At 65.0% G+C, this 56884-nt stretch carries 50 protein-coding genes and 1 pseudogene (1 of these 51 only partly in view); 26 read left to right on the top strand and 25 right to left on the bottom strand.

What is annotated here, in order from left to right; all coding sequences use genetic code 11:
• From ACVWY1_RS19370 to ACVWY1_RS19355, 4 genes are all read right to left on the bottom strand, one after another.
• Positions 1 to 477 carry the start of an MFS transporter gene (locus ACVWY1_RS19370; protein ID WP_457378650.1) on the bottom strand. It extends 801 nt beyond the left edge of the window, so only the first 477 of its 1278 coding nucleotides appear in the window; its start codon is at positions 475 to 477; its stop codon lies beyond the left edge, outside the window.
• Positions 478 to 534: 57 nt separating this feature from the next.
• Positions 535 to 1494: a sugar kinase gene (locus ACVWY1_RS19365; protein ID WP_457378649.1), complete on the bottom strand. Its 960-nt coding sequence runs from the start codon at positions 1492 to 1494 to the stop codon at positions 535 to 537.
• A complete protein-coding gene (locus ACVWY1_RS19360; RefSeq protein WP_457378648.1) occupies positions 1487 to 2257 on the bottom strand; it encodes a sugar phosphate isomerase/epimerase family protein in 771 nt (256 codons plus the stop codon). The genes ACVWY1_RS19365 and ACVWY1_RS19360 overlap by 8 nt, the downstream gene beginning before the upstream one ends.
• A 72-nt stretch (positions 2258 to 2329) precedes the next feature.
• A complete protein-coding gene (locus ACVWY1_RS19355; protein ID WP_457378647.1) occupies positions 2330 to 3352 on the bottom strand; it encodes a LacI family DNA-binding transcriptional regulator in 1023 nt (340 codons plus the stop codon).
• 203 nt (positions 3353 to 3555) lie between these two features.
• Between ACVWY1_RS19355 and ACVWY1_RS19350 the strand changes: the two genes are divergently transcribed.
• Positions 3556 to 3732, top strand: coding sequence for a hypothetical protein (locus tag ACVWY1_RS19350; RefSeq protein WP_457378646.1), 177 nt, complete (start codon positions 3556 to 3558; stop codon positions 3730 to 3732).
• 172 nt (positions 3733 to 3904) lie between these two features.
• Positions 3905 to 5794, top strand: a complete 1890-nt coding sequence (mrdA, locus tag ACVWY1_RS19345; RefSeq protein ID WP_258701531.1) for a penicillin-binding protein 2 — start codon at positions 3905 to 3907, stop codon at positions 5792 to 5794.
• A gap of 122 nt (positions 5795 to 5916) precedes the next feature.
• On the opposite strand, the gene ACVWY1_RS19340 is transcribed toward mrdA, so the two are convergent.
• Positions 5917 to 6720 carry an RHS repeat-associated core domain-containing protein gene (locus tag ACVWY1_RS19340; protein WP_277504472.1) on the bottom strand — a complete coding sequence of 268 codons (804 nt, stop codon included), beginning with the start codon at positions 6718 to 6720 and terminating at the stop codon, positions 5917 to 5919.
• A gap of 145 nt (positions 6721 to 6865) precedes the next feature.
• On the bottom strand, positions 6866 to 7492 hold the full coding sequence (locus tag ACVWY1_RS19335; RefSeq protein WP_277504473.1) for a glutathione S-transferase family protein: 627 nt from the start codon (positions 7490 to 7492) through the stop codon (positions 6866 to 6868).
• Positions 7493 to 7666: 174 nt separating this feature from the next.
• Between ACVWY1_RS19335 and ACVWY1_RS19330 the strand changes: the two genes are divergently transcribed.
• Together ACVWY1_RS19330 and ACVWY1_RS19325 are read left to right on the top strand one after the other, a co-directional pair.
• Positions 7667 to 8398: an RHS repeat-associated core domain-containing protein gene (locus ACVWY1_RS19330; RefSeq protein WP_431197004.1), complete on the top strand. Its 732-nt coding sequence runs from the start codon at positions 7667 to 7669 to the stop codon at positions 8396 to 8398.
• Between the two features lie 107 nt (positions 8399 to 8505).
• Positions 8506 to 8823: a DUF2388 domain-containing protein gene (locus ACVWY1_RS19325; protein ID WP_102684839.1), complete on the top strand. Its 318-nt coding sequence runs from the start codon at positions 8506 to 8508 to the stop codon at positions 8821 to 8823.
• A 38-nt stretch (positions 8824 to 8861) separates the two neighbouring features.
• On the opposite strand, the gene ACVWY1_RS19320 is transcribed toward ACVWY1_RS19325, so the two are convergent.
• From ACVWY1_RS19320 to ACVWY1_RS19310, 3 genes are all read right to left on the bottom strand, one after another.
• Positions 8862 to 9797, bottom strand: coding sequence for a 5'-nucleotidase (locus tag ACVWY1_RS19320; RefSeq protein WP_102684840.1), 936 nt, complete (start codon positions 9795 to 9797; stop codon positions 8862 to 8864).
• A 41-nt stretch (positions 9798 to 9838) separates the two neighbouring features.
• On the bottom strand, positions 9839 to 10537 hold the full coding sequence (locus ACVWY1_RS19315) for an MOSC domain-containing protein (RefSeq protein WP_457378645.1): 699 nt from the start codon (positions 10535 to 10537) through the stop codon (positions 9839 to 9841).
• Between the two features lie 116 nt (positions 10538 to 10653).
• The gene (locus ACVWY1_RS19310; protein ID WP_277504475.1) at positions 10654 to 11574 is read right to left on the bottom strand and encodes a LysR family transcriptional regulator; all 921 of its coding nucleotides are present in this window, start codon (positions 11572 to 11574) and stop codon (positions 10654 to 10656) included.
• A 125-nt stretch (positions 11575 to 11699) separates the two neighbouring features.
• Between ACVWY1_RS19310 and ACVWY1_RS19305 the strand changes: the two genes are divergently transcribed.
• Both ACVWY1_RS19305 and ACVWY1_RS19300 read left to right on the top strand, forming a co-directional pair.
• Positions 11700 to 12434, top strand: a complete 735-nt coding sequence (locus ACVWY1_RS19305; RefSeq protein WP_457378644.1) for an SDR family NAD(P)-dependent oxidoreductase — start codon at positions 11700 to 11702, stop codon at positions 12432 to 12434.
• Between the two features lie 16 nt (positions 12435 to 12450).
• Positions 12451 to 12657, top strand: a complete 207-nt coding sequence (locus ACVWY1_RS19300) for a tautomerase family protein (RefSeq protein WP_277504477.1) — start codon at positions 12451 to 12453, stop codon at positions 12655 to 12657.
• A gap of 38 nt (positions 12658 to 12695) precedes the next feature.
• On the opposite strand, the gene ACVWY1_RS19295 is transcribed toward ACVWY1_RS19300, so the two are convergent.
• The 3 genes from ACVWY1_RS19295 to ACVWY1_RS19285 form a co-directional block, all read right to left on the bottom strand.
• A complete protein-coding gene (locus ACVWY1_RS19295; protein ID WP_457378643.1) occupies positions 12696 to 14087 on the bottom strand; it encodes an aspartate aminotransferase family protein in 1392 nt (463 codons plus the stop codon).
• 22 nt (positions 14088 to 14109) lie between these two features.
• The gene (locus tag ACVWY1_RS19290) at positions 14110 to 15600 is read right to left on the bottom strand and encodes an aldehyde dehydrogenase (RefSeq protein ID WP_457378642.1); all 1491 of its coding nucleotides are present in this window, start codon (positions 15598 to 15600) and stop codon (positions 14110 to 14112) included.
• 67 nt (positions 15601 to 15667) lie between these two features.
• Positions 15668 to 16516 (bottom strand): helix-turn-helix transcriptional regulator, encoded by an 849-nt coding sequence (locus ACVWY1_RS19285; protein WP_139670661.1) that lies wholly within the window; start codon positions 16514 to 16516, stop codon positions 15668 to 15670.
• A 314-nt stretch (positions 16517 to 16830) separates the two neighbouring features.
• Between ACVWY1_RS19285 and ACVWY1_RS19280 the strand changes: the two genes are divergently transcribed.
• The 3 genes from ACVWY1_RS19280 (at position 16831) to ACVWY1_RS19270 (ending at position 19783) form a co-directional block, all read left to right on the top strand.
• Positions 16831 to 17901 (top strand): enoyl-CoA hydratase/isomerase family protein, encoded by a 1071-nt coding sequence (locus ACVWY1_RS19280; RefSeq protein ID WP_102684848.1) that lies wholly within the window; start codon positions 16831 to 16833, stop codon positions 17899 to 17901.
• Positions 17902 to 17917: 16 nt separating this feature from the next.
• A complete protein-coding gene (locus tag ACVWY1_RS19275; RefSeq protein ID WP_038706259.1) occupies positions 17918 to 19069 on the top strand; it encodes an acyl-CoA dehydrogenase family protein in 1152 nt (383 codons plus the stop codon).
• A 156-nt stretch (positions 19070 to 19225) separates the two neighbouring features.
• Positions 19226 to 19783: a TetR/AcrR family transcriptional regulator gene (locus tag ACVWY1_RS19270; RefSeq protein ID WP_110703995.1), complete on the top strand. Its 558-nt coding sequence runs from the start codon at positions 19226 to 19228 to the stop codon at positions 19781 to 19783.
• A 12-nt stretch (positions 19784 to 19795) separates the two neighbouring features.
• Here ACVWY1_RS19270 and ACVWY1_RS19265 read toward each other — a convergent pair whose 3' ends face one another.
• From ACVWY1_RS19265 to peaA, 5 genes are all read right to left on the bottom strand, one after another.
• On the bottom strand, positions 19796 to 21478 hold the full coding sequence (locus ACVWY1_RS19265) for an AMP-binding protein (protein WP_457378641.1): 1683 nt from the start codon (positions 21476 to 21478) through the stop codon (positions 19796 to 19798).
• Positions 21479 to 21616: 138 nt separating this feature from the next.
• Positions 21617 to 22738, bottom strand: a complete 1122-nt coding sequence (peaD, locus tag ACVWY1_RS19260) for a quinohemoprotein amine dehydrogenase subunit beta (protein ID WP_139670668.1) — start codon at positions 22736 to 22738, stop codon at positions 21617 to 21619.
• Between the two features lie 19 nt (positions 22739 to 22757).
• Positions 22758 to 23081, bottom strand: a complete 324-nt coding sequence (gene qhpC, locus ACVWY1_RS19255; protein ID WP_094012540.1) for a quinohemoprotein amine dehydrogenase subunit gamma — start codon at positions 23079 to 23081, stop codon at positions 22758 to 22760.
• Position 23082: 1 nt separating this feature from the next.
• Positions 23083 to 24513 carry a quinohemoprotein amine dehydrogenase maturation protein gene (gene peaB, locus ACVWY1_RS19250; RefSeq protein WP_457378640.1) on the bottom strand — a complete coding sequence of 477 codons (1431 nt, stop codon included), beginning with the start codon at positions 24511 to 24513 and terminating at the stop codon, positions 23083 to 23085.
• Between the two features lie 36 nt (positions 24514 to 24549).
• Positions 24550 to 26115 carry a quinohemoprotein amine dehydrogenase subunit alpha gene (gene peaA, locus ACVWY1_RS19245; protein ID WP_457378639.1) on the bottom strand — a complete coding sequence of 522 codons (1566 nt, stop codon included), beginning with the start codon at positions 26113 to 26115 and terminating at the stop codon, positions 24550 to 24552.
• A gap of 469 nt (positions 26116 to 26584) precedes the next feature.
• On the opposite strand from peaA, the gene ACVWY1_RS19240 reads away from it, so the two are divergent.
• Together ACVWY1_RS19240 and ACVWY1_RS19235 are read left to right on the top strand one after the other, a co-directional pair.
• Complete coding sequence (locus ACVWY1_RS19240; RefSeq protein WP_457378638.1) at positions 26585 to 28078, top strand: aldehyde dehydrogenase family protein; 1494 nt, start codon at positions 26585 to 26587, stop codon at positions 28076 to 28078.
• Between the two features lie 91 nt (positions 28079 to 28169).
• A complete protein-coding gene (locus tag ACVWY1_RS19235) occupies positions 28170 to 29483 on the top strand; it encodes a hypothetical protein (protein WP_434729367.1) in 1314 nt (437 codons plus the stop codon).
• Positions 29484 to 29556: 73 nt separating this feature from the next.
• Here ACVWY1_RS19235 and qhpG read toward each other — a convergent pair whose 3' ends face one another.
• From qhpG to ACVWY1_RS19215, 4 genes are read right to left on the bottom strand one after another with little or no spacing between them, the layout of a single operon-like run.
• A complete protein-coding gene (gene qhpG / locus ACVWY1_RS19230; protein WP_110703979.1) occupies positions 29557 to 30846 on the bottom strand; it encodes a flavin-dependent monooxygenase QhpG in 1290 nt (429 codons plus the stop codon).
• Positions 30839 to 31516 (bottom strand): subtilisin-like serine protease QhpE, encoded by a 678-nt coding sequence (qhpE, locus tag ACVWY1_RS19225; RefSeq protein ID WP_457378637.1) that lies wholly within the window; start codon positions 31514 to 31516, stop codon positions 30839 to 30841. Before qhpE ends, qhpG begins: the two co-directional genes overlap by 8 nt.
• Positions 31506 to 33233 (bottom strand): ABC transporter ATP-binding protein, encoded by a 1728-nt coding sequence (locus ACVWY1_RS19220; RefSeq protein WP_277504495.1) that lies wholly within the window; start codon positions 33231 to 33233, stop codon positions 31506 to 31508. The genes qhpE and ACVWY1_RS19220 overlap by 11 nt, the downstream gene beginning before the upstream one ends.
• Positions 33234 to 33236: 3 nt before the next feature.
• Positions 33237 to 35147, bottom strand: coding sequence for a sigma-54-dependent Fis family transcriptional regulator (locus tag ACVWY1_RS19215; protein WP_277504497.1), 1911 nt, complete (start codon positions 35145 to 35147; stop codon positions 33237 to 33239).
• 290 nt (positions 35148 to 35437) lie between these two features.
• On the opposite strand from ACVWY1_RS19215, the gene ACVWY1_RS19210 reads away from it, so the two are divergent.
• From ACVWY1_RS19210 to ACVWY1_RS19195, 4 genes are read left to right on the top strand one after another with little or no spacing between them, the layout of a single operon-like run.
• Positions 35438 to 36784, top strand: a complete 1347-nt coding sequence (locus ACVWY1_RS19210; RefSeq protein ID WP_111533229.1) for a hypothetical protein — start codon at positions 35438 to 35440, stop codon at positions 36782 to 36784.
• Between the two features lie 26 nt (positions 36785 to 36810).
• The gene (locus ACVWY1_RS19205) at positions 36811 to 39045 is read left to right on the top strand and encodes an Ig-like domain-containing protein (RefSeq protein ID WP_457378636.1); all 2235 of its coding nucleotides are present in this window, start codon (positions 36811 to 36813) and stop codon (positions 39043 to 39045) included.
• A gap of 16 nt (positions 39046 to 39061) precedes the next feature.
• Positions 39062 to 39532: a curlin gene (locus ACVWY1_RS19200; protein ID WP_457378635.1), complete on the top strand. Its 471-nt coding sequence runs from the start codon at positions 39062 to 39064 to the stop codon at positions 39530 to 39532.
• A 30-nt stretch (positions 39533 to 39562) separates the two neighbouring features.
• Positions 39563 to 41008: a curlin gene (locus ACVWY1_RS19195; RefSeq protein ID WP_277504498.1), complete on the top strand. Its 1446-nt coding sequence runs from the start codon at positions 39563 to 39565 to the stop codon at positions 41006 to 41008.
• Positions 41009 to 42060: 1052 nt separating this feature from the next.
• On the opposite strand, the gene ACVWY1_RS19190 is transcribed toward ACVWY1_RS19195, so the two are convergent.
• From ACVWY1_RS19190 to ACVWY1_RS19180, 3 genes are all read right to left on the bottom strand, one after another.
• Positions 42061 to 43086, bottom strand: a complete 1026-nt coding sequence (locus tag ACVWY1_RS19190) for an IS110 family RNA-guided transposase (protein ID WP_277505182.1) — start codon at positions 43084 to 43086, stop codon at positions 42061 to 42063.
• Between the two features lie 183 nt (positions 43087 to 43269).
• Complete coding sequence (locus ACVWY1_RS19185; RefSeq protein WP_457378634.1) at positions 43270 to 43704, bottom strand: DUF1294 domain-containing protein; 435 nt, start codon at positions 43702 to 43704, stop codon at positions 43270 to 43272.
• On the bottom strand, positions 43697 to 44527 hold the full coding sequence (locus tag ACVWY1_RS19180; RefSeq protein ID WP_102682459.1) for an undecaprenyl-diphosphate phosphatase: 831 nt from the start codon (positions 44525 to 44527) through the stop codon (positions 43697 to 43699). The genes ACVWY1_RS19185 and ACVWY1_RS19180 overlap by 8 nt, the downstream gene beginning before the upstream one ends.
• Before the next feature lie 300 nt (positions 44528 to 44827).
• Between ACVWY1_RS19180 and ACVWY1_RS19175 the strand changes: the two are divergent.
• The 11 genes and pseudogenes from ACVWY1_RS19175 to ACVWY1_RS19125 form a co-directional block, all read left to right on the top strand.
• Positions 44828 to 45589, top strand: a pseudogene (locus tag ACVWY1_RS19175) (cache domain-containing protein); the annotation flags it as partial.
• Positions 45590 to 45727: 138 nt separating this feature from the next.
• A complete protein-coding gene (locus tag ACVWY1_RS19170; protein WP_371918114.1) occupies positions 45728 to 46462 on the top strand; it encodes a methyl-accepting chemotaxis protein in 735 nt (244 codons plus the stop codon).
• A gap of 97 nt (positions 46463 to 46559) precedes the next feature.
• Positions 46560 to 47126, top strand: a complete 567-nt coding sequence (gene pnuC, locus ACVWY1_RS19165) for a nicotinamide riboside transporter PnuC (RefSeq protein WP_102682457.1) — start codon at positions 46560 to 46562, stop codon at positions 47124 to 47126.
• Positions 47123 to 47674, top strand: coding sequence for an AAA family ATPase (locus ACVWY1_RS19160; RefSeq protein ID WP_277504503.1), 552 nt, complete (start codon positions 47123 to 47125; stop codon positions 47672 to 47674). Before pnuC ends, ACVWY1_RS19160 begins: the two co-directional genes overlap by 4 nt.
• Positions 47675 to 47972: 298 nt before the next feature.
• A complete protein-coding gene (locus ACVWY1_RS19155) occupies positions 47973 to 48413 on the top strand; it encodes a hypothetical protein (RefSeq protein WP_110702157.1) in 441 nt (146 codons plus the stop codon).
• Position 48414: 1 nt separating this feature from the next.
• Positions 48415 to 48987 carry an adhesin gene (locus tag ACVWY1_RS19150; protein WP_277504505.1) on the top strand — a complete coding sequence of 191 codons (573 nt, stop codon included), beginning with the start codon at positions 48415 to 48417 and terminating at the stop codon, positions 48985 to 48987.
• A gap of 52 nt (positions 48988 to 49039) precedes the next feature.
• Positions 49040 to 50356 carry a heme utilization protein gene (locus tag ACVWY1_RS19145; protein WP_277504506.1) on the top strand — a complete coding sequence of 439 codons (1317 nt, stop codon included), beginning with the start codon at positions 49040 to 49042 and terminating at the stop codon, positions 50354 to 50356.
• 62 nt (positions 50357 to 50418) lie between these two features.
• Entirely contained in the window at positions 50419 to 51099 is a 681-nt protein-coding gene (locus ACVWY1_RS19140; RefSeq protein ID WP_023630128.1) for a C39 family peptidase, read from the top strand.
• Positions 51100 to 51132: 33 nt separating this feature from the next.
• The gene (locus tag ACVWY1_RS19135; RefSeq protein ID WP_023630127.1) at positions 51133 to 51873 is read left to right on the top strand and encodes a hypothetical protein; all 741 of its coding nucleotides are present in this window, start codon (positions 51133 to 51135) and stop codon (positions 51871 to 51873) included.
• A gap of 46 nt (positions 51874 to 51919) precedes the next feature.
• Positions 51920 to 53200, top strand: coding sequence for a hypothetical protein (locus ACVWY1_RS19130; RefSeq protein ID WP_023630126.1), 1281 nt, complete (start codon positions 51920 to 51922; stop codon positions 53198 to 53200).
• A gap of 126 nt (positions 53201 to 53326) precedes the next feature.
• Positions 53327 to 55522: an LTA synthase family protein gene (locus ACVWY1_RS19125; protein WP_277504508.1), complete on the top strand. Its 2196-nt coding sequence runs from the start codon at positions 53327 to 53329 to the stop codon at positions 55520 to 55522.
• Between the two features lie 26 nt (positions 55523 to 55548).
• Here the strand turns inward: ACVWY1_RS19125 and ACVWY1_RS19120 are convergent, their stop codons facing one another.
• Entirely contained in the window at positions 55549 to 56874 is a 1326-nt protein-coding gene (locus tag ACVWY1_RS19120) for a sigma-54 dependent transcriptional regulator (protein WP_277504510.1), read from the bottom strand.
• Positions 56875 to 56884: the final 10 nt, after the last annotated feature.

Below are 56884 nucleotides of genomic sequence, written 5' to 3'. Positions count from 1 at the left end.
GCCCGAGACCACCGACATCCACAGGATGGTCACCGGGTTGCCGAGGATCAGGAAGGTGTTGGCCCGCGAGCGCTCGGCGCGGGTGAACCAGTGGCAGAGGTAGATGAGCATGGCCGGCATCACCGCCGCCTCGACCACGCCCAGGAGAAAGCGGATGGCGATCAGCCAATAGACGTCGTGGACGATCCCGGTCAGCGTGGCCAGCCCGCCCCAGAGGATCAGGCTGGCGAAGATCAGCTTCTTCACGCTGCGCTTCTGCGCGTACAGGGCGCCCGGCACCTGGAAGAAGAAGTAGCCGAGGAAGAACAGCGCGCCGAGCAGCGACGACAGCGCCGGGGTGATCTTCAGGTCGTCGGCCATGCCCGAGGCCGCGGCGAAGCCGTAGTTGGCCCGGTCGAGGTAGGCCAGGCTGTAGGTAATGAAGACGATGGGCATGATGTACCACCAGCGTCTGGGTGCGAGTCGATCGATCTGCATGGGTGTTCTCCTGGTCTTGTTGTTCTTGTCACATCAGGTTGCGCACAGGCCGGCGCTTCAGCGTGCTTCGCGCGCAGGGTTTTCGTGGTGGTCCAGTTCATGACGTTGCGGCAGGCCTTCCATGTCGCCGCGGCTCTGCACCGCGCGGCTGCCGCACCAGTTGCCGCGGGCCACGGCGCGGCGCAGCGGCAAGCCTTCGAGCAAGGCGCTGATCACCCCGACGGCGAAGGCATCGCCCGCACCCACGGTGTCCACTACCCGGGCGACAGGCTGGCCGGGCACCACGCCATGGGCACCCTGGGCATCGCGCCAGTAGGCGCCTTCGGCCCCCAGCTTGATGGCCACGTATTGCGCGCCCTGCTCTAGGTAGAACTCGGCGATGGCCTGCGGCGACTGCCGACCGGTGAGCAGGCGCCCCTCCTCCAGCCCTGGCAGCACCCAGTCGGCCTTGGCCGCCAGGGCGTTGACCTCGCGCACCATGGTCTGGCGGTCGGGCCACAGCGAGGGACGCAGGTTGGGGTCGAAGGAGATGCTGCGGCCATTGGCGCGCATGCCGTCCAGCAACTGGTGGCAGAGTTCGCGGCAACTGGCTGAAAGCGCCGCCGGAATGCCCGTGGCATGCAGGTGCCGGGCCTGCAACAACACCGGCCGCAGCAGCGCGGGCGACAGCCGGCTGGCCGCCGAGCCACGGCGGAAATACTCGACTTTCGGATCGCTGCCATCGTCGCAGCGCTCCTTGAGCTGGAACCCCGTGGGGTGCCCGGCATCGATCTCGACACTGGAACAGTCCAGGCCTTCGCGGCGCAGGCTGTCGAGCACGAAGGCACCGAGCGAGTCGTCACCGACCCGGCTCAGCCATTGCACCCGCAGGCCCAGGCGTGACAAGCCGATGGCCACGTTGCTGTCGGCACCGGCGATGCGTTTGCCGAAGCCCTCGACCTGGGCCAGGTTGCCCGGCTGCGCCGCCACGAACATGGCCATGGTTTCTCCGAAGCACAGCACGTCATGCTCAGCCATGGCACACCTGCCCTTCCAGCTCGGCCAGTTGCGCGACCTGGCGCGCCGTCAGTGCCAGCAGGTCCTCGCCGGCCAGGGGGTACTCGATGGCACGCGGCAGGCCAGGGGCGAAATGCGTCATCAATTCGCGCCACTGGGCCAGGTCGAGGTCCTCGGGCACCACGGCCACCAGGCGCCCGTCGGCGCGGCGCGCCACCGCCTTGCAGTGCACGTAGCGCACCCAATGCCCCAGCAATTGCGCGGCCAGCAGCGGCGACTCGTCGTGCCAGTACCAGTTGCCGATGTCGAAGGTCATGCCCGGCGCCACGCCCTGGGCCTGAGCCTCGCGAAAAAACTTCACCAAGGTCTGCAGCCGCCCGCCGTAGGGCGTCTGGTCGTTTTCCACGAACAGCGCCGTCTTGTGCTGCAACAGTGGCGCCAGCGCCGGCAAATCGCAGCCATCCTGGTAATGACCCAGCGACACCTTGAGCGCCACCGCACCGATCTCACCCGCCAGCTGCAGGCGCTGGACAATCGCGGGCTCCAGGCTGCCGTCCTCGCGCCACAGTTCCAGAGGCGTGGAGTAGAGACTCTGCAGGCCATGCTCGGCGGCCAGGTTAGCCAAGGTAGCGGCATCAGGCGCGGCGTCGAACAGCTCCTCGCGCCACTCCACCCGCCGTGCCCCGGCCGCGGCGAGCAACGGCAGGTAACTGGCCTGACCGAACCGCCTCACGGCATCGGCACCGAAACTCGACAAGCTGATGGAGACAGTGTGCGTGCGCATCGTGGTAGTCCTTGTTCTTGTAGATGAAACCGGTTTCATTTTTTCCCGGCAACAACGGCGTCCGGGACGCCGTCAGTGGTGTGATCGGGTAGAGCCCCGCGCAATGAGCTGCGCGCGCAAATCCAGGCGCCGGGCCGGCAGAGGGCTGCCTTGCAAGCGCTCCAGCAGGCACTGGAACGCCGCAGCGCCGATGCGCCCGGTGGGTTGCGCCAATGCGCTGATGCCGTCGCCCACCAGCGGGTACCAGTCCAGGTCGTCCAGCGCCAGCAGGCCCAGGTCCTGGAACAGCGGCCCGCCCCTGGCGTGTAGCACCCGCACCAGCTCCAGGGTGGCGACACCGTTGCAACTGAACAGCGCCTGCGGGCCGTGCCCTGCCCCGGCGATGAACGCGCCCAGCTGCTCGGCGAGGCCCGCCCCCACCTCCAGCACCTGCCCGCGCAACCCACGACGCCGGGCGATGGAGGCCTGGAAGGCATCCACGCGCTCCTGCCGCGAGCTGGTGCCATCGAGTGGCTCGGTGACGGCGAGGATGTCGCGATAACCGTTGTGTTCAAGGTGATCCAGCGCCTGCTCGACGGCGTCGCTGTTGTCCAGGCCCACCAGATCGACCGGCAGGCCCGCCAGTTGCCGGTCGACCAGCACCATGGGCAGGTCGCGGGCCAGGCTGGCCAGTTCCCCGGCGCGGTGGCCCAGGGTGTTCACGATCAGGCCGTCGACGTTGTACGACTGCAGGGCCTGCAGCTGGCTGCGCTCCTGGGCGTCGTCACAGTCGGTGTTGCACACCACCAGGCTGTAGCCGTGCTGCCGACAGGCCGTCTCGACAGCGTGCATCACTGCCACGGAATAGGGGTTGCGGATATCCGCCAGGAGCATGCCGATCAGCCCGGTGCGGCCGCGCTTGAGGGCACTGGCCATGCGGTTGGGGCGATAGCCCAGGCGCTCGACGACGGCTTCGATCCGCTGCGCGGTAGCCTCGGCGAGCAGTTGCCGATCCTCGCCCATATAGCGCGAGACGGTTGCCTTGGAGACGCCGGCCGCCTTCGCGACCTCGCTGATAGTGACCCGCCCGCGGACGGGAACTGCGTCTTTATCCACCCCTGAGCCCTTCTTGTAGGTGTTTGTGCAGGGTTGATGAAACCGGTTTCAATGAAATCAGGGATGGCCCATGCCGTCAAGTGGCGGGCTTTGTGCCAAAGCAGGCGCATACACTGCCAAACCCTCCCTCCTGCCCTGTACCTCGGCCTTCAGAGCGGTATGGTGATACTTCGGACTTCGCTCGCCCTGCCCTGGAGATCGCCATGACCGCTCTGTTTCGTATCAGCCTGGTGCTAATGCTCGCCGGCATGGGAATGGGGGATATCGTGGTGGCCAGCGTCGGGCTGCTGGGCTTGTGCGCAGGTGCCGTGGTGCTCAGCGTTCGCCAGGATGAAGGTGAAGGTGCTGACGTCACCGGAGAAACTGAATTCATTGCCTAGTTGTGGCGTCAGGTGTTTCCCGCAGCTCACATGAAGGAAACTTCATGATCGCCGCAGCACCCTTGCCTGCGGGCCAGGCCCATGCCTGGGCTGCGCAGGGCGGCGCTCCCGTCTTGAGCCCCACCGCCTGCCCGCGTAGCATCGCCGCCCCACCCGCCGCTCTCCTGTGCTCATGCCGCAACCCATTCCCCTCAAGGACCACGAAAAGGAAAAGCACCTGGTCAACCGCCGGCTGCTGGCCTGCGCCCTGCTGGTGCTCGGCCTGGTGGCGGTGCTGGTAGGTCGGCTCTACGTGCTGCAGGTGTTGCAGCATGACCAGCAGTCGGCGGTGTCGGAAAACAACCGCGTGCACGTGCTGCCGATCCCGCCCGAACGCGGCCTGATCTATGATCGCAACGGCGTGGTGCTGGCCGACAACAAGCCCAGCTTCAACCTGACCATGACCCGCGAGCGGGCCGGCGATTCGAAGAAGGTGCTCGACAACCTGGCGCAAGTCCTGGGACTGTCCGATGACGACCGCCAGCAGTTCGACAAGGACCTGCGCCGCGGCCGCAAGCCGTTCGAGCCGGTGACCCTGCTGGTCGGCCTGAGCGAGGAGCAGATCGCCCTGATCGCGGTCAACCAGTTCCGCCTGCCGGGGCTGGAGGTAGAGCCGCAATTCATTCGCGAGTACCCCTTGGCCGAACACTTCGCCCATTCGGTCGGCTACGTCGGACGCATCAACGAGAAGGAAGCCAAGAGCCTCGACAGCACTGCCTACCGCGGCACCCAGTCGATCGGCAAGACCGGTATCGAGCGTTTCTACGAGGACCAGTTGCACGGCCAGGTGGGCTACGAGGAAGTCGAGACCAACGCCCAGGGCCGGGTGATGCGCGTGCTCAATCATCACGACCCGGTGCCGGGCAAGGACATCGTGCTGAGCCTCGACGCCCACCTGCAGCAAGCCGCCGAGAAGGCCCTGGGCGATCGGCGCGGCGCGGTGGTGGTGCTCGACCCGGCCAACGGCGACGTGCTGGCGATGGTCAGCAACCCGGCGTTCGACCCCAACCTGTTCGTCAAGGGCATCAGCTTCAAGCAATACGCTGCCCTGCGCGATTCCATCGACCGGCCGCTGTTCAACCGCGTGCTGCGCGGGCTGTACGCCCCAGGTTCGACGGTCAAGCCCGAGGTGGCCATCGCCGGCCTCGACAGCGGCGTGATCACCCCCGGCAGCCGGGTGTTCGACCCTGGCTACTACGAGTTGCCCAACTACGAGCACAAGTACCGCAACTGGAACCGCACGGGCGATGGCTGGGTGGACCTGTACAGCGCGATCATGCGCTCCAACGACACCTACTTCTACGACCTGGCGCACAAGCTGGGCATCGACCGCCTGCACGACTACATGGCCGAGTTCGGCCTCGGCCAGAAGGTCTCGCTTGACATGTTCGAGGAAGCGCCGGGGCTGATGCCGTCCCAGGCGTGGAAGCGCGCCACCCGGCGCCAGGCCTGGTTCCCCGGCGAAACGCTGATTCTCGGCATTGGCCAGGGCTACATGCAGGTGACCCCGCTGCAACTGGCCCAGGCCACCAGCCTGCTGGCCAGCAAGGGCGTGTGGCACCGCCCGCACCTGGCCCTGACCATCGGTGGCCAGGCGCCGGTCGACCCGCATCCGATGGCGGATATCGTGCTGCACGACAAGCATGCCTGGGACCAGGTCAGCCAGGGCATGCAGATGGTCATGCACGACCCGCGCGGCATCGCCCGCGCATCCGCCGCCGGCGCCCAGTACCGCATCGCCGGCAAGAGCGGCACCGCGCAGGTGGTGGCGATCAAGCAGGGTGAGCGCTATAACCGCGACAAGACCCTCGAGCGCCACCGCGACAATGCCCTGTTCGTCGGCTTTGCCCCAGCCGATCACCCCGCGCTGGTGGTGGCGGTGATGATCGAGAACGGCGAGGCCGGTGGCCGCGTGGCGGGACCGGTGGTGCGCGAGGTGATGGATGCCTACCTGCTGGATGAGCAGGGGCATTTGAAGGCGCAATATGTGAGGTTGGCCAAGACGGTTGCGCATACCTTGTGACTGTAAAGCCCAGGCCGCCGCGTTCAGAAAGTGCACCCTCAATTGTACGACACCAAAGCTGCAAATATAGGCTTATTGAAACAGGCCACTTCTCACGAGCGTAATTCTCATTACTTTTTGATTCACTTTCGGGGACGATAATTTTTACCTGTTCGAATTCTTGCACTACCCGGAACAAGACTGACCAACTCATTATCAACATCAAAGGCATCACGATATTGATTCTCACCAGCCTCAAAGATATCGCCAAGCCTATCGAACGGCTCATTATAATTCTTCACCTCAGCTTCGCTAGCGGGCCGGTATGTAGCCTTACCGCGCGCCGAGACTTCCCGTACAATCGTGTCAAATTCTTTGAGATCAACTCCTCTTACATAAAATTCTTCGCCAGAAACTACATACACCAACAGCTTACTTCTTTCGATAGCGGTAGTATCCCGTTTTGGCCCAAGAGAAAAATTCGCCGTATTTCCGGGCTTATCCCAAGCTTCCTGATTACGTGGGGAAAAATCTTCGCCCTCAATAGATCGCGAGGTGGATTTCCGAGTATCTATCAACATTGCCTTTTTTGCCTGTAGCCGCCTGTGACCTGACGGATCAATAGTATTCACGGGATCATTGCCACAGTAAGCATATGCATTGCAACCACCTGCGCGAAAAGGACTTAAACTATCGGGCGACATAAACCTCATTAACACTGGGCTGTACAGCCGATAGCCATTTCCGAGTAAATACCCCAGTAGCGTCTGCTCCTGCAACTGACCATTGAAACCCATTACCGAGGACAGCCCAATGGCAGGCAGCCGATAACCAAAAGCGGTATAGGGCATTTGGGGAATAACCGGCAATGCATGCAGGTGCAGCACCGAACCGTGCCGGTCGGTGGCCAGCAGGGCCATTTTCGAGCTAAAGGTTGATACTGACATGCAGACTCCTGAACAAGGTTCCTGTCTGCATGACTGTGCAGGCAACTTTCATTAGCCCGCAACTGACAAAAATGCCAGGCCTGCCAACCTGCATGCCGTGTGCCCTATCGCAAGGCAAGCCTGTATCTGCTGGTCTGGCGTTGCCTCAACCAGCGGCTTTCGGCATCAGGTCATAGGGGTGTTTCCACCCTGGCATGTCCTGGATTCGCTGCTTCCAGGCTTCGATATGCCCGAACTCGGCAACCGCCAGGCCGGTATCCTCGGGCATGTACACATAGCCCGCCAGCGAAAGATCGGCGATGGTCAGCCGTCCACCCACCATGAACGGCGTCTTCGCCAGGTGCGCATCGACGATCTGGTAGGCCGCCCTGGCCCGCTCGCGCAGGAAGCGGGTGACATCCGACTCGCCCATCTGCTTCAGGCAGTAGATGAAGCGCAACGCCGCGTAGTAGCTGGTGAACTTGTGGTTGTCGAACAGCATCCAGCGCCAGATCTCGCGCTTCTCGTGATCGTCCCGCGGGCCGAACTGGCCGCTGCGCTCGGCCAGGTAGTCGAGGATCAGCGCCGATTGGGTAAGCTTCTCGCCGGCATGCTCCAACACCGGCACCTCCCCTTGCTCGTTGACCGCGTCACGCCAGTCCTGCCCACGGGTCTGGCCATGGAAGAAGTCGACGAACACCGGCGCCCAGTCCTGGCCGGTGAGTTCCAGCATCAGCGCGGCCTTGTAGGCATTTCCCGACTCGGCAAAGCAGTGGAGCGTATATTCGGCCATGGCATCCGGTTCCTTTGATTGGCAGGCTGCAGGACAGCGAGCAGATCATGAGCAAGGGTTATGGGTCAATGTCGCCATGGCTGGCAATTGCTGGCGCGTACCTGGCAAATCTGTCAGTTGCCGAGCATCACGGGAAACTCCAAAGTCACATGGTCCCCTGACAAGGAAAACACCATGGCCCGGCTCAAAACAGGTAAGCAGTGGATCGCGATACTGGCCGCTGACACCCAAGGCTCGACCCTGTGGCACCCGTTCAGTCAGCACCCCGAGACAATCAGCTACAGCATATTCGGCCACGACCCCGGCTCGGATCCCAAGTCATCGCTACTGCGCTTCACGGCACAGTTGCGAGAGTTTACTGGGTGTTACCTGCTCGGCAACGGATACCGTGCCTACAGCCCTGTGCTGATGCGGTTTCTCTCGACCGATGACTTGAGTCCATTTGGTGAGGGTGACGCCAATGCCTATGCCTACTGCCAGAATGATCCAGTCAACAATGTTGATCCATCCGGGCATATGATGAGGCGATCATCTTCAACGACCTCCACCGACTCGACGCCGCCGAACTCTCCTGCACCAAGCCGGCGGCCCACGCCACTGCCTCATCATGTGAACGCCAGCGTAGAAGCGAGTAAAAGCGGTTTCGCCAGCAAAAAATTTGAACCACAGCCGTTTTACAGTTCACCAACACCCGACAACCCCACTCAAAAACAAAACATCCACCCGGTTCAACAAAGCTACATTGAACAAGTCGCAAACACACTCACTAACCGTAACTACAGCGCCCGCAACAACATGAATCCTAGGGGTGACTTGAGCTCATCCGGTTTTCAGGAGCAACCAAGGCCTCCCACGATGCATGAGCCTTCAACCTCGACGGAGACTGTCAGAGCCACGCATGAGTAGCCCCTGACGCATTACGTTCGCAAACATAGCGGAACTCCCTGATACCTCAAGTGCTCTTAACTGCATGCAGTAACACCCTTGGGCATCACCTTTCCGGAGGACTCGCCATGCGCCACTTACTGCTCGTTCCCTCGCTGCTGCTCCTGCTCCCTGCCGGTGCCGCCCTGGCCCGCGTCGATGCTGGGGACGTCGCCACCTCGGCGGGGGTCTCCGCCTCGCTGTACTCGACCTTCAAGGATGACAAACGGATCATCCCGGCCCGCGACGAGCTGTCGGCCTTCGTCGCCAGTGGAGGTGCCATTCGCGGGGCCTATCTGGAAGCGGCGCTGGCCGAGGTGCGCCAGGCCAATCCGGGGCTGCAGGCCAGTGACGAAGAGCTGGCCCAGGCGCTGCTGTCACAGGATGACAGGCTGGCGGATCACTGACGGACCAGGGCGACCTGGCGCCGCTTGCGCGGCGCCGGTCAGCCCGGGCGGTTGGTCACACCGAACGGGATATGCACCGACGGCACCACCGTGCTGGTGCTCTTAAGGTGCCCGGACTGGTCATCGAAGAAGATGTGCGGCTTTAGCACCTGCAATACCCTGCGCTTCTCGATACCACCCAGGAAGAACGCATCATTGGCCATTACCCCCCAGCTTTTCAGGGTATTGAGCGCCCGCTCGTGTGAAGGTGCGTTGCGCGCCGTGACGATCGACACCCGCAGGCGGTTCTCGTAAGTGGGATTGGCCAGCTTGTGCTGCTCCTCGGCCGCCTGGATGCGGGCAATGCGCACGAAGAACTCCTTGAGCGGGCCGGGGTTGTGCGGCTGGGTGACATTGATCACTTCATGGGCGTGGAAGCTGCCCAGGCCGCCCGACTGCATCACCGCTTCCGACTCATCGCCGGCCAGCACACCGTCGAAGTCGAAGGCGATGCGCAGGTTATCGTCGCTTTCATCGTCGTCGAACTTCGAATCCAGCACCTGCCCCGCCGGGTAACCAGCCTTGATCGCGGCGTCCACGTGCTGCTTGTCGGCGGACAGGAACAGCGCGATGTTCAACGCCGGGATGTACTCATACGGCGAGCGGCCTTGGGTGAAAATCGCCCGGGTCATGTTCAAGCCGTAGTGACCAATGGTCTTCATCACCCGCATGCCGGTGTCCGGGTCGTTCTGCGACAGCAATACCACCTCCACCAACGGGTCCTCGGGGTCGCCGCGCAGGTCATTGAGCGCCAGCAGGCGCTTGATGAAGGGATAGGCAATGCCCTTGCCCAGCGGCTCATCCAGGTGCTGCTCCTGGTACTTGCGGTATTGCGCCTCGCCGTCGCGGCGGAACACGGCGTCCGACTCGCTCAGGTCGAACACGGCGCTGGAAGCGACACCGATGACCAGGCGATCATCCAGTTCGAAGGCCATGGGGCATTCCTTGTGTGGGTAGATGTTGTGCGCGATGCCGTTCAGCTGTCGCTGCGGCCGTGCAGGCGCGAAGTCCAGTCCTCGACCTGGCGTTGCTCCAGGCGTTTTTCCAGGGTCCGGCGCCAGTTCGGCACCAGTGGCAGTTCCAGGCATTCACGCAACAGGCCGGGCTCCAGTTGCTTGTCGAACAGCACCGCCGAAAGCCGCGCCACCGACCACTGGCCATAGGGCCGCTCGACCAGTTGCAGGGCATCGCCCGCCTGTACCTCGCCCTCCTCCAGCACCCGGTAGTACCAGCCGGTGCGTCCGCTCTGCTGCACCCGCAGCGCCATCTGCGCCACGTCGAAACGGTCGTTGAGCTTCCAGCACGGCATGCGCCCCTGGGAGATCTCCAGCAATGCCGTGCCGACGCGGATACGGTCGCCCAGGCACACATCGGCCTCGCGCCAGCCGCTGCTGCTGAAGTTCTCGCCGAAGGCACCGGGCCGGGTCAGCAAAGGGTGTTCGCCGAGTTCCGCGACCCAGTCGGGGTAGTGGTCGCGGGGATAGTGGTGGATGGCCTTCTCGACGCCGCCGTGCACGCGCAGATCGCCCTGTTCGTCACAGGCGATACCGAGCAAGGTCACCCGCAAGGGGCCTTGGCGGGGTTGCTTGTCGATGGCGCTGAGGGAACCTGGGCGGGTGAATGGCCGGGCGCTGCCGGTGAGCAGGCAGTCCAGGCGCGGTCTGGGCGAGGTCATGCGGCGGTCTCGTGTTGAAGTCCGGGAGAGCTTACACCAGAGCCCGCGAGAGGCCCAACCGGCCGATTGCCGGAGCTGCTCAGAGCATAGTCCGCCAAGGTCGGCGCCACAGGGCTTCAGCCCAACGGCAGACCCACCTCGGCCACCAGGAAGTCGATGAACACGCGGACCTTCAGCGCCATGTGGCGGGCCTGGGGATAGACCAGCATGAACGGCCGCGATGTGCCGCCATGCCCGGCCAGCACCTCCACCAGCTCGCCGCTGTCCAGGGCGTCCTGCACGGTGAAGCGGTAGGCCTGCATCAGCCCGCCGCCATGACGCACCAGGGTGGTGGTGGCGAGAAAATCGCCCAGGCAGGTCAAGGCGCCCTGGGTTTCCAGCTCGACCCATTGCCCCTCGCGACGAAAACTCCAGGGAGGACGCCGGCCATTGCTGGGCAGTTCGAACTGGATGCACTGGTGCCCGGCCAGGTCCTCAAGGGTCTGTGGCACACCGGCCTGGGCCAGGTAGCCCGGGGTGGCGACCACCACCAGCTCGGCATCCTCCAGGCGCCGGGCCACCAGCCGCGAGTCGGCCGGTGCGCGTCCGCGAATCGCCAGGTCGAAATGCTCTTCGGCGAAATCGACGTTGCGGTTGCTCACGTGCACATCCACCTGCACCCGCGGATAGCGTTGGCGAAAACGCGGCAGCAGTGGCAACAAGCGGTGGTGAGCGTAAGGTGTCGGCGCACTGATGCGCAGGCAGCCTGCGGGCTCGAGCTGGCCGCCGGTGACCTGGCGCTCGGCCTCGACCAGTTGGCCCAGCGCCTGGCGGCAATGCTGGTAGTAGGCCTGGCCGGCCTCGCTCAAGCGCATCTGCCGGGTTGTACGCACGAACAGGCGCACGCCCAGGCGTTCCTCCAGGCGCGCCACCGAACGGCTCACCGCCGCGGGGGTGACACTGGCGAGGGTCGCGGCCTCGGTAAAGCTGCCGGCATCGGCGGCAAGGCAGAACAGCTCCAGGCTGCCCAGTTGCAGATCATCGAAGTGGCGGGTCATGGGTGGCTCGATTGATTACACGATGTATCGATTGAAGTGCCAAACGCCTCATTTTTCAAGTCGGCGTTACAGCCTAGAGTGGCTGCACACCCGAGCACTGGCTCGACCCACCGGAGATTTCCCCCATGAGCACCGCAAGAACCGTCATCATCACCGGCGCCTCCAGCGGCCTGGGCTTCGCCCTGGCCCAGGCCTTCCTCGAGCGTGGCGACAACGTGGTCGGCAACGCCCGCACCCAGGTTCGCCTGGACCAGGCCGCCGCCCGCCTGGGCAACCCGCGTGGCTTTATCGGCGTGGCCGGCGACATCGCCGAGAAAGCCACCGCAGAGCGGTTGTTCGCCACCGCCCAGGAAGCTTTTGGCCGGGTCGATATCCTGGTCAACAACGCCGGCATCTTCATCCCGAAACCAGTGACCGACTACACCGAGGCCGATGTCGACGCGCTGGTCGGCACCAACCTCAAGGGCTTCTTCTACCCCGCCCAGGCCGCCGCCCGGGTGATGAAGGCGCAAGGGCACGGGCATATCGTCGCGATCACCGCTTCGGTGGCGCTGCAACCGGACACCCGCGTGCCGGCACTGTTGCCGGTGCTGGTCAAGGGCGGGCTGAACCAGGCGGTCAAGGGCCTGGCGCTGGAACTGGCTGCCAGCGGCGTGCAGGTCAACGCCGTGGCCCCGGGGATCATCGACACCCCGCTGCACAACGGCAGCACCGAAGGCCTCGGCGCACTGTCGCCGAGTGGACGCACCGGCCAGCCCGAGGACGTGGTGAACGCCGTGCTGTACCTGACCGACGCGCGCTTCGTCAGCGGCGCCGTGCTGCCCGTCGACGGTGGCAGCACCGCCGGCACCTGGCACTGAAACGGGAGCCACGCACATGCCTTATGTCCATATCCGCGTCACCGAAGAAGGCGTCACGGCCGAACACAAACGCCAGCTGATCGAAGGCACCACGCGTTTGCTGGAACAGGTGCTGAACAAGCCACCGGCGAGTACTTTCGTGGTCATCGAGGAGGTGCCCACCGACAACTGGGGGGTCGCTGGCGAGACGGTGACGGCGCTGCGCCAGCGCGAAGGTCGTTGACGCTTCACCGTCGAAGGGGCGCCTGCGCGCCCCAGGTTTCAGCCTCGACCCACCGATTGCGCCACACGGTCCACCGCGATACGCGTCTTCTCCACCAGTTCGTCCAGCTCGCCACGGCTGGCCACCAGGGCCGGCGCCATGATCATCCGCCCCAGGGTCGAGCGGATGATCACGCCTTCCTCGAAACCGAAGGTGCGGCACTGCCAGGCCAGGTCGTTCTCGTTGGCGAAGCGCTTGCGCGTGGCCTTGTCCTCGACGAACTGCAAGGCTGCCACCAGGCCGGTGCCCTGTACTTCACCGATCAACGGGTGGTCGGCGAACACCTCGCGCAGGATGCGCTGCAGGTACGGGCCGGTGTCGTCCTTGACCCGGCGCACGATACCCTCGTCGCGCAAGGCCTTGAGGTTGGCGATAGCTACCGCCGCCGTCACCGGGTGGCCGGAATAGGTCAGGCCGTGGGCGAATACCCCGCCCCGCTCCACCAACGCCTCGGCAATACGCTTGCTCAACACCAGGCCGCCCATGGGCACGTAGCCGCTGGTCAGGCCCTTGGCGATGGACAGCGTATCCGGCTCGAAGCCGAAGTGCTGGTGGGCAAACCATTCGCCGGTGCGGCCGAAACCACCGATCACCTCGTCGGCGCACAGCAGCACGTCGTACTGGCGGCAGATGCGCTGGATCTCGGGCCAGTAGCTCTCGGGCGGGAAGATCATGCCGCCGGCGCCCTGGAACGGCTCGGCGATGAAGCCTGCGACATTCTCGGCGCCCAGTTCGAGGATCTTCTCCTCCAGTTGCTGGGCGCAACGGCGGCCGAATTCCGCCGGGGTCAGCTCGCCACCCGCGGCGAACCAGTACGGTTCGTCGATATGCGCCACGTCCGGGATCAACCCGCCCATTTCGTGCATGAACTTCATGCCACCCAACGCCGTGGCCGCCAGGGTCGAGCCGTGGTAGCCGTTCCAGCGGCCGATCATGATCTTCTTGCGCGGCTGGCCGACCACCTGCCAGTAACGGCGCACGGTGCGGATCAGCACCTCGTTGGCCTCGGAGCCGGAGTTGGTGTAGATAGCGTGGCTGTAGTGGCCGGGCAGCAGGCTGAACAGCAGCTCGGACAGCTCGATCACCGCCGGGTGGGTGGTGTGGAAGAACATGTTGTAGTACGGCAGCTGGTCCATCTGTGCGGCCGCAGCGGCGGTCAGGTCCTTGCGGCCATAGCCGAGCTGGGTGCACCACAGGCCGGACATGCCGTCCAGGTAGCGGCGGCCGTCGTTGTCCCACAGGTACAGGCCCTCGCCGCGGGTGATGACCCGCGGTCCCTCGGCGTTGAGCGCCTTCTGGTCGAGGAAGGCGTGAATGTGGTGGGCGGCGTCGCCAGCCTGGTAGTCGCGGGTATCGCGTTTGCCGGTCGCCGGGGTGATGGGTGCGTTCATTGTTGTTCTCCTCGGGTGAATATCAGCGCAGCTGGATCCAGGTGGTCTTGAGCTGGGTGTACTTGTCGAACGAATGCAGCGAGAGGTCGCGGCCGAAACCGGACTGCCGCCCGCCCCCGAAGGGCACGGTCACATCCAGGGCGTCGACGGTGTTGACCGACACCGTGCCGGCCCTGAGCCGTCGGGCAACGCGGTGGGCACGGTTGAGATCGTCGCTCCACACCGACGCGGCCAGCCCATAAACGCTGTCGTTGGCCAGGGCGATGGCCTGCTCCTCGTCGTCGAAGGTGCTGACCGCCAGCACCGGGCCGAAGATCTCGTCACGGGCCAGGGCCATGTCCTGGCGCACGTCGGTGAAGATCGTTGGCGTGATGAAGTTGCGCGAGCCGTTCACGCTCAGGCGCTCACCGCCGCAGCGCAGTCGTGCGCCCTGCTCCCGGGCCTGGCCGATGGCGGCTTCGATACGCGCGGTCTGCGTGGCATCGACGATGGCCCCGGCACGGCTGACCGGATCCAGCGGGTCGCCGGGCAGCCATTCGCGGGCCTGGCGCAGCAGACGCTCAACGAACTCGTCGTGGATCGAGCGCTGCACGTACAGCCGCGAATTGGCCGAGCACACCTCGCCCTGGTTGAAGAAGATGCCGAACGCGGCCTTTTGCGCCGCCAGGTCGAGGTCGCGGCAATCGTCGAACACCAGGTTCGGGCTCTTGCCGCCGCATTCGAGCCACACCTGCTTGAGGTTCGACTGCGCCGAATACTGCATGAAGTACTTGCCCACCTGGGTGGAACCGGTGAACACCAGGCAATCCACGTCCGGGTGCAGGCCCAGGGCACGGCCAGCGGTTTCGCCCAGGCCCGGTACCACGTTGAGCACGCCCTCCGGCAACCCGGCCTCCAGGGCCAGCTCGGCCAGGCGCAGGGCCGAGAATGGCGACTGCTCGGCGGGCTTGAGCACCACGCTGTTGCCTGCGGCGAGCGCCGGGGCGACCTTCCAGGCGGCCATGTCCAGCGGGAAGTTCCAGGGCACCACCGCGCCGACCACGCCCAACGCCTCGCGGCTGATTATCGCCACGGCGCTGGCGGCGGTCGGGGCGACCTGGTCATAGAGCTTGTCCAGCGCTTCGCCATACCAGGCGAACACCTGGGCCGCGCCGGGCACATCAATGGTGTAGGCATCCATCACCGGCTTGCCCATGTTCAGCGAGTCGAGCAGCGCCAGTTCCTCGCGGTGGGCCAACATCAGCTCGGCCAGGCGCAGCAGTACGCGCTTGCGCTCGGCCGGCGCCATGCGTGCCCAGGGACCGTGCTCGAAGGCGCGGCGGGCGGCGCTCACCGCCTGGTCGATCTCGCTGTCGGCACAGGCGGCGACCTGGGCCAGGCACTGCTCGGTCGCCGGGTTGATGGCGGCGAAGGTGGCGCCGTCGCGGGCCGCCACCGGGCGCCCGTCAATCAATGCGGTGGTGATGAAGCTTTGCCGCGCGGCGCGCTGCAGCCAATCGCTTTTCGTATGCACGCAGGTCTCCCCTCCGGCCACACCCGGGCCGGTGATTGTCGTTGTCTGGATGAGGTGAAGCGGTGGGTCAGCGCCGTCGCAGGTAGCTTTCCAGCGGGTCCTTGCTCAAGCCTTCCTGGGCCTGGGCCAGCGAGGCGATGAACAGCGAGAACAGCTCGGCCTGGGTGGCGATATCGAGCTTGGCGTAGAGGTTCTTGCGGTGGGTCTTGACCGTGTCTTCGCTGATGCCCAGGCGCTCGGCCAGCGAACGCGTGGAATGGCCGCGCAGCAGGTACTGGGCGACATGGCACTCACGCTCGGTGAGCAAGGACGAGCCGAAGTTGTTCAGCGCGGCGTTGATCTGCCGCCCCAGCGCGCTTTCGAAGCGCCCGCCCAGGGCCTCGGCATCCAGCTGCCCCCAGTGCCGGCGCACCACCGCCGCCACCCAGGCGGCGACGCACTTGAGCTCGGCCACCTGGCGACTGCCCAGGCGCCGGGTGCTGCCCAGGGCCACGGCGATGGTCAGCTGGGCGTCCAGCGGCACCAGGTAGTTGAGTTCGTCCTCCAGGTGCGCGTGCTGGTAGAACGAGGTGTAGTACTCGCTGCGTTTGAAGTGATCGGGGGCGACGTCGCTCAGGCGATAGCAACCGGCGGGCACGCCGTCCATGCAGGCGCGGTAGAACGGGCACAGCAGGTAGTAGCCTTCGAGGTACTTCTGCACGTTGCCCTCGGGCAGCCAGGGCCCCTCGTCGTCCTTGGCGAACAGCGCCGACGGCAGGCCCTTGCGCGGATACAGGAACACGGTGATGGCCTGGCACGCTGCCAGTTGGTTGAGCGCGGCGAACAGTGCCTCGACGAAGCCTGGGGTGCCGATGGCGTCAACCACGCGGGCCATCTGCGCATACCAGTCGGGCGAATTCAGCTGGGCATTGCTCATTATTGTCTTCCCCGCCAGGGTGAGTGCTGGCCGGGATTGTTTCATGGGGGGGGACGGGGCGGCTATCACCCTTCGGGGTGAGAGGCGACCATCGTTCCGCCTGTAGCGACGCCATCGCGGGGCAAGCTCCTACAGGTAACCGGTAGTTGCTACAGTGGGTGCCTCGGCCAAGAGCGCGCGTGACGACAAAAATGCAGGGCAGCCCTGCAGATTTGCCAATTGTGCAAGGTAATTTTGCATGACAGGATCGACCGATCCGCTCGCGCACTCCAGGACTTCACTTGGAAAATCAATAACAAAGCAGGGAGACCGCGATGACCGCGCACGCTCAACCCTCGGCAACGGATCAGGTACTGGCCGAGGTCCGCAACCACATTGGCCACCTCACCCTCAACCGCCCAGCCGGCCTCAACGCCCTGACCCTGGACATGGTGCGCAGCCTGCAGCACCACCTCGACCAATGGGCGCAGGACCCGCAGGTGCAGGCCGTGATGCTGCGTGGCGAGGGGCCCAAGGGTTTCTGCGCCGGCGGCGACATCCGCTCGCTGCACGACAGCTTCAAGGCCGGCGAAAAGCTGCACGAGGAGTTCTTCGTCGAGGAATATGCCCTGGACCTGTGCCTGCACCGCTACCGCAAGCCGGTGCTGGTATTGATGGATGGCTTCACCCTCGGCGGCGGCATGGGCCTGGCCCAGGGCTGCGACCTGCGCATCGTCACCGAGCGCAGCCGCCTAGGGATGCCCGAGGTGGGTATCGGCTACTTCCCGGACGTCGGCGGCAGCTACTTCCTGTCCCGCGTGCCCGGCGAGCTGGGCATCTACCTGGGCGTCAGCGGTACCCAGGTCAAGGCTGCCGACGCTCTGTATTGTGGCTTGGCCGACTGGTACCTGGACAGCGCCAGGCTGGCCGCGCTGGATGAAGGCCTGGACCGCCTGGTATTCGGCGAGCATCCGCTCAAGGACCTGCAGGGCCTGCTGGCCAAGCTCGGCACCCAGGTGCTCGAGGACGCCCCGCTGGCGCGCCTGCGCCCGGTGATCGACCACTTCTTCGCCCTGCCCGACCTGCCCAGCATCATCGAACAGCTGCGAGCCGTGACCATCGGCGACAGCCACCCGTGGGCGCTGGAGACTGCCGCCCTGCTGGAAACCCGCTCGCCGCTGGCCATGGCCGTGACCCTGGAGCTGCTACGCCGTGGCCGCCACCTGAGCCTGGAAGACTGTTTCGCCATGGAACTGCACATCGACCGCCAGTGGTTCGCCCACGGCGACATCATCGAGGGCGTGCGCGCCCTGATCATCGACAAGGACAAGCAGCCGCGCTGGAACCCGCCGACCCTGGGCGAACTCACCGCGCAGCGCGTCGACCAATTCTTCGAAGGCCTGTGAGCCCGGGAGTACACAGATGCAAGACCTGGAACTGAGCGAAGAACAGATCATGATCCGCGACATGGCGCGCGACTTCGCCCGCGGCGAGATCGCCCCCCATGCCCAGGCCTGGGAGAAAGCCGCCTGGATCGATGACGACGTGGTACGCAAGATGGGCGAACTGGGCCTGCTCGGCATGGTGGTGCCGGAAGACTTCGGCGGCAGCTACACCGACTACGTCGCCTATGCCCTGGCGGTCGAGGAGATCGCCGCCGGCGACGGCGCCATCGGGGCGCTGATGAGCATCCACAACTCGGTGGGCTGTGGCCCGTTGCTGGCCTACGGCACGCCTGAACAACAGCAGGCCTGGCTGCCGCCACTTGCCAGCGGCGAGGTGATCGGCTGCTTCTGCCTGACCGAGCCCCAGGCCGGCTCCGAGGCCCACAACCTGCGCACCCGCGCCGAACTGGTCGATGGCCAGTGGGTGATCAATGGCGCCAAGCAGTTCGTCAGCAATGCCCGCCGCGCCAAGCTGGCCATCGTCTTCGCCGTGACCGACCCGGAGCTGGGCAAGAAAGGCCTCTCGGCGTTCCTGGTGCCCACCGACAACCCTGGGTTCAAGGTCGACCGCAGCGAACACAAGATGGGCATCCGCGCCTCCGACACCTGCGCGGTGACCCTGGACAACTGCCGCATCCCGGCCGCCAACCTGCTCGGCGAGCGCGGCAAGGGCCTGGCCATTGCCCTGTCCAACCTTGAAGGCGGGCGCATCGGTATCGCCGCCCAGGCCCTGGGCATCGCCCGCGCGGCCTTCGAGGCGGCACTGACCTACTCCCGCGAGCGCATCCAGTTCGGCAAGCCGATCAACGAGCACCAGAGCATCGCCAACCTGCTGGCCGACATGCAGGTGCAGATCAACGCCAGCCGCCTGCTGATCCTGCACGCCGCGCGTCTGCGCAGCGCGGGCAAGCCTTGCCTGTCGGAGGCCTCCCAGGCCAAGCTGTTTGCCTCCGAGATGGCCGAGCGGGTCTGCTCGATGGCGATCCAGGTGCATGGCGGCTACGGCTACCTGGAAGACTATCCGGTGGAGAAGTACTATCGGGATGCTCGGATCACCCAGATCTACGAGGGCTCCAGCGAGATCCAGCGGATGCTGATCGCCCGTGAGCTGAAGCATTATCCGATCTGACGTTCCCATCGCGGGTCAAGGCTGCTCCCACGGTGGAGCAGCCTTGACCCGCTATGAATTGTTCAAACCATGAGATTTATTCGTCTCATATGATACAATATTGGATCTTTCGTCTCTTTTCGCCTGCCCGACAGCCGAACCCCGACTGAGGTCCTTATGCGCAGATCCCTCCAAGAAGAACGCCTGCTCAAGGCGCTGGCCCATGCCATTGTCGTTCATCCCCGCGCCACCCTGAAAGAGCTGGCGGAAACCGCCGGGGTCAGCAAGGCCACCCTGCACCGCTTCTGCGGTACCCGCGAAAATCTGGTTAACCTGCTCGAGGACCACGGCGAGCACGTGCTCAACCAGGTCATCCAGGAAGCCGACCTGGAACGCACCGAACCCTTGGTCGGCATTCGCCACCTGATCGCCGAGCACCTCAAGCATCGCGAAATGCTGGTATTCCTGATGTTCCAGTACCGCCCCGACACCTTGCTCAACAACGCCGAGGATCTGCGCTGGCAGGCCTACACCCAGGCCATGGACGCGTTCTTCCTGCGCGCCCAGCAACTGGGCGTGCTGCGCATCGACATCAGCGCGGCGGTGTTCACCGAAATGTTCATGACCATGATCTACGGCATGGTCGATGCCGAACGCCGTGGCCGCGCCGCCAGCGCCAACACCGCGCAGACCGTGGAACAGTTGTTCCTCAACGGCGCGCGGGCCCAGGCCTGAAGCTGAGGGCGGCTACCGCCCCTGCCCGCCCGCCAGCGCCTCGATGCTGATCTCGCGCATCCTGAACTTCTGCACCTTGCCGGTCACCGTCATCGGGAATTCATCGACGAAGCGGAAATGGCGCGGCACCTTGAAATGCGCGATGCGCGCCCGCGCCCATTCACGCAGTTCTTCCTCGCCCAGGGCCTGCCCCGGATGCAGGCGAATCCAGGCGACGATCTCCTCGCCATAGCGGCTGCAGGGGATGCCGATCACCTGCACGTCGGCCACCGCCGGGTGGGTGAAGAAGAACTCCTCCAGCTCCCGCGGATAGATGTTCTCGCCACCGCGGATGATCATGTCCTTGCTGCGCCCGACGATGCGCACGTATCCCTGTTCATCCATCACCGCCAGGTCGCCGGTGTGCATCCAGCCCTCGGCGTCGATGCTCTCGGCGGTGGCCTTGGGGTTGTCCCAGTAGCCGAGCATCACGCTGTAGCCGCGGGTGCACAGCTCGCCGATCTCGCCGCGTGCCAGGGTAGTGCCTGCGCTATCGATCACCTTGCTCTGCAGCCACGGCTGGGTGCGGCCGACGCTGGTCACCCGGCGCTCCAGGTCGTCGGCGGCGCCGGTCTGCAACGACACCGGGCTGGTCTCGGTCATGCCGTAGGCGATCTGCACCTCGCCCATGTGCATCTCGTCGATTACCCGGCGCATCACCTCGATCGGGCAGGTGGCGCCAGCCATGATCCCGGTGCGCAGGCTGGACAGGTCGAACTCATGGCGACGCGGGTGATCGAGCTCGGCGATGAACATGGTCGGCACGCCGTACAGGGCGGTGGCGCGTTCTTCGGCCACGGCCTGCAGGGTGAGCAGCGGATCGAAAGCGTCATTGGGGTAGATCAGGGTGCTGCCGTGGGTCATGCAGCCGAGGTTGGCCATGACCATGCCAAAGCAGTGGTACAGCGGCACCGGCACCACCAGCCGGTCGTGCTCGGTCAATCCGAGGCTTTCGCCGACCATGTAGCCGTTGTTGAGGATGTTGTGGTGGCTGAGGGTCGCGCCCTTGGGAAACCCGGTAGTGCCGGAGGTGTACTGGATGTTGATCGGCGCGTGCCGGTGCAGGCTGGCCTGGCGCGCGGCCAGTTGCCCGGGGGCGGTTTCACCGGCACGGGCCTGCAACGCCGACCAGGCCAGGAAGCCACCAGGTGGCGTGGCCGCCAGGCTGATGACCCCGCGCAACGCGGGCAGGCGCGCGCTTTGTAGCTCGCCCGCTCGGCAGGCGCCGAGCTCGGGCACCAGGTCCAGCAGCATCGCGTGGTAGTCGGAGGTCTTGAAGGCGTCGGCGCAGATCACCCACTGGCAGGCCGACTGGCCCAGGGCGTATTCCAGTTCGCTGGTGCGGTAGGCCGGGTTGATGTTGACCAGGATCGCGCCGATCTTGGCGCTGGCGTACTGGGTGATGCACCATTCGGCGCAGTTGGGTGCCCAGATCCCTAAGCGGTCGCCGACCTGCACGCCCAGGGCCATCAGAGCGCGGGCGTGCTGGTTGACCGCATCGGCCAGTTGCCGCCAGGTGTAGCGCAACTGCTGATGGCGGACGATCAGGGCCTCGCAGTCGGGGAAGCGGGCGACGGTGGCGTCGAAGGCGTCGCCGATGCACAAGTTGAGCAAGGGAATGGCGTTGCTGCCTACGGTGTGGCTGGGCTGGGTCATGGGGTGTCTCTTGTTGTTCTTGTAGGGATTGATCCGGCCCTATCGCCGGCAAGCCGGCTCCCACAGAGATCGCTGCAGGCCCGAGGGCAGCACCTTACCTGTGGGAGCCGGCTTGCCGGCGATAGGGCCAACACCGCTCTACCGAATGAACACCTGCGGCGTGGTGGTCGACATGTCGCCACCGGGCAGTTTGATGTTTCCCACCTTCTCCAGCGTATTGGGGTCGAACACCGCCAGGTCGTTGAACGTCCCGCCCAGGTAGAGCTTGTCGCCGGCCTTGTCGAAGGTCACGCAGTAGTAGGTATGGTCCAGGTTGGCGGCCTTGACCAGCTTCTTCTGCGCGATGTCGTAGCGGGCCAGGCGATTGAGCACGCCGTACATCTGGTTCGGGTCCTTCGGCGAGCGCAGGCCGGTGAAGTACAGCTCGGTCAGCTCGGCGAACTCCTGGGTATGGGCCTTGCCGGTCTTCAGGTCGATGCTCAGGTAGCCGTAAAGCGGCTCGGCGCTGGCCGGGTCCTGCTTGGCGTCCTTGAACCTGGCGATGGTGTAGAGCATCGAGAACTCGTGCAAAGAACTCTGGTGCGGCCAGAAGTACAGCACGTCCGGCGCGCTGTAGCCCGGGCGGTTCCAGCTGCGCAGTGGCAGTGCGACGGTGTATTTGCCGGTGTTGACGTCCAGCTTGTAGATGTCCGGCCCGGCCACATAGAGACTGCCGTCGTCGGCGGCGCGCATCAGGTACACCTGGCGCGGCATCGGGAAGGTGCGCACAGGCTTGGCATCCAGGCCGTCGCCGGTGCGGAACACTTCCAGGCGCGGCGGCTTGACCACATAGTGGTCGTTCAGGCGTTGGCTGGGGTTGACCGTGGCGTACACCTCCTTGCCGTCGGGGCTGATGGCGAAGGAGTACATGGCCTTGCCGACCTCGCCCGGCACGCTGGACAGGTTGGCGTGGAAGGTGGTCTTGCAGCTGTCCAGGTCGATGCCATAGATATCGGCGAAGTGATTGTTGAGCACGTAGGCGGTGCGGTTGTCCGGCGCCATCATCGCCGTGCCGGGGCCGAACGAGTCGGGCATGCGGCAGGTCTTGTACAGCGTGTCGCTGGCCACCTCGACCACGTGCAGGTTGTTCGGGTAGTTGGTGGCGATCAGGTATTCATGGCCGGCCTTCAGGGCCTTGCCTGCGTCGTCGGCCTGGGCCGCCCAGGCGCAGGCCGTGGCGGCGACGGTGAGCGCGAGTTGCGCGCAGAGTCCAGGTTTCATGCGGTTTCCCCTTGTCGTTCTATTTGTCTTTCGGGAATACGGTGCCGAGGTTGCGCCAGTCTTCGGCGGAGTTGGTTGCCTGGGCGTTCCAGTCCTGGTAGGTGCTCATCATGTCCGGCACCTGGGCTGGCCACCAGCAAGGGTCGGAGCAGCCGTACAGGTCGGCCTCCATCGGCTGGCACAGCGAGCTGACGCCACCGAAGGCGTCCACTTCCCAGCCCGGGTCGGTGGTGGCGGTGCAGCCGGCCACGGCGCTCATCGCCAGCACGTCCTCGACGCGGTCTTCGGCGGCCGCCTGCTCGAGAATGCGCGCCTTGTTGTTCAGCGGTTTGAGGTGCTTCATGTCAGTGCGCCTTCCGGGGTGTGATGTAGCGATCGATGAAAGCCGGGTTGGCGGCCATGATGCGGCTGTAGACCTCAATGCCGAAGTCGACCCAGTCGCGCATCAGCTCGCAATAGTGGTAGGTCGGATGCTGCGGGTCGCCGTAGCGGGCGTAGCTTTCGTGGTAGCAACCGCCGGAACACAGGTTGCGGATGCGGCAGCTGTCGCAGCCGGTGCCGCTGCGGTCCAGGCGCTGCGAGAGAAAATCGTTGAGCTGCGCCTGCTTCACGCCCTGGTGCACATTGCCGAAGGTCGGCAGGCTGGAGCCGGTGAAGCGGTGGCACAGGTTCAGCTCGCCCTCGTGGTCCACCGCCAGCATCTTCAGCCCGGCACCGCATGGCAGGGCCTTCTTGTGGCCTTCGTGAATGTCGGTGATCAGCTGGTGCAGGTTGGAGAAGCCGATGTTGCGGTGCGCCAGCGCCGCCTCCAGGTAACGCCGGCCCAGGGCCTTCATGTTGGCGAACACCTGCACCAGCTCGTCGCCGGTGAGGTTGAAGTCGGCCATGTCACCGGAGGTCACCGGGGCGAACCCCACCTCGGCGAAGCCCATCTCGTTGAACAGGTGGTTCCAGATGGTCTCGATATCGGTGATGCCACGGGTCAGCGTAACCCGCGCCCCCACCGGCCGGCTGCGGTAGCGCGACAGCAGCATGTCGGCCTTGCGCCGCACCACGTCGTAGGTGCCCTGCCCGCCCACGGTGATGCGGTTGCGGTCGTGCACGGTCTTGGGCCCGTCGATGCTGATCGACAGGCCGAAGCGGTGGGCATCGAGCCAGTCGACGATCTCTTCGGTGAGCAGCGTGGCATTGGTGGTCATGATGAACTCGACCTGCTTGCCCGCCTCGGCGAAGCGTCGCTCGCAGTACGCCACCATGTGCTCGATCAACGCCCGGTTGGACAGCGGCTCGCCGCCGAAGAACACCACGCTGTAGCGCTCCTCGTTCGGCGACTCCTTGAGCAGCATCTCCACCGAGGCTTCGGCGGTGGCGCTGTTCATCTTCTTGCCGGCGGAGGGCTTGTCGAGGTCCTCCTTGTAGCAGTACGTGCAGCTGAGGTTGCAGCCGGTGTTGACGTTGAGCACCACGGTGTTCAGCGCGGTGCGCTCGACCTGTTTCAGGGCGATTTCCGGGGTCAGCGGCGAACCGTCGCTGACCACTTCCAGGGCGATCAGCTCGCGCAGGGTTTCCTCGATGTCCTGCCCGTCGAACTGCTGGCCGAGCTGCTGCAGCAGCTCCTCGGCGGAACAGCCCTGGCGGCGCAGGGTGTCGATGATGCCGCCGGTCACCGCGTCGGTGGCGAACAGCGAACTGCTGGGGATATGGAACAGCATGCGGTCGGCATCGACCTGCACTTCGTGCAGGTTGCGTTCGACCAGGTTCAGTAGTGCGCCCATGGCGACCTCCCGATAAGCAATTGGTCAGGTTGATGCCTATGGCAGCGGCGGATTGTTCCAGCGCTGCACGGTGACGATCATGTGGCCCTCGCCCTGCTGGCCACCGTCGGCGAGGGTGGCGATCACCTTCAGGTTGCCGGCGTTGTTGGTCATCATCTTGCGCTCGGGGTTGGGCCCTGCCCCGCCCGGCACGAACACGCCGTCGGCCTGCATCTGCCCGGCGAACCTGACGTCCTCGTCCTCGACCGCCCGTTCGTTGAACGGCTCGACTTTCCAGGTGGCTGGCAGGTAGCCGATGCGCAGCGGCTGGCCACTGGCGTCCTTGCCCCAGGCTTCAGCCTCGAAGCGACCTTGCACCTTGGGCACCGAGGCGCCGTTCTCGCCGATGCGGGCAATGGAGAACGCCGGCACCACCTTGACCTCATCGACCTTGTCGTACACCGCCAGTTGCACGCCCTTGAGCGCGCCCACCGCCACCTCGCGGGGGCCGGCGGCGGCATCCTTGGCGGCGCGGGCCTTGACCCGGATCAGCGTCGGCGTCGACTCCAGCACTTCGGTCACCTGCACGCCCGCGCCCAGGTCTGGCTTGCCGGACAGGTCGCTGCCCACCAGGGTGATCTCGCTGTCGCTGCCGGTCTTGATGAAGGCCGGCTGCACTGCCAGCAGGCGCCCCTGCCCGGCCTTCGCCGCACTGAAGTCCAGGCCACGCTCGTCGTGCTCGGCCTCGAACATGCGGCCCTTCATCTGCCCGTCGATGGCGGCGAACACCTGGCGCAGGTTGGCCTCGCCGATCTTGACGTTGCCGCGCCATTCATAGCCGTTGTAGAGGATCGCCGAACCGCTGCCGTTGAACGGCGTGCCGTCGGCGTAGGCGCCCTTGACCTCGACCTTGAAGGTGTCGCCCTGCTCGGCGCTGACCGTCATCACCCCACGCACGTCACCCTTGGCCAGCATATGGCCGCTGAACGCCCATTGCCCGGCCAGGACCTTGGACTCGGGCCGGGCCTTGAGCCACTCGGCCCAGGCCGGGTTGTCGAGGGGGAAGCGCTTGGCCAGGTCGGGCACCATCTGCTTGAGGGCGATGTCCAGCCAGTCGCGGTCGCGGGCCTGGGCCTGGTATTCGAGGGACGGCCATTGGCCGAGGTGGAAGTTGACCAGGTGCTCCCACTCCTTGGCCGGGCGCCGTTGCAGGGCGACCCGGGCGCCGGAGTGGCAGCGGCCGCACATCTGGCTGAGCGGGTCGTCGAAGTGTTCGACAGTATTGAGCCGGCGTTCCATGGCGTAGCGCACACCGTCGGTCTCGCTGGGCGCCAGGCCCTGCTTGTCGGCCAGGTACTTGACCAGGGTGCGGCGGTCGTCGTCGCTGATCTGCAAGCCATGCATCACCTGCATGCGGGCGATGCTCATCAGCCAGCCCTCGGGGGTCTTGCGCTGGTGGCTGATGCGGCTGTAGCTGTCGTTGCCTTCGGGGATATGGCACCCCATGCACTTGTTCTGCAACAGGCTCGGGCCCTGCTCGGCCGCCATGGCCTGGGCGGACAGCAGTGCGGTGGCGACCAGCGCCAGTGTGCCCGCCTGCCGCCGGAGTCGAGTCGTCTTCAAGGTCAGACCTCCACGGTATCGTTCTTATCGTTATTCGCACGCTGCGGTGTGCATCTGACAGTGGCGATACAGGAAGTGTGCCAATTGCGGCAAATATGTTTTGCATCAACGATTTGAGCGCAGAGCAGGGGCAAACCCCAGCAGCGCAGGCTGTGGCCGAACGTGCCATTTCGCGACGGGGTGTTTCACCTTGAGACACAGGGCCTGCTGCGCAGGCCAGCTCCCACAGGGATCCAGCCACCTTCGAGTCCAACGCCTTACCTGTGGAGCCGGCATGCCGGCGATTGGCCCGCACAGCGGTCCGTTTCATCTCCGTCTCACTCAGTCTCAATGTGCAACAGCTCAAGCCTCCCTGACTGCATGCCATGTAACGCGAAAACCACATGTATCAAGGGCTGTGAGCGCGTTGCCCGGCTTGGCACGCCCATTGCCCTGCCCTGGTCACAACCATGACAAGAGGCACCGCCCCATGCATTCCGAACTGCCGATCCTGCCCGCCACCCGTGCCTTCCTCGCACGCCCGCTGAAGATGCGCATTGGCGCCGACTGGCAGGACGCCGCCAGCGGCCGCACCATGACCTTGCGCAACCCGGCCAGTGGCGAGGTCCTCGCCGAGGTGCCCGCGGCCGAGGCACAGGATGTGGACCGCGCCGTGCAGGCCGCCCGCCAGGCGTTCGAACACTCGGCCTGGAGCCGGATGCGTCCGCGTGAGCGGCAGAACCTGCTGTGGCGCCTGGCCGACCTGATGCAGCGCGATGCCCAGGAGCTGGCCGAGCTGGAATGCCTGAACAACGGCAAGAGTGCCGCCGTGGCCCAAGTGATGGACGTGCAACTGGCCATCGACTTCCTGCGCTACATGGCCGGTTGGGCGACCAAGCTCGAAGGCAGCACGGTCGAGCCGTCGCTGCCGCTGATGCCCAATGACGACTTCCACGCGTTCGTGCGCCGCGAGGCGGTGGGCGTGGTCGGCGCCATCGTCGCCTGGAATTTCCCGCTGCTGCTGGCCTGCTGGAAGCTCGGCCCGGCCCTGGCCACCGGCTGCACGGTGGTGCTCAAGCCTGCCGATGAAACCCCGCTGACCGCGCTCAAGCTCGCCGAACTGGTAAGCGAGGCCGGCTACCCGGACGGCGTGTTCAACGTGATCACCGGCACCGGGCTGAACGCCGGTGCCGCGCTGAGCCGCCACCCGGGCGTGGACAAGCTGACCTTCACCGGCTCCACCGAAGTCGGCAAGCTGATCGGCAAGGCCGCCATGGACAACATGACCCGCGTCACCCTCGAACTGGGCGGCAAGTCGCCGACCATCGTCCTGCCCGACGCCAACCTGCAGGAAGCCGCCGTCGGAGCCGCCACGGCGATCTTCTTCAACCAGGGCCAGGTGTGCTGCGCCGGCTCCCGGCTGTATGTGCACCGCAAGCACTTCGACAACGTGGTGGCCGATATCGCCGGCATCGCCAATGCCATGAAACTGGGCAACGGCCTGGACCCTAGCGTACAGATGGGCCCGCTGATCTCGGCCCGGCAGCAGGAGCGGGTCACCGGCTACATCGACCTGGGTCGCGAGTTGGGCGCGACCATCGCCTGCGGCGGCGAAGGCTTCGGCCCGGGCTACTTCGTCAAGCCGACGGTGATCGTCGATGTCGACCAGCGCCACCGCCTGGTGCAGGAGGAAATCTTCGGCCCGGTGCTGGTGGCCATGCCATTCGACGACCTCGACGAGGTGGTGGGCCTGGCCAATGACAATCCCTACGGGCTGGGCGCGAGCATCTGGTCCAACGACCTGGCCGCGGTGCACCGGATGATCCCGCGGATCAAGTCCGGGTCGGTGTGGGTGAACTGTCACAGCGCGCTGGACCCGGCGCTGCCGTTCGGCGGCTACAAGCTCTCCGGCGTCGGCCGCGAGATGGGCGCGGCGGCAATCGAGCACTACACCGAGCTGAAGTCGGTGTTGATCAAGCTCTGATTTCACCTGTGCCGGCCTCATCGCCTGGCCGGCGATGAGGCCCGGCCAGGCAATGAAAAAGCCAGAAAACAACAAAAACATGGAGCACACCATGACGCACAAGCTCGCCTGCACGTTGGCCCTGCTGCTGGCCTCTCCCCTCACCCAGGCCCACGAACTCTACAACCACGCCGGCACCACCCTGGACGCCAACCTCGAAGCGCTGTTCGGCGTATTCCACAGCGACGAAAGCTTCGACCAGTTCGGCAACCGCCAGGCCGGCAGCAGCAACTGGCGCGAGGGCTACGTCAAGTACGGCCTGAGCGCCAGCCAGGCGCTGGCCAGCAACGGCACGCTTTACGGCGCCTTCAGCCTGCTCAGTTCGGCCACCTGGGGCGATGGTGACGCCGCGGGTTTCACCCTCGGTGACGAACGTCGCACCGGCGTCGAGGACGCTTACCTTGGATGGCGCTCGGGCACCCTGTTTCCGGCGCTTGGCGAAGACGGCATCGATCTCTCCGGCGGGCGCCAGGTCATCACCCTCGGCGACGGTTTCCTGATCCAGGGCGACCCGGTCAATGCCGGCAACGTCGACCTGGGCGCCGATTTCGACCGTGGCGGCGCCTACTACCTGGCGGCGCGCAAGGCGTTCGACCGCACCGCCGTGTTACGTCTGGGCGGCAAGCAGGGCTGGCGTGGCGACCTGATGTGGCTCAAGTCCGACAACCCGTTCCAGGCCGACACCTCCATGGCGGTGGCCAACCTCGAGCATGTCGCCGACGCGGGCACCGTGGGCCTGAGCTGGATCCGTGGCCTGGATGTCGACCGCCGCTACGCCGAGATCCTTGGCCTGGAACACCGCGACGGCATGGACACGGTGAGCCTGCGCGGGCGTGGCAACCTGGGAGTGAAAGACCTCGAACTGGCCGCCGAGTATGTCACCCAGGACCGCACCGACGGGCGCGAGAACGCCTGGTACCTGGAGGGCAACTGGACCTTCTCCGGGCTGCCCTGGTCGCCCACCGCCACCTACCGCTACAGCCGCTTCTCGGAGCACTTCGACCCGCTGTTCTATGGCCTGAGCCGGGGCTATGGCACCTGGTTCCAGGGCGAGGTGGCGGCCAACTACGCCGGGCCATTCAACAGCAATACCCAGGTGCACCATGTGGCGCTCAAGGCCACGCCACGGGAGGGGCTGACCGTGGGCGCGCTGTACTTCGACTTCGACCCGCTCAGCACCGACCAGGGCAACCTGGGTGGGCGCGAGGTGGACCTGTACGTGGAGTGGATGGTCAACGAGCATTGGCTGATCAGCCCGCTGGTGGGGTTCTACACCCCGCAGCGCAGCGCGCAGGATGGCGGCGTGCAGTTGGGTGGCCGGGATAGCGGGGCCTACCTGCAACTGGTGGTGGGGACATTCTTCTAAGCCAGCGGCCCTATCGCGGGGTTTGCTGGCTGATGCAGCACCGGTGGGAGCGGGCTTGCCCCGCGATGAGTCCTCAGCAAAAACCCTGTTCGCGCAACCAACGCGCAATCATCGGCTGGTGCGTCTGTGTCACCAGGCGCTCCAGGCCGATGCCAGCCTGCACCCCGCGTACCACCGGCGCCAGCTCGATACCTTGCAGGTGCCACACCCCCAGCGGCTGATCAGCCGTCACCACTACTTCGGCCTCCTCCACCCAACCCTCGCGCAGCACCGGGCGGCGCTCCACCCGCACCGCCTGCCAGTTTGCCGCCGCGTGCAGCGGCTGCGCATCTGGCCAGCACCGGCGCCGGGCCCAGAACGGCTGTTCGCCACGCTGCGCTTCCTGGGCGTAGAAGTCGCGCCCGATCCGGGCGAAACGCAGGAACAGCTGTTCGATCCGCGTTTGATGGAAGCGCTGCGCCAAGGCTGCCTGCCCGGGCCGTTGCAGCAGGGTATTGATCACCACGGGCGCCTGCAGCGCCGAGGACAAGGACTGGAAGATGCCATTGCCCGACAACGGATCAACCGCCATCGCCGCATCGCCAACCCGTAGCCAATCACGGCCCGCGCAGTTGCCGACAAGAATCGCTGTGCTGCTGCGTGCATGCACCTGGGCAGGGGCGAAGGCCTGCTCGCCGAACAGTTGCGCCACCAGCGCCGAGCCACGGCGGCGCCCGGCACAGTATTCGGGCAACGCCGTCTTGCCCGGCAGCCGCGCCGCCGTCACGTCCAGCGTCACCTGCCAGTAGCAGCGGCCATCGGCCAGCCGCGCCATCCAGGCCCAGCCGTCGTCCAGGCTCTCCACTGCCGAGGCCGGCGCGCCAGGCTCGGTTTGCCAGAGATTGAGCAGGCTGACGGTTTCCGGCCCGCGCAGGCGACCTTCGCTCAACGGGGCCTGACGACCACGGGCCTCGACCAGGAAATCGCCGTGCAAGGTACGCCCGTCGTCCAGAGACACCCGATGCCCCACCCCTTGCACCACCTCGTGCACACGCCCTTCGACCAGCTCGACACCGGCACGATTCAAGTCATCACGCAGTGCCTGGTCGAAGCGCTGGCGATCCAGCAGCCACTCCTGGTTCGGTTGCAGCCGCTCACCGTTCCAGTGCACCTGCCGCGTGGCCGGCGTGGTCGCCTCGGCCAGGGCAGCGCCCAGGCCCGCATGGCGCAAGCCCTCCAGCACACGTTGCGAAACACCTTCCACCGCGGCGAAACGGCGCCAGTCGGACACCACGGTGACGGGGTAGCCCATCCGCCGCAGCCCCAGGGCAGTAGTCGCCCCCGCAGGTCCGGCACCGAGTACCAGGATGCTCGGTTCAGGCATCGGTCGACTCCTTGCGCTCAGGGCCGACGAACGCCGCGTGCCGCTCCAGCCAGTGCAACAGTGCCTGCCGGGTCATGCCGGGCTCCTCGCCCAGCAGGGCCGCCACCCGCCCAGTGAACGCGGCACAGGCCAGACTGGCCCCGGCCAACCCAGCGGCGCCAACCGCCGCGCCGAAGTCGGCCTGGGGAGTGCCCAGCCACGACCATTGCCCAGCGGCGCAGCGGGCATCGCCAGTGACGCGAATGACCCCGGGATAACTGGCCGGATACACCGGCTCGCCCCGCGCCGGACTGGAGGCGCACAGCAGCACGCCAGCGGCCACGGCCTCGGCGCAGGCCAGGCGCAGCACCGGGCGATCCTGGCGCAGGCCCAGGCTCAGGTTGACCACGGTCGCGCCCGCCTCCACCAGCCACAACAGGCCAGCGGCCACCTGCAAGGCGCTGGTGCTGCCCTGCCCAGCGAACACCTGGGCCAGCAGCACCGGCTGGCCGCCGGACTCGGCCCGCAGCCGCGCCAGCACCGCGCTGCCGTGGCCCAGGGCATCCGGCAGCGGCTCGCCCTCGCACAGCACGCCGTCCTCAAGCCAGAAGCGCCGCGCGCCGAGCAGGCTATCCGCCTGCTGCGCCGAGCAGCCACTGTCGATCACGCCAATGCACAGGTCAGCGGCCATGGTCGGCGGGCTCCTTGCTGCGTAATTGCCCGTCACGCAGTTCCAGGTGCAGGTCGGCATCGGCGAGGGTCGAGGCACGATGGCTGATCAGGATCCGCGTACGCCCGGCGAACAGCTGGTCGATGGCAGCAATCACTTCACGCTCGGTGGCTTCGTCCACCGCCGAGGTGGCCTCGTCCAGCACCAGGATCGCCGGTTGCTGGAGCAGCGCCCGGGCGATGGCGATACGTTGTTTCTGGCCACCGGACAACTGCTGGCCGCGTTCGCCCAGCAGACCATCGAGCCCCAGCGGCAGGCTCTGCACCAGGCTGTCCAGGCGGGTCAGCCGCACCACCTGCTCGAGCTCCTCACGGCTGGCCTGGGGCGTGCTGTAGGCCAGGTTCTGCGCCAGGGTGCCGCGAAACAGCACGATGTCCTGGCTGACCACGGCGATGCGCCGCCGCAGGGCCTGCAGGTCGAGCTCGCGCAGGTCGACGCCGTCGAGCAGGATGCGCCCGTCATCTGGGTCGTAGAAGCGCTGCAGCAGGTCGATCAGGGTCGACTTGCCGACGCCGGAAGCGCCGCTGATGGCGATCTTGGCGCCGCCGGGCAGACTGGCCTGCACCTGGTCCAGCACCCCACCCTGGCGCCCGTCGTGGGCGAAAGATACCCCGTCCAGTCGCAGTTCCCCGGCCCCTTGTGGCATGGGCCGGGGATCGTCCGCCTCGCGCACCGCGAGCGCCTCCCGCTTGAGCTCCATCACCCGCCCCAGGCTCACGGCCATCCGCTGCACCGCCACGTACAGGCCCAGCAGGCTCTGCACCGGACCGACGGCCATGCCCATGTAGGTGGAAAAGGCGATCAGCGCACCCAGTTGCCAGGTGCCCTGGATCACCCACCAGCCGCCGACCAGGAATGCGCAGGCCCGGCACCAGGAAGTCAGCGTGCCGGGCACCGCCTGGGTAAAGAACTCGGTGACCTGCACCCTGAGCAGCTGCCCCATGTAGCCCTGCCCCAACTGATCGAGGCGCTCGGCCTCACGCCGCTGCTGGCCGGCGGCCTGGATGAACTTCATCGCCGGCAGTGTCTCGACCAGGAACGACGACACGTCCGCCGAGCGTTCGCGCAGGCTGCGCACTTCGCGCTCGACCTTGCGTCGCATCCAGCGCAGCCACAGCACTTCGAGCGGGATCAGCAACACCAGCAGCAGCGACAGCTGCCAGGACAGCATCAGCATCAAGGCCACCGCACCGACCAGGCCGATCAGCGCCGATACCGCCGAGAACAACGAGTCCACGGCAAAGCGCTGGATCTCGGCGACATCGCCATCGAGCCGCGACAGGATGTCACCGGTGCGCCGGCGCCCGTAGAAGGTCGGCGAAAGTTGTTGCAGGTGTCGGTACAAGTCGTCGCGCAGGGCGAACAGGATGCGCCCGGACAGGCGCGTGTGCAGGTAGCGGTTGACCCCGGCCAGCAGCGTGCCGAGCAGGCCGGCGACGATCATGATCGCCGCCATGTGCCAGAGGGTCTGGTAATCCTTGGCCAGCAGGCCTTCGTCGATCAAGGTCTTGACCAGCCAGGGTTGCGCCAGGGCCAGCAGCGAGGCGCCCAGGGACAGCCCCAGGAGCACGCCGATGGCGCCACGCTGCGGGCGCACGAAGCCGTAGAGCCAGGCCAGGGCCTGGCGCATCAACTGCGGGTCGCTGGATTCGATCAATCGGGAAAACAGTCCGCCCATGGCTCAACCACGCAACTGCTTGAGCTTGCGATACAGCGTCGCCCGGCTGATGCCCAGGGCCTCGGCCGCGGCCGAGACATTGCCCTGGTGCCGGGCCAGGGCAGCGCGGATCAGTTCCAGTTCGTTGTCGCGCAGGCTGCCGGACGGCGCCGCGCCGCTGGCCAGTTCATCGAGCAGGCAGTCGGTGAGGTGGTCGAGGGTCAGCACCTGCTCGCCCTCCTCGCGCATTGCCAGGGCGGTGCGCACCACCATTTCCAGCTGGCGGATGTTGCCCGGCCAGTCGAAGTTCTCCAGCAGCGCCGTCAGCGCTGGGTCGAGGCTCACACTGCCGGCTCCGGACTTGTCCAGCAAACCTTGGATGATCGTTGCCAGGTCGTCGCGCTCGCGCAGTGCCGGCAGACGCAGGGACACGCCGTTGACCCGGTAGTAGAGGTCTTCGCGGAAGTGCTGGTCGGCAACCCGGCGCTTGAGGTCGCGATGGGTGGCGCAGATCAGCGCCACGTCGATGTCCTGCTCGTCGCCGGCGCCAAGGGGCGCCACGCGGCGCTCCTGCAGCACACGCAGCAGGCGCGCCTGCAGGGCCAGCGGCATGTCGCCGATCTCGTCGAGGAACAGCGTGCCGCCATGGGCCTGCATCAGCCGCCCGACCATGCCGCCCCGGCGCGAGCCGGTGAAGGCGCCGTCGCGGTAGCCGAACAGCTCGGACTCGATCAGCCCCTCGGGAATCGCCGCGCAGTTGACCGCCACGAATGGCTTGTCGGCACGCGGACCGGCCTGGTGCAGGGCACGGGCAACCACCTCCTTGCCAGTGCCGGTTTCACCCAGCAGCAGGACCGGCAACCCGTTTGCCAAGCCCTGGCGGGCCATGCGCAAGGCACGCGCCAGACGGGCATCGCCACCGGCCAGCGCTTCCAGTGCCTGGGTCTTCGGCGGTGCTGGTTTGGCGATCGCGGACGGGCCACTGACGCGAGCATGCCGCGGCAGTTGCAGCGCCCGGAAAAAGAACTCGCCCGCTGCCGTCTGCACGCTGCTGACGCCGCCCTGCCACAGGCGCGCGATAAACGCCGGCGAACGCTCGCCGAGCAGGTCACCGCAGCGTCGCCCGAGCAGCGCCTGGCGTGGCATCTGCAACAACTGGCAGGCATTGTCGTTGGCCGCCATCACCTCGCCTTCCAGGCTCAGCGCCAGCAGGCCCTGCCAGGCGCTGGCCAGGTATTGCGGGCGGCTATGGAAGGCCAGAACCAGATGCTCGGGATGGTAGAGCCCGAACAGCCGGCTCTCGATATTGCCGGCGGCGAGCAGCAACGTGGAAAGGCTGTCCTGGGGCTGGGCCATGACGCCTTCACGGGTCAGGTCGAGCACGCCTATCACGTCGCCACGCGGATCACGCAGCGGCACCGAGGTGCAGGAGAACGGGCTGAGCCGATCCAGGTAATGCTCGCCGCAGTTGATCAGGGTCGGCTGGCCCTCGACCACCGCCGTGCCGATGGCATTGGTGCCGCGCAGGGCCTCGCTCCAGCAACTGCCAGGGTGCAGGTCGCGCAGGCCCTCGCGCTCGAGCACATGCTTCTGGCCGTCAATCGTCAGCACGTTGGCCTGGGAATCACCGAGGATGACGATGCCGCTCTTGCCCTGGCGTTTGATCAGGTAGTCCAGCTCAGGGGTGGCCGCGTCGATCAGCAGGCGGTTGTGTTCCAGCAGCGTATCCAGGTCCAGGCCGTGGCGAATACCCAGGCCGACCTGCTCGCCCTGCAGACAGTCCAGGCCATGGCCGAGGCTGCGCCGCCAGGAGGCGTCGATCTCGTCGCGCAGCATGCCGCAGGGCAGTTCGCCTTCGCTGGCAAGCTTCAGGCGGACCAGGCGAGACTGCTGCAAGGGGTCGTTGGCGGTTGTTGTTGGAAGTTGTCGCGCCATTGCGTGCTCCTGGTGTGCCCCGCTCAGGCGGGGCAACGGGCATCGGATTTTTCGGCAGTGTGCGTCAGAATTGGTTGGCAGTCATCAGCTACGACAGAGACCGAGCCTCACCCCATTCCCCAATGCTGGGGCCACCCGCCCACCATGGATACCTCGCCAGACCGTTGTCGGGACGCTGAAACCCTCGTCGCAAAAGCCCTGGACGCCCCTCTGCAAAACCTGGCACAACAGTTGCCGATCCCTCCCCAGACGCCCCAACCCATGGGCCCGTTTGCAGGAGGAAGCAACTCATGCACCGACCGACACCCCACCCGCTGGCCGTGGCGATCTTCGCCGGCCTGCTCCAGCTTCCGGCCCAGGCTGCGCTGTATGCGGTCGATACCGGCCCGTATACCCTGCCCACCGGTAAGTTCCCCGCCTGGTACCAGGACAGCCATGGCCGGGTGCTCGACCTGTGCCTGACCAAGGCAGTGAGCTCCAGGGTCGCCGGTGCTCCCGGCGCGCCCTCGTACATGTGCACGCTGCTGCCCACACCCGGCGTGTTCGACGACACCCAGCCGATCGTCTTCCCCAGCAACTTCCCCGACGAAGCGTTCTGGTTCACCGCCGACGCCGCCATCGTCGATGCCGCCCGCGGCATCGATCTGACCTATGTATCGGCGATCGAGGCCGCCTTCAGCGCCGAGGAGCCGGTGGATGGCGACCAGGTCAGCTTCGCCCGGGTGCGCATCCGCGTCGATGTGCCGGTGGCCGGTACCTACACCATCACTCACCCTTACGGTGTCGATGTGTTCGAGGTGGCGGCCGGCGGGCGCCGGGCGATCAACATGACCCGCGACATCGGCATCGGCTCGCCAGGCGACTACAGCGGCGCGCTCAGGGGCGACATCGGGCCGTTCCTGCGCAGCGTCAACGGCCCCTATACCGAAACCAACCCAGGCACCGGTGCCAGCGAACGCTTCATCGGCGACCCGAACCTGGAGGAGCCGGTCACCGGCAGCCCGTTCAACACCAACTACGTGCGCATCGAAGGGCCCAACGGTATCGACCTGCGTACCGAGCTGTTCGCCATCTCCGGCAAGCTGTCCACGGTCAACCGCCCAACGCCGCTGATCCCGCTGCGCAGCACCTATTCGCGACACACCGTGAATGGCGACCTGCGCGCCCAGCAGGATGTATTCGTCATGGCCCCGCCGGCGCCCGCCACGGTCACCCTGACCAGCCAGACCCCCACCCTGGCCCTCGGCGAGGCCAATGGCACCGGTGCCTGGTACGCCCAGTCGCCACTCAACCCGACCCTGCCGCTGACCTTGCAGGTGACCGCCGACAACAGCCTGGCCATCGCCACCAGCACCCCGACCAGCGCACCGATGCCGCTGACCGACCTGGTGACCATCAGCCGCGCCGAATACAGCCTGGGCAGTGGCCAGCTGACCCTGGTGGCCAGCAGCAGCGACGAGACCAGCCCGCCGGCCCTCACCGCCCGCACCGGCAACGGTGCGTTGATCGGCAGCCTGAGCGGCAACGGCGCGGTCAAGACCCTGACCACCGGGCTCTCGCCGATCCCGCCAGCGACGGTGCAGGTCACCAGCGCCCATGGCGGCAGCGACAGCGAAGACGTGGTGCTGGTGCCATGAACAGGACACGCCTTCAAGGAGGCAGCATGAATACTTGGTCGCGTCGCGCACTCTGCGCCGCCGGTTTCACCCTCACCCTCAGCAGCGCGGCCTGGGCCGCGCTGTCGGAGGTCGATCCCGGCCCCTACACCTTCGCCACCGGGGGTTACCCCATGTGGTACAAGGACGCCAACAACCTCGCCCTGGAGCTGTGCCAGTCGCGCGCCACCAGCACCCGGTCACCGGGCGGCCCGGGCGCTCCGGCCTACATGTGCACCCTGCTGCCCGAGCCCGGGGTCTATGACGATGCCCTGCCGCTGGTGTTCCCGGACAACTGGCCACCGGAGATGTTCTGGTTCCTGGCCGAGACCGAGATACCCCAGGTAGGCAACAGTGGCTACGAGCTGGAGGTCTACGTTGCCGGCCTTGAGGCAGCCTTCGCCGCCGAGAATCCGGTCAATGGCGACCAGCAGAGCTTCGCCCGCATCCGCATCCGCGCCTCGGTGCCGAGCACCGGCACCTACACCATCACCCACCCCTATGGGGTCGAGACGGTCAACGTGACCACGGCGGGCCGCCGGGCGATCAACATCACCCGCGACATCGGCATCGGTGCTCCCGGCAACTTCAGCGGTGCGCTGAACGGCAACCTCGGCCCGTTCCTGCGCGGTGTCGGCGGCCCCTACACCGAGGTCAACCCGGACACCGGCGCCACCGAGACCTTCGTCGGCGACCCTAACATCACCGAGGCGGTGACCGGCAGCCCGAACAACACCAACTTCGTGCGCATCCAGGGCCCGGCGGGCACCATCCAGACCAACGTCTTCACCGTTTCCGGCAAGGTCCTCGACCAACGCCAGCAAACCCCGGCGACGCTGGAACGCGCCACCTACCAGCGCAACGCCGCGGGCACCCGCGTCGAAGTCTTCGCCAAGGCGCCGAACAGCGCCAGCCTGTGCCTGCGCAACGGCCTGGCTCTGGTCGGCTCGCCGCCTTCGCCATGCCAGTTCAGCATGCTCGCCGACAACAACGGGTTGTTCTTCAACCAGCAACTGAGCCAGGCAGTGCCACCGTCGGTGGTGGTGGTCACCGCCAGCAGCCCGGCCGGCACCACGCGCCCGACATCGCTGTCGAGCAAGCTCAGCGATGTGGTCAAGGTGGGTACGGCACGCTATGACTGGAGCGCCAAGCGGTTGCTGGTCGAGGCCCGCTCCAGCGACGAAGTCGTGGTGCCGGATTTGCTGGTCCAGGGCTTCGGACGGATGTCCAAGTCCGGTGTCCAGCAAAGCCTCACGGTCAACGACCTGGCCCAGCCGCCTGCCAGCATCACGGTCAAGTCGGCACATGGCGGTGTCGACGTGGAACCGGTGGTGGTGGTCGGCAGCGCCCCGGTGCAGGCCGAGAACCAAGCCCCCGTGGCCCAGGCCGACAGCGGTAGCACCAGTGTCGGCATACCGATCACCCTCAACCTGCTGGCCAACGACAGCGACCCGGACGGCAACGTGCCGCTGAGCATCACCGACCTCACCCAGCCGGGCACCGGCCTGGGCGGCGTGGTGATGAACGGCACCACGGCAGTGACCTACACCCCACCGGCCGGGGCCACCTCGCCGCTGGTGGCGACCTTCAGCTACCGCGCGCAAGACGCCAAGGGCCTGAAGTCGCCGGTCACCACCGTGACCGTCAACGTCGCGCCGAACCGTCCACCAACCGCAGTGGCCGACAGCGCCGCTACCCTTGGCGTACCACTGACCATCAACGCCTTGGCCAACGACACTGACCCGGAAGGCAACCTGCCACTGACCATCGCCAGCGTCACCCAGCCGACCCCGGCCGGGCGCGGCACGGTGAGCACCGACGGCAACGTGATCACCTACACGCCACCGGCCACGGTCACAGCGGCGTTCACCACCAGCTTCACCTACGTCGCCCGTGACGCGATCGGCGCCACCTCGACGCCCGGCACGGTCACGGTACAAGTATCGCCACGACCGGCCCAGGAGACCTTTGCGGTCACCGCGGCGACAGTCACGGCGCGCTCCAACAACCGCTTCAACTGGGACATCAGCGGAACGTCCTCGGTGACCACCGGTAACACCATCACGGTGCGGGTGACCACCACCAACGGCGTGCAGACCCTGGGCACCACCACCGTGCCGGTCACCGGCCGCTGGCGCCTGTCGGTGAGCAACAGCACGACGCTGGTGCCCACCGCCGCGCCGACCGCCACGGTGACCAGCAGCCAGGGCAGCACGCGCACGGTCAACGTGGTGGTGCAGTAACCCCCGGGAGGATGCCATGAACGCCCTGTACCCGCTGCTGCTGTGCCTGGCCCTTGCCGGCCAGGCTCTAGCCGACGACCTGATGGACAACGCCGACCTCGCCGCCGGCAGCGACCTGGGCGAGCCACTGGTGCTGCGCCTGCTGCCAACCGGCGCCGGCCAGGTCGCGGTGATCGAGCAACTGGGCACGAGCAACCGCGCTGCCCTCGACCAGAACGGCCAGGCCCTGCTCGGCCGGATCGTCCAGGCCGGGGGCGCGCAGGAGGCTTACATCCTGCAGGAAGGCAGCGACCTGACGGCCGCGATCAGCCAGCAGGGCCAGGGCAACGAGGCCACGATCCGCCAGAGTGGCAGCGGCAACAGCGCCGCCATCGAGCAGATCGGCAACCACAACAGCGCCACCATCGACCAGCGCGGCACGGGGCTCAACAGCGCCGTGACCCAGGCCGGCAACGGCCAGCAGGTCCACATCACCCAGTACCGCTAGGCCCTCATCGACAGATCTGGAGGCAATACCATGCACAAGCTCGCCCCTCTGAGCGCTGCCATCGTCCTGGCCCTTGCCGGCCAGGCCATGGCCGACGACAGCACTTCGACCCAGTCCCAACAGGGCAACCAGAACATCGCCGAGGTCAAGCAGACCCAGGCGCCGTTCGCATCGGCCACGCAGAACCAGGCTGGCCACGACCACAATCACATGGCGCTGCAGGACAGCAGCACCAGCTATATCCAGCAAAACGCCACCGGCTCGTTCAACGCCGGCTACGCCGAGCAATTGTTCGAGAACGGCAGCCAGATCACCCAGCAGTCCGGCGGCAGCCTCAACGACGCCTTCGCCAGCCAGTCGGTGGGCGAGAACAACGAGGCCCTGCAGGTCCAGCAAGGCAGCGGCAACCGTTCGGTCATCTGGCAGGACACCCAGTACGGCAGCCAGGCCACCACCTTGCAGTCCGGCCATGGCAACGACGCCACGGTGGAGCAGCTGTTCGGCGGCAGCAACAACAAAAGCGTGATCATGCAGGGTGGCAGCGACAACCAGGCCGCCGCCGAGCACATGACCCACCAGGACGGCGATATCGCCATCTACCAGGAAGGCCGGCAGAACTGGGCCTACGGTGACCAGCGCGACGGCCTGGGCGGCACCATCGGCATCAACCAGTACGGCACGGGCAACTCGGTGGAGGTGTGGCAGGACAACCAGGCCGCCAGCCAAGCCAATGTCTACCAGAACGGCCAGAGCAACGAAGGCTACATCGATCAGAGTTTCGGCCAGGCCAACAGCGCGGGCCTCAGCCAGACCGGCCGTGGCAACGCCAGCTGGTCGGACCAGTTCGAGACCAACCAGGCGATGACCAGCATTTCCCAGACGGGCAACAACAACCTGCACTTTACCTACCAGACCGGCGACAACCACAGCCTGACCATCAGCACGGTGGGCAACGCCAACAAGATCATGGCCAGCAACTGGAAGGGCGAGAAGTCTGGCGGGCAATTCGGTGTCGGTCAGCAGGCGCAGATCAACCAGGCGGGCAATGGCAACGGGGTCAACCTCACCCAGGAAGGCAACAGCCAGATCGCCCGGCTGAATCAGGATGGCAACCGCAACCAGATGGAGACCCGCCAGGCCGACAGCAACAACGAGCTGTACTTCGAGCAGAACGGCAGCGACAACCTGCTCATCGCCGACCAGCGCGGCACCGCCAACTACGCCGAGGGCCTGGCTGCGGGCAATGGCGGCAGCATTACCCTCGAGCAGTCGGGCAGTGGCAACCAGAGCTACACCTATCAGCTGTATGGCAGTGGCAACGAGGCGACCATCAAGCAGACCGATGGGGTCAACCTCGCCTACGTGACCCAGGGGGGGAATGGGAACCAGGCGTTTGTCGACCAGAGTGGGGCTAGTCAGACGGCCACTGTTACGCAGTTCGGGAATGCCAATATGGCGACTGTTACCCAGCAGTGACGGGGTTTCCCCTTGGACCGTGGCGTTGGATCTCCCCTGGCGCTGCGGTTCCTTTTTTTCTTTGGGTTGGGTTCGGGTTCGGGGCGATTGTTTTGTTTTTTGTGAGCGCATTCGTAGAAGATGTCGACACTTAGTCACCCTTTCGCCTTTACGGCGACCTACTTTTGTCTTGACAAAAGTAGGCAAAACCGTTCGGCTCCGTTCATACGGCCCCTACGCTTCGCTCCGGGGTTCCCTCGCTCCGTTCTTGCTCCCGTGGGTACCGCGCTGTACGCCCCATCCTGGGGCGCAGCGCTCGACGGCCATCCATGGCCGTCGCCCCACTACGCAAGAACTCCACTCGGCCTCCTGAAGTCGCAATTTGTGTCGCCTGAACTATCGCGCGCTTAGAAGCAAGATCAAGAACAGATCAAGAACAGATATGTTGGTTTTGTTAGTGGCTGTTATGTTGTTCTTCATTATGCTATCGCGGGGCAAGCCTGCTCCCACGTTGAATCACGTAGTCAAACTATGGTGGGAGCGGACTTGCCCCGAGATGTTGATCTAGAGTTCCCACGATGGCAACTAGCGACTAGCTGCGTTAGTGCAGGCGCCGCCCGTAACTTCGCGACTTCAGGAGGCCGAACGCAGGCCTTGCGGAGGGAGGTGACGGGCATGGATGCCCGTCAAGCGCTGCGCCCCAGGATGGGGCGTTCAGCGCGGTCCTCCCGGGAGCAAGGCCGGAGTGAGGGAACCCGGAGCGAAGCGGAGGGCCGGATGAATGGAGCGCCACGGCTTTGCTTACTTTGGCCACGACCAATCTATGGTCACCCCATTTTTTGCAATACTGTTCATCAGATGGAATGGATGGCTTGCTTCAATCTATCCGGCGTCTATTGGGCTCGTATCCCGCGCCACGATGAGCATTCGCGCCTGGCGATCCTAATAAAGTAAGCGGCTTCCACGAGCCAATTGGTCGTTCAGGATCATCGCCAGGCCGATCGGCCGTTTATTTCATCTGTTGTTCAGCTATCGCAAAACCTGATGGTGAAACACGGTGCAGCACTACGGGGTCAGGCGTTCATGGCGTCTGGCTCCGTTTTGTATTGCGTATGCCGAGTGGTAATGGCCCACGCAATGCGTGCCAGTTTGTTGGCCAACGCGCAGGCCACCACATTGGAGTGACGTCGCGCGAGCAGTGAACACACCCAATCGGCCAATGGGCCTTTCTGGTACTTCAAACGCATCAGGTAAACCCGTGCGCACTGCACCAACAAGCGCCGAAGGTTCTTGTCGCCGCGCTTGCTGATCCCCAGCAAAGCTGGCCTACCACCAGTGCTGTACTGGCGGGGCACCAGACCTACAGAGGCAGCAAAGTCCCGGCTACTGCCGTATTGCTGCGCGTCACCCATTTCCACAGCCAGCAGGCTGGCGGTGATCGGCCCGACACACGGGATAGTCAGCAAACGGCTACCTAGATCATCGTCAGCCAGCTGGCTCGCCAGCTCTTCGTCCAACACCTTGATCTGCTCGCTCAGGTAGACGAAATGCTCATGCAGGCGCTGCAGCAGTGCAACGAGACGTACAGGCAGGTCGTGCTCTTCAAGCACTGAAGCGAGGCGTTTGATTAGCGCCAGTCCGGTCGGCAGGCTCACACCGAACTCGAGCAGGAACCCATGCATCTGGTTCACCGTCTTGGTTCGGTCGCGGATCAATGACTCACGCATCCGATGAGAAACAGAGAGTGTTTGCTGCTCAGGCGATTTTGGCGTCACAAAGCGCATGGAAGGTCGGGAAGCGGCTTCGCAGATGGCTTGCGCATCAACGAAGTCGTTTTTGTTGCTCTTGACGAAAGGCCTAACGAACTGGGGAGAGATCAGCTTGGCTTCATGCCCCATCGCTTTGATTTCTCGGGCCAGGCAGTGCGAGCCGGCACAGGCCTCCATCACCACCGTGCAAAGAGGATGATTGGCCAGAAACCGCATCATCTGCGGCCTTGAACACTTCTTGCGCGATACCTCTTTGCCGAACTTGTCTTGGGCATGCAGGTGGAAGACATGTTTGCCGATGTCGATGCCGATCAGTGTCACGTTGTTCATGATGACGGTCTCCGAAGAAAAAACACCCTGCGAAAGCGTACGCCTCGCAGGGTGCCGGGGTGACCATCTCATTAAGTAAGCCGCCGTAAGGGCGGAAAGGTGAATAAGCGTCGACATCAAAAATGAATGCGCATACAACTTTCAAAACCAAAACCAAAACCAAAACCAAAACCAAAACCAAAACTACAACCCCTGGATCAAAGCCCCCCACCGCCCCGCCAAAAACAAATAATCAACCCAGAACACCTGATGCACCAGAACAATCCCCCAGCACACAACCTGATAGTAAACCTTCCGAGTCTTGTGCCGAAACACCTGCTGCGCCCGCAAAGCCCCCGGCCAGCCCCCCAGCAGCTCGCTGGCATGCAGCACCTTTTCCGGCGTACGCCAGGCCTGAGTCCGCGCCTGCTGCTTGTCCTGCCAGTACAACAACAGGCTGACCAGACTCACCACCGGATACATCGCCAACGGCAACCAACTCCCGCCACTCAACCCCATCCGCAGGCCGCCGAGCACCGGCAACAGGCACAGCACCGCAAGTACCAGCCCCTTCAGGCGCGCATTGCGCACGCCTTCCTCGTGTCGGGGCGCACGCTGCGTACGAGCCCTCTCAACCATGCGCCGTCGACCAATCGACCCAGCCAAACTCCCAGGTCGCCAGGATCAGCAGGCCAAAGGCGATGCGATACCAGGCAAACACCGCATAGCTGTGGTTGGCGATGAACTTGAGCAGCCCGCGCACGGCGATCATGGCAAAGATGAACGACACCACGAAACCGATGGCGAACACCGGAAAATCGCCCGGCTGGAACAGATCACGGTACTTGTACCCCGAATACACCGCCGCGCCGACCATGGTGGGCATGGCCAGGAAGAACGAAAACTCGGTCGCCGCCTTGCGCGAGAGGCCGAACAGCAAGCCACCGATAATGGTCGATCCCGAGCGCGAGGTGCCCGGAATCATCGCCAGGCACTGCACCAGGCCGATCTTCAGCGCGTGAGTCCAGCGCATGTCGTCGACATGGTCGACCTCCACCCGGTGCTGGCGACGCTCGGCCCACAGCATGATCACCCCACCCACCACCAGCGCAGCGGCAACGGTAATAGGGTTGAACAGGTACTCATGGATCAGGTCGGCGAACAACACGCCCAGGATCACCGCGGGAATGAACGCGATCAGCAGGTTGGCGGTGAAGCGTCGCGCCGGCACCTGCGTGGGCAAGCCCAGTACCACGTCGAAGATCTTGCGCCGGAACTCCCACACCACCGCCAGGATGGCACCCAGCTGGATGATGATGTTGAACGCCATGGCGCGTTCGCCACCGAAGTTGATCAGGTCGGCGACGATGATCTGGTGCCCGGTGCTCGAAATGGGCAGGAACTCCGTCAGCCCCTCGACCACGCCCAGGATGATCGCCTGCAAGGCACTCCACAAATCCATCTTTCCCCCAAATGCGACGCTGCGCGTGGCAGGCCGCTTGTTTTGATTGACACAATATGAGACCGCACGCGGCGCGTGCTTTTTACAGCGACAGGGCCCCCAAAGCCAGCTGAAATGCCCAGCCGCCTAAAGGTTTCATCTGGCGCGGCCGAAATCCTAGCAGAGCCTATGTTTCAAGGCTTGCGTTACCTGCAACTGAGGATGTCAAGAACGACGCATTAGCCGTTGGTCGAGTGGGGGCCCGCGACAAAGCATGCTTGGATGCCCTGGATAAAAAGAAAAAGACTGGAGTAACGCATCATGAAGACCCTGAGGTCGATGTCGATCAGCCGCCGCCTGTGGCTGATCCTGCTGGTGGCCGTGGCCATGCTGCTGGTGCTGGGCCTGCTGATGCTGCGCCAGCTCCACGGCGACCTGTACCAGGCCAAGGCCGAGAAGACCCGCCACGTGGTACAGACCGCCGCCGGCGTGCTGGCCCATTACCAAGGCCTGGAGGCTGCCGGCACACTGACCCGCGAGGCCGCACAGCAGCAGGCCCTGCAGGTGGTGCGCGGGCTGCGCTATGACCAGAACGACTATTTCTGGATCAACGACCTGCAACCGAAGATGGTCATGCACCCGGCCAACCCAAAGCTCGATGGCCAGGACCTCTCCGCCATCCGTGACCCCGACGGTTTCGCCGTCTTCAACGAGATGGTCGCCCTGGCCCGCAGCCAGGGCGCGGGGCCAGTCGACTATCGCTGGCCCAAGCCCGGCGCCAGTGAGCCGGTGGCGAAAACCTCGTATATACAGCTGTTCAAGCCCTGGGGCTGGATCATCGGTTCGGGGGTCTACATCGACGACGTGCAGGCCGAGTTCGCCAGGCAGTTGCGCGACGCCTCGCTGCTGGGCCTGGGCATCGCCCTGCTGATGGCCCTGCTGGTGATGCTGATCGCCCGCAGCATCGCCCGGCCACTGCAGGAGGCCGTGCAGGCCATGGGCAACATCGCCAGCGGCGAAAGCGACCTGACCCGGCGCCTGGACACCCATGGCCACGACGAGATCACCCAGCTGGGTGAGCACTTCAACCGCTTCAATGGCAAGTTGCAGGGCGTGATCGGTCAATTGCAGGGGGCGGCCCATGCCCTGGCCGAGTCGGCCGGCCATGTGGGTGACAACGCAGGCTCCGCCCAGGCCCGTAGCGCCCAGCAATCATTGCAGATGGACCAGGTCGCCACCGCCGTCAACGAAGTCACCTACGCGGTGCACGACGTGGCCAAGCACGCCGAGCAGGCCTCCAGCGAAATGCGCAATGCCCAGGCCCAGGTCGGCCACGGCCAGCAGGCGATCCACGGTAGCCTGCAGCAGATCGACCGGCTTTCGGCGACCATCGACCAGGCGGTACAGGTGATCCGCGAACTGGCCAGCCACAGCACGAAGATCGGCGGCGTGCTCGAGGTCATCCGCTCGATCGCCGAGCAGACCAACCTGCTTGCCCTCAACGCCGCCATCGAGGCCGCCCGCGCCGGTGAGCAGGGGCGCGGCTTCGCCGTGGTCGCCGACGAGGTGCGCCTGCTGGCCCAGCGCTCCGCCCAGTCGACCGCCGAGATCCAGACCATGATCGAGCACCTGCAGGGGCAGTCCGAAGCCGCGGTGCGGGCCATCGATACCAGCAGCGAAGCCTCGCGCCAGACCGTCGAGCAGGCCCGCGAGGCTGGCAGCAGCCTGGACGCCATCAACCATGCGCTGGGCAACCTGGGGGCGCTGAATGCCTCGATCGCCAGCGCCACCCTGCAGCAGTCGCATGTGGTCGAGGAAATCAACCGCAACGTCACCGAAACCGCCGACTTGTCGCAACAGACCGCCGAGGCCGCCCGCCAGTCCAGCGACGCTGGCGCGGCGCTTGGCCGCTTGAGCGAGGAGCTGGAGCAGTTGCTGCGCCAGTTCAAGGTCTAGCAGGGCCTGGCAACGGGCAGCCCGGATGCTGCCCACCGCTTGAAGCGTGGCGCACGAAGCGGTTAGCATCGCGGCTCTCTCCGCCCAAGGATCGCCGATGTCCGGCCTTGAACTCTTCGCCGCCGCGCTCGGCGTCATCGCCGTCTGGCTCACCGTCAAGCAGAACCCCTGGTGCTGGCCGATCGGGCTGGTGATGGTGGTGCTGTACAGCTGGATCTTCTACGAGGTCAAGCTGTACTCGGACATGCTCCTGCAACTGGTCTACGCCGTGCTGCAACTGTACGGCTGGTGGCAATGGACCCGGCCGGACCGGGTCGAGGACGCCCGCCAGGTAACCAGCCTGGCACCGATGACGATGTTCAAGGGCCTGGCGATCGGCCTGCTGGCCAGCCTGCTGCTGGGCGCCGCCATGGCTCACTGGACGGACGCTGCCCAGCCCTGGCTGGACGCAGCACTCACCGGTTTCAGCCTGGTGGCCCAGCTGTGGATGGCACAGAAGCGCCTGCAGTGCTGGGCGCTATGGGTGGTGGTGGATGTGGTCTTCGTCGGCCTGTTCCTCTACAAGGGCCTCTACCTCACCGCCGCGCTGTATGCCCTGTTCACCCTGATCGCCGTGCGCGGCTGGCTGGAGTGGCGCCGCGACCCGGCGCTGGCCAGCGCATGAAGGTCCTGGTGCTGTGCGGCCCGGAGTCCAGTGGCAAGAGCTGGCTGAGCGGCGAGATCCAGGCGCATTTCGGTGGCGTGCTGGTCGGAGAGTATGTCCGCCATTTCATGGAGCGCGAGCTGCGCGATACCTGCTACGCCGATATCCCCACCATCGCCCGTGGCCAACTCGCCTGGGAAGACCAGGGCCGGGCGCAGACACCGGAATTGCTGATCCTCGACACCCACCTGCTGAGCAATATCCTGTGGAGCCGGGCACTGTTCGGTGATTGCCCTGAGTGGCTGGAACAGGCCATTCAGGCGCGCCATTACGACCTGCACCTGCTGCTGCGCCCCGAGGGCGTCGAATGGGTCGGGGACGGGCTGCGCTGTCAGCCACGGCTGGAAGAGCGCCAGGTGTTCTTCGACGACAGCCTGGCCTGGTTGCAACGTCACCGGCAGAACGTGCAGGTGATTGACGGCGACTGGTCGCAACGCAGCGCCACGGTGTTGAGCGTTGTACAGCGCCTGCTGGACGGCAAGTCCCCCACCTGCCCCACCGAATGTTAAGCCGCTGATACACCCTGTGGGGCCATGGCCCCCGGATTTGCGCGCATTAAGCCAGATCCGGGGGTGGTGTCACGCCCGTGAAACACCCTCGACGAAAACCCGTCAGCGCCCGACTTCAATGGGCCCGACGGCTCATGGGACGACTCTCTGTCTCAGCACTGATACACCAATCCATTGACGCACCAGCACCAGCTCCACAACTGACTGATTCGAAAGCAATAACAAAAACCGGCACAGCTTCTGCTCTCCTTCTGGCAACGCGGCCCAGGCCCAACACGCCGAAGAAGGAATTGCCATCGTGGGGAAACTTGATAAAGGCAACGTCTGTCGTCTCCTGCTGATCGGATGCGCACTGGGTTCCAGCTTCAGTCTGCCAGCCCAGGCCGATAACGGGCTCGTCATCATTACCCGTGATGTGCAACCGCGCATCGCCACCCGTGCCCCGCTTGTGCCCGACCCCAACCCTGTCACCGTCAATACCAACCCGTCCGCGCACATACTCAAGCAGACCAACGAACTGAGCGACGGCGACTTCGCCAGTATCAGCAGCGGCGCAGGCATCAATACGCTGATCACCCAACAGACCAACAACATCGGGGCCAACATCGGCACCCAGACGCAACTGCCGAACATTGCCGGTGGGCGAGCCTCAGGCTCTGGCAATGGCATTGCCAACATGGTCAATTCGAACGTCCAGCAAGGTCTGGGCGCCCTGAAGATCCTCAGCGGGGGTCAGTGACATGAAGCATACGCTGCTGATCCTGGCCACGTTATGCAGTGCACCGGCCTTTGCCCAATCCCCCGTGATCAACAACGCCACCATCGACAGTTCAGGCGCACAGTACCAAGGCAACCTGGGCGTCAACCAGGCGGCCGGGGACCAACAACAGCAGGTCAACGCCCGGGCTATCGCCATCGGCCATGACGCCAACGCCAGCACCCAGATCCGCCAACGCTTGCGCACGCCTGTCGACCCCTCGATGGATGCTCGGTCCAGCATCCAGGGCGACGCCTTCAGCCACGGCAACGGCGTACTGGGCGTGAACCAGAGCGCCGGCGCCAGCAACCAGCAAGCCAACGCACTGCGCATCAGCGTCAGTGCCCAACCGCAAAGCATCGACGACAGCGTCCTTCTGCAACAGAACGTGGCGCTGATCAACAGCTCGGACTCAACTGCCCAGACACCCGGCCATCGCCAGGTCAGCACCAGCGACCAGGCATTCACCGGTAGCCGTGGCGTGGTGCAGTTGAATCAGAGTGCAGGGGTGGGAAACCGAACGGCCAACACCCTGAGCATCCGGGTCGCAGATTGACCCAAACAGGTAACAACAACACTTAACCTAAAACAAAGTACGGAGAACCACCATGAAACCCTCGATGGCACTCAAGCCTCTGGTTTTCGCAATTGCTGCGATCATGGCTGTGGCTGTACAAGCTGGGCAGAATGATCCACGTGGCGGCCACAACAATGGCCATAACAACGGCCACAACAACGGTCATCACACCCCTCCTCCTACCAAGATCCCGGTGTATGCCACCGCCAATGCCTGGGACAAGCAAAGCAGCACCGGCAACCGCATCAGCAATGAAGGCACCGTGAACGAAGCCGAAATGAGCAGCTCGGCCTCCGGCACCAGCGGCAACGTGGGTGTCAACGTCGCGGCCGGCGCCGGCAACCAGCAGGACAACGCCGCCGCCATCGCCAACGCCGGCGCTGATTCGAGCCTGGACAACAGCTTCGTGTTCGGCTCCGCCTCGGCCACCGCCGACGTACGCCAGTACAGCAACAACAACCGCGTCAACAACTATGGTGTCACCAACTCCGGCATCATGAGTGGCTCGGGCAACAACGGCAGCGGCAACATGGGCATCAACATTGCCGGTGGCGACCTGAACCAGCAGAAAAACACCATGGCCATTGCCAACTCCAATGCGCCACTGGGTAACGCCACCGCCACCGCCTCTGCCGACCAGAACGGCCCAGGCCTGGTCGTGAACAACAGCGCCGACCGCACCTACTCGGTCGATACGCTGACCTTCACCACCACCAGAAGCGGCAGTGCCTCGTACGACAGGGACTCCAGCTACAACAAGGAAGGCAGCTCGTCTTCGAGCTGGGAAGCGGCCGGTGCCAACAGCTGGAACGCCAGTGGCTCGAAGAGCTCCGACGCCAGCGGTTCGCGCAGCCACGACTCGAGCTCTTCGGCTAGCGGTTCTCTGAACGCCTCGCTGGACGCCTCTGCAAGCGGCAGCGTCACCCAAACCCAGGACTTCGGCCGCCACGAGCGCAGCCGCACCGACTCGTTCGATGCATCGCTGAACGCTTCGATCGACGCGTCGTATGACAAATCGCACGAGAAGTCCTCCAGCTCCTCGTTCGAGAAGGCTTACGACTCTTCGTTCGAAAAGGCCTACGACTCTTCGTACGAAAAATCGGGCAGCAAAGCTTCCGAATTTGCCAAGTCCGGCTCGAAGAGCTTCAGCGAGTCCAGCTCGTACGACCTGAGCAACACCGTGTCGTTCCAGGTGCTGACCCCTACCGGTTGGGCTAACCCTGTGACCAACACCGCAACCCTCAGTGGTTCGGTGAACGGTGGCAGCGGCAACCTCGGCGTCAACGTCGCAGCCGGTGTGGGCAACCAGCAGAGCAACTCGCTGGCCATCTCCAACACCTCGTTCTGAGCGCTGTAACCGTAAGGCCTCCTTCGGGGGGCCTTTCTTCAACAGGACCAGGGGGCAAGACCATGCGGATGATCGCCTTGGCGTTTTTGCTGTGCATGGCCAGTTACAGCGAAGCGGCGCAGATGCCGCTTTCGGTTTTGCCGGGGGGTGCGGTGATCTACAAGCCCATCCAGAGCATCCGTGAGCGCAAGTTCGCCGACCTGGTGCAACAGAAGACCGATTTCAGTTGCGGCGCCGCGGCGCTGGCAACCATCCTGCGCCAGGCCTACTGGCTGGATGTGGACGAACAACACATCATCGAAGGCATGCTGGCTCACGCCGACCAGGACCTGGTGCGGGTGCAGGGCTTCTCCATGCTCGACATGAAACGCTACGTGGAAAGCCTGGGCATGCGTGCCCGCGGCTACCGGGTCGCGGCCGACACCCTCACCAGCGTGCGCATTCCCGTGGTGGTACTGATGGACATCCGTGGCTACAAGCACTTCGTGGTCATGCAGCGCGTCGACAAGGGCTGGGTGTACATCGGCGATCCAGTGCTCGGCCACAAACGCTACAAGGTCGAAGATTTTCTCAAAGGCTGGAACGGCATCATCTTCGCCGTGATCGGCCAGGGTTACGACAAGAACAATGCCTTGCTCGACCCACCTCTGCCGCTGAGCGCCAAGGGCCGCATCAACAATTTCACCCCGGTCAAAGACGCCGAACTGATGGACTTCGGTTTCATCCGCAGCGACTTCTTCTAATGACAATTGAGCAAGACGCTCCGGGAGCATCCCATGAAGACCCCAGCTTGGCTCACCCTGATCTGCCTCGCCGCCGCACTGCCGGCCCAGGCAGAGACGTTCAAACCCATTGAACTGAAGGACCAGGAGTTGGCGAACTTGCGCGGCCGCTATGTGCTGCCGGGGCGGATCATCAGTTTCGGCGTGGTCATGACCAGCACCTGGCAAAACGCCAACGGCGATGTGATCGGGGCCAAGACGTCGATGCAGGTCCAGCAGTCGACCATCAAGCCGCAGTTCTATGTCTCCATGATCGACGAGAAAGGCACGGGCTCGAGCGGCGCCAAAGGTGGGACGGGCACCGTCACCGGTGGTGGTGGCCTGGACAGCACTGTCGGCGTAACTCAGGTCGTGCGCGCCGCTGGCGACAACAACACGGCCTACAACAACGTCGACATCAACGTCACCAAGGCCAACCAGGCGCCCGACGTACCGCAGCAGGGTCAGGCGCTCGCCACAGGCTCGACACTGGTCGGCAGCAACGCCGCGGGGTCCATGAGCGTTTCCGCGAATGGTACGGGCGTGCAACTCAATGTCATGGCCAACAACAACCAGGGCAGTACCCTGCAGCAGATCGCCCAGGGCGGGCTGATGCAGAACGCCACCTTGCTGGGCAACGGCAACCAGGTCAGCAACCTGACCTCCCTCAACGTCGTGCTGCGCGACAACGTGCCTGCTGCGGCCCTTAACGGCAATCTTGACCAGCTCAAAGGTCTTCGCGCGCTCGGATACTGATCTACGCTGACTCTCATCGTATGTAGTCTGAAGGGACGGCTAACTCATGCAACGATCGTTGACGTTCAAAGCTATAGTCTGTCTGAGTACCTTGACCCCGGCCACAATGCTGTATGCAGCTCCAGACCCTCAGGTCGAGGCGCTGAAGCAGGAGCTGCGGGAGCTGAAACAACGCTATGAAGCCCAGCAGAACGCCTTGATGGTGCTCGAGCAGCGTGTGCGTCAAGTCGAGGAAACCCCTGCCGCGCCGCCCCCCAAACGGCTGACCAAGTCACCTTCGACACCGGCCAAGGGCGCCCAGACCGTGGCTTCCGGCGCCCCGGGCAGCAGCGGCAGCTCCTACGGCCAGTCGCTCAAGGACGATTCGGAGCCGGCGCAAAGCGTTTCCAACCTGTATGACGAAGCCAGCGGCTTCTTTGGTGGCGGCAAGTTCAGTGTCGAAACCGGCCTCACGTATACGCACTACGATACCCGTGCGCTGACCCTAAACGGCTTCCTCGCGCTCGATTCGATCTTCCTCGGCAATATCAACCTGGACCGTATCAAGGCGGACAACTGGACCTTGGACCTGACCGCCCGTTACAACATGGACCAACGTTGGCAGTTCGATATAAACGTGCCAATCGTTTATCGCGAATCAACCTATTCTTCCGGTGGTGCGGGCGGTGCCGGGCCGGTCACCTCCGACGCCACCGTTACACGTGACCCTGCCATCGGCGATGTCAACGTCGGGATCGCCTACAAATTCCTCGACGAATCGGAAAACCTTCCCGACGCCGTGCTCACCCTGCGGGTGAAAGCACCCACCGGCAAGGATCCGTACGGCATCAAGCTGGTCGAGGACCCGACGAACAACAACCTTTCGGTACCCGAGAGCCTCCCCACCGGCAACGGTGTCTGGGCGATCACGCCGGGCATCTCGCTGGTCAAGACATTCGACCCTGCCGTACTGTTCGCCAGCCTGTCCTACACCTACAACATGCAGGACTCGTTCAGCGACATCAGCCCACAGGTCAACTCCAAGGTGAAGGGGGACGTCAAGCTGGGCGACTCCTGGCAGATCGGCGGCGGCATTGCCTTCGCCCTGAACGAGCGGATGAGCATGTCGTTCTCGGTCACCGACCAGTTCGCCAGCAAAAGCAAGATCAAGCCCGACGGCGGCGACTGGCAGTCGATCACCAACAGCGACTACAACGCCGCCAACTTCAACGTCGGCCTGACCTTCGCCGCCACCGACAACCTGACCATCGTGCCCAACCTGTCCATCGGTCTCACCGAAGACGCGCCGGACTTCTCGTTCAGCCTGAAATTCCCCTACTACTTCTGACCGCACCGGGCCCGCGCACGGGCCCGGCATTTGGTTACCGGTTTTGTAGCATCCGACTTTCCCGGCACCAGCCTGTTATCATCCGGCACAATTTTGTGACGGTTTAATGGCATTAAGGAAAGTTTCGTGAACAACCTGCTCGGTCACCCTCGCGCCCGCCTTGCCGCCCTGGCAATCCTGGTGCTGGTGATACCCCTGACCGCGCGCGCCCTGCTGGGCTGGTCCAACCCCTTTGGCTATCTGTCCGACCTCGCCATCGGCAGCCTGTTGGTCCTGCTCCTGCTGCGACGTCCCTGGTGGCTGGCCCTGCCGCTGCTGTTGGCCTGGGGCGGCCTGTGGGTGGCATCCGCCGAGCTGGTCAGCGCCGTCGGCAGGCTGCCCACGGTCGACGACCTGAGCTACCTGATCGACCCGCAGTTCATGGAGAACTCCACCGGCGGCGGGCTGGCCCATGCCTGGCTCCCCGCCGTGCTGGTCACCGGCCTTGGCGCCTGGCTGGCGAGCGTATGGCGATCGCCCCCCAGCGCGTCATTGCCACGACGACTCTGGGCCGTGCCCCTGGCGCTGTTCGGCCTGCACTGGGGCGGCCAGCAACTGGCCCCCTCGGACGCCGACCAATGGCGCCAGTACGGCCTCACCCACCAGGCGCTGTCGACGGCAGTGGGCAAGGTGCAGCATCAGGCCTTGAGCCGTATGGGCCGGGTGCCGGCAGTCACGGCGCTGTCCAGCGCCGGCCTTACCCAGTCCGACCTCAATGGCGTCAAGCTGCTCGACGCACCGGGCAAGGCACGCAACCTGCTGATCATCACCGTCGAGGGCATCCCCGGCGCTTACCTGCGCCCCAACCGCGAGGCACTGGGCAGCCACTACCAGCAGGACCTGATGCCCCGTCTCAGCCAGTGGGCCGAGCGCGGCATGAACACCCCCGACTATGTATTGCACACACACCAGACCATTCGCGGCCTGTACGCGATGCTCTGCGGTGACTACGACAAGCTGGCCAACGGCACGCCCAAGGGGGTCGAGCTGCTGACCCAGCAGCAACGCAACCAGGCCTGCCTGCCGGCCCAGCTGCGCGAGGCCGGCTTCGCCACCCATTACCTGCAAGGCGCCGGGCTGCGTTTCATGGCCAAGGACCGGATCATGCCGCACATCGGCTTCGACACGGTGCATGGGCTGGAGTGGTTCGCCAACGACAACTACCTGGAATTCCCCTGGGGCAAGGATGATCGCGCGTTCTTCGAAGGTGCGCTCGACTACGTCGGCGAGCTGCGCAAGCAACCAAAACCCTGGATGCTCACCCTGCTCACGGTCGGCACCCACCAGCCCTATTCGGCGCCGGAGGCCTATCTGCAACGCTTCGATACACCCAAGCAGGCTGCGGTGGCCTACCTCGACGATGCCCTGGGCAGCTTCCTCGACGGTCTCGCGCGCCAGGGCGTACTGGAAGACACCCTGGTGATCGTCACCTCCGACGAATCCCACGGCATCGATGGCGTGCGCCTGGCCTCGGCCTGGGGCTTCAACCTCACGCTCGCACCGGAGCAGGCCCAACTGCCCAGGCTCAAGCAAGGCACCTACGGCCACGTCGACCTGAGCACCTCGCTGCTCGACTATTTTGCCCTGCCGATCCCTGCTGCCCTGGCCGGGCGCTCGCTGTACCGCGACTACGACAGTGGCCGCGAGATGATCTCCTATACCAATGGCATGCTGCGCTACCACGACGGCCAGGGCACCCTCAGCGAGTGCGATTTCCAGCAACGCTGCCGGCGCTATGCCAGCCCCGGTTTCATTGCCGACCAGGCCAAATTCGTCGGCCGTGGGGACGGCAGCCTCGGGCGGCAGATAGGCCTGCTGGCCGCCAGCCTCGACCAGTCGTTGCTGCAGACTCCGCTCAACCTGCGCTACCAGTTCGGCGGTCCCTCACCCATTGCCCTGGCTGAGCGCATCAAGGATGACTGGGCCGACAACCTGATCGGCGCGCAATACCTGGAGATGCCCGAAGGCACCCGCACCCGGGTACGTCTCAAGGTGCGGGCGCTGGACCCACGCCATGCCGCCTACATCCGGCTCAAGGCCAAGGAGCTTGAGCAGGATGTGCAGCTTGGCTTGCCCGAAGAGATTCGGGTAACGGCCGATGAGCCGCTGGAAATGCAGTTCGACTTCGACAACCCCACCGTGCGCAAGGCGTTTTCCTTCCACCTGTTGGGGTATGGTGGCGGCGAGGTGGAGGTCAGCGACTTCAGCGTGATCACCGAGCTGCCCGACGAGCCGGAGACGATGGAGGAACTGGCGGACGGGCATCTTGCCCAGTCGAGCTGAGGCCCCGCAATCGGGAGCGTGGTTGCTCAACGAATCTGGTGCTTGTGCAACAACCGGTAAAACGTCGGCCGCGACACACCCAGCACCTTGGCCGCGATGCTCAGGTTGTCGCTGTGCCGGTTCAGCACATCGCACAACGCCTGCCGCTCGGCGCGGTGCTTGTAGTCCTCCAGCGTGCCCAGCGGCTGGTCCTGCTCCTGCAGGTCCTGCAAACCCAGGTCCTGGGCCTCGATCTGCCGGCCTTCGGCCAGCACCAGGCCACGCCGCACCCGGTTGGCCAACTCGCGCACATTGCCCGGCCACTCGTGCCGGCCCATGGCCGCCAAGGCACCGTCGCTGAACGAACGTGGCCGCCTGCCCGTCTCGGCGCTGTAGAACTGCGAGAAATGGCTGGCCAGCATCGACAGGTCGCCATGCCGGTCACGCAGTGGCGCGGTCACCACTTGCAGCACATTCAGGCGGTAGTACAGGTCTTCGCGAAACCGCGCCAAGGCGATGGCCTTTTCCAGGTCCACATGGGTCGCCGCCAGAACCCTGACGTCGACGGCGATGGGTTGATTGCTGCCCACCCGTTCGATGTGTTTTTCCTGAAGAAAGCGCAGCAGGTTGGCCTGTAGCTCCAAAGGCAGGTCACCGATCTCGTCGAGAAACAGGGTGCCACCATTGGCCGCTTCGATGCGCCCCACCTTGCGCTGGTGGGCCCCGGTGAAGGCACCCTTTTCATGGCCAAACAGCTCGGACTGGATCAGGTGTTCCGGTATGGCCCCGCAATTGATGGCAATGAACGGTTTGTCCCAGCGTTGTGATTGCCGGTGCAGGGTGCGCGCCACCAGTTCCTTGCCGGTTCCGCTTTCGCCACGGATCAGCACTGGCGACTCGGTCGGCGCCAGCTTGCCGAGCAACTTGCGCAACTCGCGGATCGGCCGGCTTTCGCCCAGCAGTTCGTGTTCGGGCTCATCGACCCGCACCGCGCCCTTGCCGCGCAGGCGTGCCATGCCAAAGGCACGGCCCAGGGTGACCTGCACCCGGGAGACATCGAACGGCAACGTATGGAAGTCAAAAAACCACTCGCAGACGAAATCTCCGACATTCTGCAGGCGCAGTTCCTCGGCGCTGAGCACGGCGATCCACTCGGTATTGCTGCGCTTGATCAGGTCCTTGAGCGCTTCGGGGTGCAGCAGGTGCGAGGCTTGCAAGCGCACCAGGCCAACATCGCAGGGTTGCTCCAGCGCCGCCTCGAGCGTGCAACTTCGGACATCCCAGCCGACACTGCGCAAGCCCGGCAACAGGCGGTGGCAATCGTCGCAGGGGTCGACGATCAGCAGGCGGCGGTGGGATGCAGGTTCAAGCATGACCTTTCCT

It is taken from the genome of Pseudomonas sp. TE6288 (assembly GCF_054062095.1).
Note: the sequence above shows the minus strand (reverse complement) of the source record. Positions and strands in the feature narration are given on the sequence as shown.

Coding starts and splice junctions, on each gene's coding strand:
- ACVWY1_RS19160 (WP_277504503.1), top strand. CDS start 47,123: ATGAAGGTCCTGGTGCTGTGCGGCCCGGAGTCCAGTGGCAAGAGCTGG.
- ACVWY1_RS19270 (WP_110703995.1), top strand. CDS start 19,226: ATGCGCAGATCCCTCCAAGAAGAACGCCTGCTCAAGGCGCTGGCCCAT.
- ACVWY1_RS19305 (WP_457378644.1), top strand. CDS start 11,700: ATGAGCACCGCAAGAACCGTCATCATCACCGGCGCCTCCAGCGGCCTG.
- ACVWY1_RS19295 (WP_457378643.1), bottom strand. CDS start 14,087: ATGAACGCACCCATCACCCCGGCGACCGGCAAACGCGATACCCGCGAC.
- ACVWY1_RS19220 (WP_277504495.1), bottom strand. CDS start 33,233: ATGGGCGGACTGTTTTCCCGATTGATCGAATCCAGCGACCCGCAGTTG.
- ACVWY1_RS19365 (WP_457378649.1), bottom strand. CDS start 1,494: ATGGCTGAGCATGACGTGCTGTGCTTCGGAGAAACCATGGCCATGTTC.
- ACVWY1_RS19315 (WP_457378645.1), bottom strand. CDS start 10,537: ATGACCTCGCCCAGACCGCGCCTGGACTGCCTGCTCACCGGCAGCGCC.
- ACVWY1_RS19195 (WP_277504498.1), top strand. CDS start 39,563: ATGCACAAGCTCGCCCCTCTGAGCGCTGCCATCGTCCTGGCCCTTGCC.
- ACVWY1_RS19310 (WP_277504475.1), bottom strand. CDS start 11,574: ATGACCCGCCACTTCGATGATCTGCAACTGGGCAGCCTGGAGCTGTTC.
- ACVWY1_RS19335 (WP_277504473.1), bottom strand. CDS start 7,492: ATGGCCGAATATACGCTCCACTGCTTTGCCGAGTCGGGAAATGCCTAC.
- ACVWY1_RS19135 (WP_023630127.1), top strand. CDS start 51,133: ATGAAGACCCCAGCTTGGCTCACCCTGATCTGCCTCGCCGCCGCACTG.
- ACVWY1_RS19210 (WP_111533229.1), top strand. CDS start 35,438: ATGCACCGACCGACACCCCACCCGCTGGCCGTGGCGATCTTCGCCGGC.
- ACVWY1_RS19235 (WP_434729367.1), top strand. CDS start 28,170: ATGACGCACAAGCTCGCCTGCACGTTGGCCCTGCTGCTGGCCTCTCCC.
- peaD (WP_139670668.1), bottom strand. CDS start 22,738: ATGAAACCTGGACTCTGCGCGCAACTCGCGCTCACCGTCGCCGCCACG.
- ACVWY1_RS19330 (WP_431197004.1), top strand. CDS start 7,667: ATGGCCCGGCTCAAAACAGGTAAGCAGTGGATCGCGATACTGGCCGCT.
- ACVWY1_RS19150 (WP_277504505.1), top strand. CDS start 48,415: ATGAAGCATACGCTGCTGATCCTGGCCACGTTATGCAGTGCACCGGCC.
- ACVWY1_RS19240 (WP_457378638.1), top strand. CDS start 26,585: ATGCATTCCGAACTGCCGATCCTGCCCGCCACCCGTGCCTTCCTCGCA.
- ACVWY1_RS19320 (WP_102684840.1), bottom strand. CDS start 9,797: ATGGCCTTCGAACTGGATGATCGCCTGGTCATCGGTGTCGCTTCCAGC.
- ACVWY1_RS19185 (WP_457378634.1), bottom strand. CDS start 43,704: ATGGTTGAGAGGGCTCGTACGCAGCGTGCGCCCCGACACGAGGAAGGC.
- ACVWY1_RS19265 (WP_457378641.1), bottom strand. CDS start 21,478: ATGACCCAGCCCAGCCACACCGTAGGCAGCAACGCCATTCCCTTGCTC.
- pnuC (WP_102682457.1), top strand. CDS start 46,560: ATGTCCGGCCTTGAACTCTTCGCCGCCGCGCTCGGCGTCATCGCCGTC.
- ACVWY1_RS19130 (WP_023630126.1), top strand. CDS start 51,920: ATGCAACGATCGTTGACGTTCAAAGCTATAGTCTGTCTGAGTACCTTG.
- ACVWY1_RS19350 (WP_457378646.1), top strand. CDS start 3,556: ATGACCGCTCTGTTTCGTATCAGCCTGGTGCTAATGCTCGCCGGCATG.
- ACVWY1_RS19140 (WP_023630128.1), top strand. CDS start 50,419: ATGCGGATGATCGCCTTGGCGTTTTTGCTGTGCATGGCCAGTTACAGC.
- peaB (WP_457378640.1), bottom strand. CDS start 24,513: ATGGGCGCACTACTGAACCTGGTCGAACGCAACCTGCACGAAGTGCAG.
- mrdA (WP_258701531.1), top strand. CDS start 3,905: ATGCCGCAACCCATTCCCCTCAAGGACCACGAAAAGGAAAAGCACCTG.
- ACVWY1_RS19215 (WP_277504497.1), bottom strand. CDS start 35,147: ATGGCGCGACAACTTCCAACAACAACCGCCAACGACCCCTTGCAGCAG.
- ACVWY1_RS19325 (WP_102684839.1), top strand. CDS start 8,506: ATGCGCCACTTACTGCTCGTTCCCTCGCTGCTGCTCCTGCTCCCTGCC.
- ACVWY1_RS19200 (WP_457378635.1), top strand. CDS start 39,062: ATGAACGCCCTGTACCCGCTGCTGCTGTGCCTGGCCCTTGCCGGCCAG.
- ACVWY1_RS19145 (WP_277504506.1), top strand. CDS start 49,040: ATGAAACCCTCGATGGCACTCAAGCCTCTGGTTTTCGCAATTGCTGCG.
- qhpE (WP_457378637.1), bottom strand. CDS start 31,516: ATGGCCGCTGACCTGTGCATTGGCGTGATCGACAGTGGCTGCTCGGCG.
- ACVWY1_RS19360 (WP_457378648.1), bottom strand. CDS start 2,257: ATGCGCACGCACACTGTCTCCATCAGCTTGTCGAGTTTCGGTGCCGAT.
- ACVWY1_RS19300 (WP_277504477.1), top strand. CDS start 12,451: ATGCCTTATGTCCATATCCGCGTCACCGAAGAAGGCGTCACGGCCGAA.
- ACVWY1_RS19275 (WP_038706259.1), top strand. CDS start 17,918: ATGCAAGACCTGGAACTGAGCGAAGAACAGATCATGATCCGCGACATG.
- ACVWY1_RS19285 (WP_139670661.1), bottom strand. CDS start 16,516: ATGAGCAATGCCCAGCTGAATTCGCCCGACTGGTATGCGCAGATGGCC.
- qhpG (WP_110703979.1), bottom strand. CDS start 30,846: ATGCCTGAACCGAGCATCCTGGTACTCGGTGCCGGACCTGCGGGGGCG.
- ACVWY1_RS19190 (WP_277505182.1), bottom strand. CDS start 43,086: ATGAACAACGTGACACTGATCGGCATCGACATCGGCAAACATGTCTTC.
- ACVWY1_RS19280 (WP_102684848.1), top strand. CDS start 16,831: ATGACCGCGCACGCTCAACCCTCGGCAACGGATCAGGTACTGGCCGAG.
- ACVWY1_RS19120 (WP_277504510.1), bottom strand. CDS start 56,874: ATGCTTGAACCTGCATCCCACCGCCGCCTGCTGATCGTCGACCCCTGC.
- ACVWY1_RS19170 (WP_371918114.1), top strand. CDS start 45,728: ATGGACCAGGTCGCCACCGCCGTCAACGAAGTCACCTACGCGGTGCAC.
- ACVWY1_RS19180 (WP_102682459.1), bottom strand. CDS start 44,527: ATGGATTTGTGGAGTGCCTTGCAGGCGATCATCCTGGGCGTGGTCGAG.
- qhpC (WP_094012540.1), bottom strand. CDS start 23,081: ATGAAGCACCTCAAACCGCTGAACAACAAGGCGCGCATTCTCGAGCAG.
- ACVWY1_RS19205 (WP_457378636.1), top strand. CDS start 36,811: ATGAATACTTGGTCGCGTCGCGCACTCTGCGCCGCCGGTTTCACCCTC.
- ACVWY1_RS19340 (WP_277504472.1), bottom strand. CDS start 6,720: ATGTCAGTATCAACCTTTAGCTCGAAAATGGCCCTGCTGGCCACCGAC.